Origin of the sequence: Streptomyces wedmorensis (assembly GCF_000716445.1) — a bacterium.
In the GTDB taxonomy this organism is placed as follows: domain Bacteria; phylum Actinomycetota; class Actinomycetes; order Streptomycetales; family Streptomycetaceae; genus Streptomyces; species Streptomyces wedmorensis.
This window is the reverse complement of the sequence record NZ_JNWK01000006.1, coordinates 111,584-167,153: the sequence shown is the minus strand read 5'-3', so window position 1 is coordinate 167,153 and position 55,570 is coordinate 111,584. Positions and strand designations below refer to the sequence as shown.

The window sequence follows — 55,570 nt, the reverse complement described above, 5'->3', positions numbered from 1 at the left end:
TTCGAGGAGAACTGCACGGTGTGCATGCTGTGCGCCCGTGAGTGCCCCGACTGGTGCATCTACATCGACTCCCACAAGGAGACGGTGCCGGCCGCCGTCCCCGGCGGCCGCGAGCGCAGCCGCAACGTCCTCGACCGCTTCGCCATCGACTTCTCGCTCTGCATGTACTGCGGCATCTGCATCGAGGTGTGCCCCTTCGACGCGCTGTTCTGGTCGCCGGAGTTCGAGTACGCGGAGACCGACATCCACGAACTCACCCACGAGCGGGACAAGCTCCGCGAGTGGATGTGGACGGTTCCGGAGCCGCCCGCGCTCGACCCGGGCGCGGAGGAACCGAAGGAGATCGCCGCGGCCCGCAAGGCGGCGGAGAAGGCCGCCACCGCGGCCGCCGCGGCCGAGGCCGCCGCCGAGGCCCAGGAGGACCAGCCGTGACCCTCGCCGCCACCGCGCAGCAGACGCAGGGCTTCCTCTCGACCTCAGGCGTCGAGATCACCTTCGTCCTCGTCGGCCTCGTGACCCTCGGCGCGGCCCTCGTGACCGTCACCACCCGGCAGCTCGTGCACGCCGCGCTCTGGCTGGTCGTGGCGCTCGGCGGGCTCGCCGTCGAGTACCTGCTCCTGACCGCCGAGTTCATCGCCTGGGTGCAGGTGCTGATCTACGTCGGTTCCGTCGTCGTCCTCCTCCTCTTCGGGCTGATGCTCACCAAGGCGCCCATCGGGCGTTCGCCGGACGCCGACTCCGGCAACCGGCCGGTGGCCCTCGCGGTCGCGCTGACCGCGGCGGTCGCCCTGGTCTGGGTGGTCGTCGACGCGTTCCGCACGACGTGGATCGACCTGGACGGCGCCGTCCAGGGCTCGACCGAGGTCACCGGCGCCGTCCTCTTCCGGCACTGGGTGCTGCCCTTCGAGGCCCTCTCGGTCCTCCTCCTCGCGGCGCTGGTCGGCGCGATCGTCCTCTCCCGCAAGAAGGAGCAGGAGCGCTGATGCACCTCGCCTACCCCGCCGTCCTCGCCGCCCTGCTCTTCTGCGTCGGCCTGTACGGCGTCCTCGCCCGCCGCAACGCGATCCTGGTCCTGATGTCCGTCGAGCTGATGCTCAACGCCGTCAACCTCAACCTGGTCGCCTTCGACGTCTGGCTCCGCGACACCCTGCACGCCGGCCAGGCCCTCACCCTCTTCACCATCGCCATCGCCGCCGCGGAGATCGGCATCGGCCTCGCGATCGTCCTGATGGTCCACCGCAACCAGGGGACCTCGGACGTCGACCGGCTCCGCGACACGGCCGAGGGACCGGACACCCCCGAGGCGCCGGACGCCTCCGACGAGCGGCGGGAACCCACCGACGAGAAGACCGAGGCAGCCGCGTGACCACGACCACCCTCGCCGTCCTCGTCCCCCTCCTGCCCTTCCTCGGCTCGGCCGCCGGACTCCTCCTCGGCCGCACCGCACCCGGCTTCGTCCGCCCGCTCGCCGTGCTGCCGACGCTCGCCGCGGCCGTCCTGGCCGTCCTCGTCGCCTTCAGACAGGGCGGGGACGAGGTGATCGACGCGGCCACCCAGCTCACGCCGACAGGCTCCGTCCCCATCGATCTGAGCCTCTACATCGACGGCTTCGCCGCCCTCGTCGCCGTGCTCGTCGGCGTCGTCGCCACCTGTGTGCAGGTCTACTCGACGGGCTACCTCCGCGACGACCCGCGCTACCCCTCGTACGCCGCGCTCGTCTCCCTCTTCACCTCCGCGATGCTGCTCGTCGTCTACTCCGGCGACCTGATGGTGCTGCTGGTCGGCTGGGAGGTCATGGGCATCTGCTCGTACTTCCTCGTCGGCCACTACTGGGAGACCCCCGAGGCGCGCGCCGCGTCCCTGAAGGCCTTCCTCGTCACCAAGCTCGGTGACGTCCCCTTCCTCATCGGCCTCTTCGCCCTGGCCACCGACGCCGGTACGTTCCAGATCACGGGAGTCCTCGGCACCGTCGCGAGCGGCGGCCTCGACCACCCCACGCTGATCGCGCTGCTGCTGCTCGCGGGAGTGGCGGGCAAGTCCGCGCAGTTCCCGCTGCACACCTGGCTTCCCGACGCGATGGCCGGCCCCACCCCCGTCTCCGCGCTCATCCACGCGGCGACGATGGTCGCCGCCGGCATCTACTTCACGGCCCGGCTGCTGCCCGTCTTCGCCGCCTCGGCGGCCGCCATGACCGTGCTCGCCGTGATGGCGGCGATCACGATGGTCGGCTCGGCGCTCGCCGCGCTCGCGCAGGACGACATCAAGCGGGTCCTGGCCTACTCGACGATCGGCCAGCTCGGCTACATGGCCGGCGCCCTCGCCGTCGGCGACCGCGGTGCCGCCGTCTTCCACCTCCTCTCGCACGCCGCGTTCAAGGCGCTGCTGTTCCTCGCCGCCGGCGCGGTCATCCACGCCGCCGGCACGAACTCGCTCACCGCCATGTCCCGGATGAGCGGCCTCGCGAAGCGCGTCCCCGACGCGTACTGGACGATGACCGTCGCCCTCCTCGCGCTCGCCGCGATCCCGCCCTTCGCCGGCTTCTTCTCCAAGGAAGCCGTCCTGGTGGCCGCCGAGCACACCGCGCTCGGCGAGCGGGACGTCGCCCCGGCCGGGGCCGGCTGGACCGTCCTCGTCGCCGGCCTGCTGACCGCCCTGCTCACCGCGGCCTACGCGCTCCGCCTCTGGCTGCGGACGTTCCGCGGCCGGGGCGCCGAAGCCCCGGACCACGGCCGCCAGCCGATCGCGATGACCAGCGTCCTGTGGGTCCTCGCGATCCCCTCGCTCGGCTTCGGTCTCACCGCCGGCTACGTCGACGACTGGTTCGACGGGCACGCGCTGACCCCGACCCTGACCACGGCCGTCCTCGGCACCGGCCTCGCCGCCGCGGGCGCCGCCGTCACCTACGCGGTCTGGCGCACCCTCGCCGCGAGGGCGCCCGTCGCGGTGCCCCTCCCGCACGTCGCCCACCCCGACGCCGACGCGGGCAGCGTCGAGGCGGAGGCGCTGCACCTGCCGCACCCCGCCGAGGACCCGGCCGATCCCGGCCGCGCCCTCCTCGGGCCGCTGCACGGACCGGCCGCCGACGGCTTCCACCTGGACGCCGTCTACCGTGCCGCCTTCGTCCGCCCCGTCCTGGCCGCCGCCTCCCTGGTCCGCTTCCTGGACCGCGAGGTCGTCGACACCTACGTACGTGCCGCGGGCGACTCCGCCAAGGGGCTCGGCTGGCTCGTCCGCCGCGCCCAGACCGGCAACGTGCAGACCTATCTGAGCGCCCTGCTCGCCGGCTCCGTCGTCCTGGCGATCGCCGCAGTCGCCCTCGCCAACGCCGTCGCCGGAGCGTGACCCGTGATCGATATCAGCGAATCCGTGATGCAGTTCCTTCTCGCGTCGATCGTCGCCGTCCCGCTCCTCGGCGCGGCCGCCGCCCTTCTCCCCGCCCCGCCCGGACTGAAGGGGAAGTCCCCGGACCAGGCCGTGCTCCGCCACGGCGTCACCGTCACCGGCGTCATCCTGCTGGCCGCGATCGTCCTCGCGCTCGGCTTCGACCACGACCAGCCGTCGAGGATGCAGGCCACGACGGACATCACGTGGATCAAGGCACTCGACGTGCGGATCCACCTCGGTGTCGACGGCATCTCCCTCCCCCTCCTGGTCCTGACCGCGCTGCTGACCTTCCTCTGCGCGCTGTACAGCTACTTCAGGCAGCAACATCAGCGGCTGACGCCGCGGGCTTCGGTGCCTTCCCCCAAGGCGTTCGTCGCGCTCCTGCTCGTCCTGGAGTCCGGCACCCTCGCCACCTTCGCCGTCCTCGACCTCGTGCTGTTCTTCCTGGCCTTCGAGATGGTCCTCATCCCGATGTACTTCCTCATCGCCCGCTGGGGCGGCGAGGGCAGGCAGGCCGCCGCCTGGAAGTTCATCCTCTACACGCTGCTCGGCTCCGTCGTCATGCTGCTCGGCCTGCTCCTCATCGGAGTGAAGGCCGGCACCTTCGACATGCTGGCACTCGCCACTGACAACGGCCGCGGCCTGACCACGTCCGTGCAGGTCATCGCCGTTCTCGCGATCGGTCTCGGGCTCGCGGTGAAGACCCCGATGTGGCCGCTGCACAGCTGGCTCCCGGACGCCCACACCGCCGCCCCGACGGTCGGCTCGGTCCTCCTCGCCGGCGTGCTCCTGAAGATGGGCACGTACGGCTTCGTCCGGATCGTGCTGCCGATCGCCCCCGACGGCATGCGGACCTTCGCCCCGTACCTCGCGGCCTTCGCCGTCGCCGGGATCATCTACGGGTCGCTGGCCTGCCTCGCCCTCGCGAAGCCCGGCAACAAGGGCGACCTCAAGCGCCTCATCGCGTACTCCTCCGTCGGCCACATGGGCTTCGTGCTCCTCGGCATCGCGACCATGACCCCGACCGGGGTCAACGGCGCGCTGTTCGCCAACATCGCCCACGGCCTCATCACCGGCCTGCTCTTCTTCCTGGTCGGCGCCGTCAAGGACCGGTACGGCACGGCCGACCTCGACACCCTCGCCGGCGCCACCGGCGCCGCCCTCTACGGCCGCGCCCCGCGCCTCGGAGCGCTCCTCGCCTTCGCCGCCGTCGCCTCCCTCGGCCTACCGGGCCTGGCCGGCTTCTGGGGCGAGATGCTCGCCCTGTTCGGCGCCTTCGAACCGGCCGAGGGGCTCAGCCGCCCCGCCTTCCTCACGTTCACGGCGATCGGCGCGTTCGGCACCCTGCTGACCGCCGCCTACCTCCTCGTCGTCGTGCGCCGCGTCTGCATGGGCGGCGCGCGGCCCGCCGGGGAGCCGGCGATCGCCGACGTCCAGGGGTACGAGTTCGCCGCCTGGACCCCGCTCGTCGCCCTCACCGTCCTCGCCGGACTCTGGCCCGCCGTCCTCCTCGGCCTCACCGACCCGGCCGTCCAGAAGCTCCTCGCCGGAGGCACCCAGTGACGTCGTTCGCCAGCGAGTCGCTCGTCCAGTCCGTCGACTGGCTCGCGATCGCGCCCCCGACCCTCACGGCCGTGGTCGCCCTCGTCGTCCTCGTCGCCGACCTCTTCGTCCCGCCGGAGCGCAAGCAGCTCCTCGGCTGGACCGCCGTCGGCGGCCTGACCGCCGCGCTCGCCCTCCTCGTCCCGCTGCGGGCCGGCGACCGCGAGACCTTCTGCCTCACCGCCGACACCCAGCAGTCGGCGTGCAGCTACACCGCCGACCACTTCACCGTCGTCATCCAGCTGCTCGTCCTGGCCGGCGCGCTCCTGACGGCACTGCTCTCGCTCTCGGACACCCGCGAGAAGCTCCCGGCCGGCGAGTTCTGGTTCCTGCTGCTGTCCTCGGCCGCCGGTGCCGCGCTGCTGCCGGCCTCCCGCGACCTGGCGACCCTCGTGGTCGCCCTGGAGGTGGCCTCGCTGCCGGCCTTCGCGCTCGTCGGCCTCAAGCGCGGCGACCGCATGTCCGGCGAGGCCGCGCTCAAGTTCTTCCTCTCCTCGGTCACCGCGACCGCCGTGACCCTCCTCGGCGCGAGCTTCGTGTACGCGACGACCGGCACCCTGCACCTCACGGAGATCGCCCAGCGCCTCGACGACGTGCCCGGGCAGCTCCAGACGCTCGCCGAGGCGGGCGTCGCCCTCACCCTGGTCGGCTTCGCCTTCAAGACGGCCGCCGTCCCCTTCCACTTCTGGGTGCCCGACACCTATGTGGGCGCCCCGCTGCCCGTGGCCGCCTACCTGTCCGTGGTCGGCAAGGCCGTCGGCTTCACCGGACTCATCCTGGTGACGGTCGTCGCCTTCCCGTCGTACGCGGACGTGTGGGGTCCGGCGCTCGCCGTCCTCGCCGCGCTCACCATGACCGCCGGCAACGTCGCCGCCCTCCGTCAGGTCTCCACGCGCGCGTGGAGCGCGGTCCGGCTGCTCGCCTGGTCCTCCGTCGCCCAGGCCGGCTACCTCCTGGTGCCGATCGCCGCGGCCGCGTACTCCGGCGACGACCAGATCGGCGCCACCGTCGCGTACGCCCTGATGTACGCCGTCGTGAACCTCGGTGCCTTCGCGGTCGTCGCGCTCGTCGCCCGTACGCACCCCCGCAACCGGCTCGCGGACTACCGGGGCCTGTACGCGGCCAGCCCCGCCGCGGCCCTCGCCCTCGGGTTCTTCCTCCTGAATCTGGCCGGTTTGCCCCCGGGTATCATCGGCCTCTTCGCCAAGGTGACCGTCTTCTCGGCGGCCGTCGACGCGGGCCTGGGCTGGCTGGCCGTGGTCATGGCCGTCAACGTCGTGATCGGGCTGTACTACTACCTGCGCTGGACCGCTCTGCTCTTCCGCACGCCGGAAGGGGCCGCGGAGCCGGTCCGCCACCGGGCCCCGGCGCCGGTCACCCTGGCGATCGTGCTGACCGCCGCCGCCGGAGTCGTACTGTCGGGCTACCCCCAGTTCGCCCTCCGTTTCGCGGCGACGGCCCTGTTCTGATCCCCCCACAGAGAAAAACCGAGGAGCAACACCCCGTGCTGAACGGATTCAAGGACTTCATACTTCGCGGGAACGTCGTCTCGATGGCCATCGGTCTGGCCGTCGGCTCGGCGTTCACGGCCGTCGTCACCGGCTTCAGCAAGGCCTTCATCACCCCGCTCATCGGTCTCGCCACCGGCTCCGTCGGCGACTTCAGCGAGGCGAGCTTCAAGGTCAAGGGCACGGTCTTCCCGTACGGCCTGGCCATCGCCGCCGTCATCGCGTTCGTCATCACGGCCGCCGTCCTGTACTTCCTGATCGTCGTCCCCATGACGAAGATCCAGGACAGGTTCGCCAAGGCGGAGGCCGCCGACCCCAAGTCGGAGAAGCGCGACTGCCCCCGCTGCTTCACCGAGATCCCCGCCATCGCCTCCCGCTGTGCCCACTGCACCAGCGAGGTCGAGCCCGTCGCCCTCGGCCTGGAGAGGATCCCGGCCGCTCGCTGATCACCCGTACGGCCTACACGGCACCCCCCGAGGACCGGGGAACCCGATCCTCCCGCCTGGCGTTGACCAGTACGGGAGGGTCCACTGGACAGGTGGCCCCTCCTTCGGACGAAGTCCGGGTGAGGACCACCACGAAGCAAAGGGTTCCCCTGCCGCACCACTTGGAGGGCGTACCGTGCACCGCCGGCACAACGGGCTGAGGACCGCCGTACTCCTCGGAGGGCTCTCGGCCCTCATCATCGTCATCGGCAGCTTCTTCGGGCGTACGGGGCTGATCGTCGCGCTCGTCGTGGCGCTCGGCACCAACGCGTACGCGTACTGGAACAGCGACAAGCTGGCGCTGCGGGCCATGCGCGCCCGCCCCGTCAGCGAGTTCGAGGCGCCGGCGCTCTACCGCATGGTGCGCGAGCTCTCCACACAGGCCCGCCAGCCCATGCCCCGGCTCTACATCTCGCCGACCCAGGCGCCGAACGCCTTCGCCACCGGCCGCAACCCGCGCAACGCCGCCGTCTGCTGCACCGAGGGCATCCTCGCGATCCTCGACGAGCGCGAGCTGCGCGGGGTCATCGGCCACGAGCTGAGCCACGTCTACAACCGGGACATCCTGATCTCCTCGGTCGCCGGAGCACTCGCCTCCGTGATCATGTTCCTGGTCAACTTCGCCTGGCTGATCCCGGTCGGCCGCTCCAGCGACGACGACGGCCCCGGCATCCTCGGCTACCTGCTGGTCCTCATCCTCGGCCCGATCGCCGCCTCCGTCATCCAGCTCGCCATCTCCCGCTCCCGGGAGTACGAGGCCGACGTCTCCGGAGCCCAGCTCACCGGAGACCCGCTCGCCCTCGCCAGCGCGCTGCGGAAGCTGGAGGCCGGCACCAAGCAGCTGCCGCTGCCGCCCGAACCCAGGATCGAGACGGCGAGCCACATGATGATCGCGAACCCCTTCCGGCCCGGACAGGGCCTCTCCAGGATGTTCTCCACCCATCCGCCGATGGCCGAGCGCATCGCCCGGCTCGAACAGATGGCAGGTCGCCGCCCGTGAAGACAATCCTCAACGTCATATGGCTGATCCTGTGCGGATTCTGGATGTTCCTGGGCTACATGCTCGCGGGCGTCCTGCTCTGCATCACGATCATCGGCATCCCCTTCGGACTCGCCGCGTTCCGCATCGGCATCTACGCCCTCTGGCCGTTCGGGCACACGGTCGTCGACCGCCACGACGCGGGCGCCCCCTCGTGCGTCGGCAACGTCCTCTGGCTGATCCTCGCGGGCTGGTGGCTCGCCCTCGGCCACATCACCACCGGCATCGCCCTCTGCATCACGATCATCGGCATCCCGCTCGGCATCGCCAACTTCAAGATGATCCCCGTCTCCCTGCTGCCCCTCGGCAAGGAGATCGTCCCCACGGACCAGGCGCACGGCGCGTACGGCTACCAGGCCCGCTGAGGGCCCGCCGTGCGGAACCCCAGGTACGCCCTCCTCTCCGGCCTGTACGCCGTCGCGCTCTGCAAGGACGTCGACGGCCTGTACGGGGAGCCCGTCCCGCCGCCGCGCCCCGTCCACGAGGTCCGCGGCTGCGAACCGCGCGGCGAGCTGGCCAGGGCCGTCACCCAGGCCGTCGTGGAGGGCACCGCCCCGCTCGGCACCCTCCACGTCCGGACCCCCGACGGCCTCGCCTGGTGCTTCACGGGCGTCAGGGTCCTCGGCGCGCGCGGCGACGTCGTGACCGTCGAGTCGGCCGACGGCCCCCGCAGGTCGTACACCGGCGCCCCCCGCCGTCCCCTGCGGAAACCTCGTCCGCGTCTCGCCCCCGGAACCGGCGGAGCGGACCCACACCGACGTCACCTTCGTCGGCTGCTCGCCGCGCGGCGGGCTGCGCGACGCCCTCGCCGCCGGGGCGCCGGAGCCCGAGGCCGTCCGCTACCAGGTCCTCGACGTGCTCGGGAGCGTGCACCACGAGGCCGCGGCCGGTCGCATCACCGGCTGGGACGCGTCGCCCCGCGCCCACGACCTCGTCGACCTCACCGTGGCCTTCCCCCGGGAGGGACTCGTGCCGCACCCCGTCCGGGAGGTCTGGGAGCTGTGGCGGCACGCCCGGCCCGCCGAACCCGGCACCTGGCGGCGGTTCACCGGCGCGCCCCGGGCGATCGGCGAGCTGCTCGCCGGCACCACCCTGGTCCGGCGGCGGGCCGAGGTGGCCCGCCGCTGCCTCGGCGTCCTGCCCTACGCGGAAGGCCGCCCGCCCACCTTCGGGGAGCTCGCCGACGGCCTCACCGCCGCGGGGGTACGGCTCGTCCTCGGCTGACGGCCCACGCCACCACCCCGGCCGCGACGACCCCGGAGCCCGCGAGGACGGACCCCAGCGGCAGGGCGAACGCGAGCGCCCCGCACCCGGCGAGCCCGAGCGCGGCGAGCGGCCGCTCGCGGCCGCCGAGGGTCCAGGCGGAGGCGTTCGCGATGCCGTAGTAGACGAGCACGCCGAAGGACGAGAAGCCGATCGCGCCCCGCACGTCCGCCGTCGCGGCCACCACGGCCACCACCGCGCCCACCGCGACCTCCGCCCGGTGCGGCACGTGGAAGCGCGGGTGCACGGCGGCGAGCGCGTCCGGCAGATAGCCGTCCCTGGCCATCGCCAGGGTCGTGCGCGACACCCCGAGGATCAGCGAGAGCAGCGAGCCGAGCGCGGCGACCGCCGCGCCCACCGTCACGACCGGCACCAGCCACCCGGCGTCCGCCGCGCGTGCCGCGTCGGCCAGCGGTGCGGGGGAGTGGGCGAGGGCCGCCGGGCCGAGCACGGCGAGCACGCTCAACGCGACGAGCCCGTAGACGGCCAGCGTGATCCCGAGCGCCACCGGCACCGCCCGGGGGATCGTGCGGGCCGGGTCCCGGACCTCCTCGCCGAGCGTGGCGATCCGCGCGTACCCCGCGAACGCGAAGAAGAGCAAACCCGCCGCCTGGAGCACCCCGCCCGCCGTGAGCTCGCCGCCGGGGGAGACGCGCGCGACCTCACCGGCCCCCGCGCACACCACGACCACGGCGGCGAGCACCGCGAGCACCACCGCCACGACGGCCCGGGTGACCAGTGCGGACTTCTGAACTCCGGTGTAGTTGACGGCAGTCATGGCCACCACGGCGGCGACCGCCACCGCGTGCGCCTGCTCCGGCCACACGTACGCCCCGACCGTCAGCGCCATCGCCGCGCACGAGGCCGTCTTGCCGATCACGAACGCCCAGCCCGCCAGGTACCCCCAGAACGACCCAAGGCGTTCGCGACCGTAAACGTATGTGCCGCCGGAAGCCGGATAGCGGGCGGCGAGCCGAGCCGACGCCATGGCGTTGGCGTACGCGACGACGGCCGCCACCCCGAGCGCCCACAGCAGCCCGGCCCCCGATCCGGCCGCGTCCGCCGCCGGCCCGAGCGCCACGAAGATCCCGGCCCCCACCATCGAACCGAGCCCGATCACGACCGCGTCGAAGCCGCCGAGCGACCGGCGCAGTTCCTCTGTCATGCCCCGCACACTAGGGGCTCGACGTCACGAGGAGAGACCGGTCTCCCTCAGGGTGATGTTCAGCCGCCCCACCAGGCCGAGCGCCGGCTCGGCCGTCCCCGGGTGGACGCGGGGCACCCCGTGGTGGACCCACCGCGACGCCCCGCCGAAGACGAAGAGGTCACCGGAGGCCAGCTCGACGTCCTGGTAGGGCCGCCCGCGGTTCTCCTCGTTCCCGAACCGGAAGACGCACCGGTCCCCGAGGCTCAACGACACCACCGGCGCACCCGAACGCTCCTCCCGGTCCTGGTGCATGCCCATCCGCGCCCCGGGCGCGTAGAAGTTCACGAGCGCCGTGTCGGGATCGAAACCGCCGTCCTCCCCGTACGCCTCCACCAGCGCCTCCCGGCCCAAGGCCGCCAGCCAGCCGGGCAGTTCGACGCCGACGGAGTCGAGATAGCGGTACGGCACCCACGACCGGCCCAGACACAGCGACCGCACCGACATGACGCCCCCGCCCGGCAGCACCGTCTGCCGGTACGGCACGGGCCCCCGCCCCCACTCCCGGCAGGCCTCCACCAACTCCCGCTGCCGCGCGAGCGGAAGCCACCCCGGCACGTGCACGGCCCCGGGCGCGATCACGGCCCGCTCGCGGGGGAAGAGCCCCTCGGTCACACCCCGGCCCCTTCGAGGCCGAGCAGCCGCTCCTTGCGCTCAAGCCCCGCCGCGTACCCGCGCAGGCTCCCGTCGGCCCCGACCACCCGGTGACAGGGCCGCACCACGAGCAGCGGATTGCGCCCGATCGCGGTCCCCACCGCCCGCACCCCGGCCCCGGCCGAGCCGACCCGGCGGGCGATCTCCCCGTACGACACGGTGGTCCCGTACGGGATCTCGTCCAGCGCCGCCCAGACCCGCCGCTGGAACGCGGTGCCGCCGTCCGTCGCGAGCGCCAGGTCGAACCGGTCCCGGCGGCCCGCGAAGTACTCGCCCAGCTGCCCGGCGACCTCCTCGAACGCCCCGGGCGCGTGCGTCCAGCCGTCCTCGACCTCGACCGCGCCCTTCTGCCCCGGCAGGGACAGTGAGCGCAACGCGGCACGGCCCCCTTCGGCGAGCCGCCCGACCAGCAGCATCTCGCCCAGGGGGCCGTCGACGTACGCGTACACGGTCATGACTGGTTCCTCTCCCCGCACGGGTCTCTCACGACCCAGTGTGCGGGGCCCGCCGAACTCCCGGCCGGCGGTATTCGGACACGGCCCTCACGACCCGCTACCAGGTCAGCGGTAGTTCACGAACTGGATCGCGAAGTCGAAGTCCTTGCCCTTGAGCAGCGCCTGCACGGCCTGCAGGTCGTCCCGGCTCTTCGAGCTGACCCGCAGCTCGTCGCCCTGCACCTGCGCCTTGACGCCCTTCGGGCCCTCGTCCCGGATGGCCTTCGCGACCTTCTTGGCGTTCTCCTGCGAGATGCCCTCCTGCACCGAGGCGAAGAGCTTGTACTCCTTGCCGGACAGCTGCGGGTCGCCCTCGACGTCCAGCGACTTCAGCGAGATCCCGCGCTTGATCAGCTTGGTCTGGAAGATGTCGAGGATCGCCAGGACGCGCTCCTCGCCGCTCGCCTGCATCAGGATCTTCTCGCCCGACCAGGAGATCGAGGCGTTGGTTCCCTTGAAGTCGTAGCGCTGCGAGATCTCCTTCACGGCCTGGTTGAGGGCGTTGTCGACCTCCTGCCGCTCGACCTTGGACACGATGTCGAAACTGGAGTCGGCCATGACTCGTGGCTCCTTGTTCGGGTGCTGTGGGGTACAGCCCAAAGCCTAGGGCTTCGCCACGCTCCGAACCGCTGATCAACCAGGTGGCGAACCACCCCCCGGGATCAGGTATTGTTTACGTCGTTGCCACGGAACACCGCCGAAAAGCGGGAAACCAAGGCAGCAACCCATGGCGATGTGCCCGAGTGGCCAATGGGAGCGGACTGTAAATCCGTCGGCTTAGCCTACCCAGGTTCGAATCCTGGCGTCGCCACGTGAAGAAGGCCCCCGGTGCTTGCACCGGGGGCCTTCACTCGTTTCCGGGGGAGGAGACCGGCTCAGTTGCCGGCGACGGCCTTCACGGCGACGGAGAGCGGGGTCGAGCCCGCGATCAGTTCGAGGGTGAGGCCGGCGGTCGCGGGGGTGTCGAGGAGTTCGGCGAGGGCGGCGGCGACGTCGTCGCGGGGGACCGGGCCGCGGCCCGTGTGGGCCTCCAGCCGGACCAGGCCCGTGCCGGCGTCGTCGGTGAGGGAGCCGGGGCGCAGGATCGTCCAGTTCAGGGCCGTACGGGCGCGGATGTCGTCGTCGGCGGCGCCCTTGGCGCGGAGGTAGGCGTCGAAGACCTGGTCGCCCGGGTGTCGCGCGTCCGCGCCCATCGAGGAGACGACCAGGTAGCGGCGGACGCCCGCCCGTTCCGCCGCGTCGGCGAAGAGCACCGCGGCCGCGCGGTCCACCGTCTCCTTGCGGGCCGCGCCGCTGCCCGGCCCCGCGCCGGCCGCGAAGACGGCCGCGTCGGCGCCCTGGAGGACGGCGGCGACCATCTCGACCGACGCCGACTCCAGGTCGAGGACGACGGGCTCGGCGCCCGCCTCCCGCAGGTCGTTGCCCTGTTCCGGTTTGCGGATGATCCCCGCGACCTCGTGCCCGGCGTGCGAGAGCAGCCTCTCCAGGCGCAGGGCGATCCGTCCGTGTCCTCCAGCGATGACGATGCGCATACTCACGACCGTACGACGGGACCGGCCGGAGGGCTTCCCGGCTCGGGCGGACGCTCCGGACGCGCCTGCCGCGGCAGGTCGAGGGTCGCCGCCGAGTCGCAGTACTCCCGCACCGCGCTGGTCCGCGCCACCACCCGCCCCCGGTGCACCACGATCCGGCTGTACGCGAGCGACAGCACGCCCGACAGGCGCTCGCCGCGCACCGCGAGCAGCTCCGCGGGGAAGCCGGCCTCCACCCGCACCTCCGACAGCCCCATCGCCGCCCGCGCCTCCGTGCTCACCGCCGCGTACGCCTCCTGGGGCGAGAGACCGCCGAGCGAGGCGAGCAGATAGGCCGCCTCCAGCGGGTCGCCGCGCCCCACCGGGTTGGACACGTCCCGCAGCGCCCCGCTGCCCGCCGCGACCCGTACCCCGGCCGCCCGCAGCAGCCGGACCGGCGCCGCGCCGCGCAGCTCGGTGCCCCCGCAGCCGCCCTGCGGCAGGCACACCACCGTCGCGCCGGCCGCCGCGAGCTGGTCCGCCGCCCGCCGCGCCGCGTCCCCGGGGAGCCGGCCGAGCCCGGCGCACGGGCCGATCGTCACCCCGGGCCGCAGCCCGCCGGCCATCGCCGCGAGCCGCGCGAGGCGGGCCGGGTCGTCCGCGTCGGTGTGCAGGTCCACCGGAACGCCGTGCTCGGCCGCGATCTCCAGGACCGCCTCCACGTAACCCGCCGGGTCCGGGTCGAGGTCCGGGCAGCCGCCGACCACCCCGGCGCCCATCTTCACGGCGTCCCGCAGCATCGCCAGCCCGTCCGCGCCCGCGACGCCGGTGAGCAGCCGGGGGACGGCGACGGCCGTGAGGTCGGCGAGTCCGCGCAGCGAGCGCCGCGCCTGGAGCACGGCCTCCAGCGGGCCGAGCTCCTGGACGTCGCCGATCCGCACGTGCGCGCGGAGCGCGGTCGCGCCGTGCCCGAGCTGGAGGAGGGCGGCCTCGGTGGCCCGGCGCTGCACTTCCTCGGGGGCGTACGAGACGGGGCCGGGGGCGTCGGCGGAGAGCGCGGTGTCGGCGTGCGCGTGGGGTTCGGCGGCGGCGGGCAGCAGCAGGTACCCGGCGAGGTCGACCCGAGCGCCGACGGCGGTCAGGCTGCCGGCCGTGCCGACGGCCTCGATGCGGCCGCCGGCGAGGCGGACGTCCACGGTCCGTCCGTCGGTGAGTCTGGCGTGGGAGAGCAGGAGCGAGGTCGAGTCGGCGGTGGTGGCGGCCCCGTCCTCGGGCGGCTGGGGCTGCTTGCTGTCGGCTGACATCAGGCTCCTCAAGGCTCCTCAAGGTCAAGATCACGAAGCGTGGGGCCGAGCCTAGGGGTGCTCGGAGCCGCCTTCGAGGAGGTGCGCAAAAGTCGTACCGACGAGTCCACGAGTGGCCTACGTGACGCCTGGTGAGGGCCGTCGCGGGGACGCGGGGAAACGGATTTGGGTGATGGGCAGGAGACCGTGTAATGTCTTCCTCGCTCGCCCCAATAGCTCAGTCGGTAGAGCGTCTCCATGGTAAGGAGAAGGTCTACGGTTCGATTCCGTATTGGGGCTCTGGTGAGAGGGATCCCGCCTTCGGGCGGGATCCGGATCATCAAAGCGGTGTAGCTCAGTCGGTAGAGCAAGCGGCTCATAATCGCTGTGTCACCGGTTCAAGTCCGGTCACCGCTACAGACAGTAGCCGATTGTGGGGTCGGTCCTTCGATCGGCTACTCTTCTATGCGTTCATCCGTCCATCCGTCCGTCAAGGAGCACTCACGTGGCTGCCACCGACGTCCGCCCGAAGATCACGCTGGCCTGCGTGGAGTGCAAGGAGCGGAACTACATCACCAAGAAGAACCGGCGTAACAACCCGGACCGTCTTGAGATGAAGAAGCACTGCCCTCGCTGCAACTCGCACACCGCGCACCGCGAGACGCGTTAATCAGGCTCGTACACGAGGCCGTCCCCACTAGGGGGCGGCCTCGTGTCGTTTATCGCAACAGATCCAGCAGGAGGTATCGCGTCCATGGCGCTCGACCAGTCCTTCGTGGGCCGGACCTATCCGCCCACCGAGCCCTACGAGGTCGGCCGGGAGAAGATCCGCGAATTCGCCGAGGCGATCGGTGACGCGAATCCCGCGTACACCGACCAGGAGGCGGCCAAGGAACTCGGTCACCCCGATGTGATCGCTCCGCCCACCTTTGTGTTCGCCATCACCTTCAAGGCCGCCGGCCAGGTGATCGAGGACCCGCAGCTGGGCCTCGACTACAGCCGGGTCGTCCACGGCGACCAGAAGTTCTCCTACACCCGGCCCGTACGCGCCGGGGACCGGCTCTCGGTCACCTCCACCATCGAGGCGATCAAGTCCCTCGCGGGCAACGACATCCTGGACATCCGCGGCGAGGTCCACGACGCCTCCGGCGAGCACGTCGTGACCGCCTGGACCAAGCTCGTCTCCCGCGCACCCGAGGGGGTCTGACCATGACCGCGAAGATCGCCTACGACGAGGTCGAGGTCGGCACCGAGCTGCCCGCGCAGACCTTCCCCGTGACCCGCGCCACGCTCGTGCAGTACGCCGGCGCCTCCGGGGACTTCAACCCCATCCACTGGAACGAGAAGTTCGCGGTCGAGGTCGGCCTGCCGGACGTCATCGCCCACGGCATGTTCACCATGGCCGAGGCGATCCGCGTCGTCACCGACTGGGCCGGCGACCCGGCCGCCGTCGTCGAGTACGGCGTCCGCTTCACCAAGCCCGTCATCGTCCCCAACGACGACCAGGGCGCCGAGATCCAGGTCAGCGCCAAGGTCGCCGCGAAGCTGGACGACCAGCAGGTGCGGGTCGACATCACCGCCATGAGCGCCGGGCAGAAGGTGCTCGGGATGTCGCGGGCCGTGGTCCGCCTCGCCTGACGTCACGAGCGTCACGGGCCCGTCGCGGAAGCGGCGGGCCCGTACTCTTGAGCCCGTGCAGCCACTCCACGACGCCCCCCTCGCGCCCCTGACCACCTTCCGGCTCGGCGGCCCCGCCACCCGGCTCGTCACCGCCACCACGGACGACGAGGTGGTCGCCGCGGTCCGCGAGGCCGACGCCACGGGCACCCCGCTGCTGATCATCGGCGGCGGCTCCAACCTGGTCATCGGGGACAAGGGCTTCGACGGCACGGCGCTGCGGATCGCCACCACCGGCTTCGCCCTGGAGGGCACGCGCCTGGAGCTCGCCGCGGGCGAGGTCTGGACGGACGCCGTCGCGCGGACCGTGGAGGCCGGGCTCGCCGGGATCGAGTGCCTGGCCGGCATCCCCGGCTCGGCCGGCGCGACCCCCATCCAGAACGTCGGCGCGTACGGCCAGGACGTCTCGGCCACCGTGACCGAGGTCGTCGCCTACGACCGGCGCGCCGGGGAGACCGTCACCCTCGGCAACGCCGAGTGCGCCTTCTCGTACCGGCACAGCCTCTTCAAGGACCGGCCCGACCGGTACGTGGTGCTGCGGGTCCGCTTCGAGCTGGAGGACGCCGACGGGATGTCGGCGCCGATCAAGTACGCCGAGACCGCCCGCGCCCTCGGCGTCGAGGCGGGGGACCGGGTGCCGCTCGCCACGGCCCGCGAGACGGTCCTGAAGCTCCGCGCGGGCAAGGGCATGGTCCTGGACCCGGAGGACCACGACACCTGGTCCGCGGGCTCCTTCTTCACCAACCCGATCCTCACGGCCGGCGAGTACGAGACCTTCCTCGCGCGCGTGGCCGGGCGCCTCGGCCCGGACGTCACCCCGCCGGCCTTCCCCGCCGGCGAGGACGGCGCCGTGAAGACCTCCGCGGCCTGGCTGATCGACCGCGCCGGCTTCACCAAGGGATACGGCTCCGGTCCCGCCCGGATCTCCACCAAGCACACGCTCGCCCTCACCAACCGGGGCGAGGCGACCACCGAGGACCTCCTCGCCCTCGCGCGCGAGGTCGTCGCCGGCGTCCACGACGCCTTCGGCGTCACCCTCGTCAACGAGCCCGTGACGGTCGGCGTCTCGCTGTAGAGCCGATCCGCCGGTCGGACCTAGTACGCGACGCCGACGCCCTGTCGCACCGTCGACGGGTCGTCGATCATCGCCAGCATCGCGTGGGCCACGTCCGCGCGGGCGAGGGAGCGGCCGCGGGGCGGGGTGCCGCCGACGACCGTGCGGTAGCGGCCGGTGAGCGGCCTGTCGGTCAGCTTGGGCGGGCGTACGGAGGTCCAGTCGGCGCTGCTGGAGGCGAGGTCGGACTCCATGACCCGCAGATCGGCGTAGACGTCCTTGAGGACCGAGTTGACGACCGCGAGGACGGCCTTGTCCAGGAGGGCCTGGCCGTCCGGGACCGGGCCGAGCGGGGCGGCGCTGACCACCAGGAGGCGGCGCACGCTCTCCACCTCCATCGCCGTGAGCACCGAGCGGGTGAGCCGGGCGGCGACGCCCGCGTCCGCCCGGCTGCGGGCTCCCAGGCCCGACAGCACCGCGTCCCGGCCCGTGACCGCCTCACAGAGGGCGTCGGGCTCGGACAGGTCGGTCCGCAGGACCACGAGGCGCTCGCCGGTCACCGTCAGCCGCGCCGGGTCCCGCACGACCGCCGTCACCTCGTGGCCCGCGGCCAGTGCCTGGCGGACTATCTCCCGTCCGATGCCCCCGGTCGCGCCGAAGACGGTGAGCTTCATGTCGCATCCCCCATGGTGGGTAGGTGTTCACGACCGGGAGACCTTCCCGGGCGCCCCTTCTCCGCGGAACCGCGCAACCGCGGCTCGACGCGGGGCCTCAGCCGCCGATCCAGTCGTCGATCCCGGCGAGCAGCTTCGCCCGGACGTCCGTCGGGGCCGCCGATCCCCGTACCGACTGACGGGCCAGTTCCGCCAGTTCCGCGTCCGTGAACCCGTGGTGCCGGCGGGCGATCTCGTACTGCGCCGCCAGCCGCGAGCCGAACAGCAGCGGGTCGTCGGCGCCCAGCGCCATCGGCACCCCCGCGTCGAAGAGGGTCCGCAGCGGCACGTCCTCGTGCTTCTCGTACACGCCGAGCGCCACGTTCGACGCCGGGCAGACCTCGCAGGTCACGCCGCGCTCCGCGAGCTTGCGCAGCAGCCGCGGGTCCTCCGCCGACCGCACGCCGTGGCCGACCCGGGACGCCCGCAGGTCGTCCAGGCAGTCCCGTACCGACGCCGGACCCGTCAGCTCGCCGCCGTGCGGGGCCGCGAGGAGGCCGCCCTCACGCGCGATGGCGAAGGCCCGGTCGAAGTCCCGCGCCATGCCCCGCCGCTCGTCGTTGGAGAGCCCGAAGCCCACCACGCCCCGGTCGGCGAACCGCACCGCGAGCCGGGCGAGCGTCCGCGCCTCCAGGGGGTGCTTCATCCGGTTCGCCGCGACGAGCACCCGCATCCCGAGCCCTGTCTCGCGCGAGGCCGCGTCGACCGCGTCGAGGATGATCTCCAGCGCCGGGATGAGCCCGCCGAGGTGCGGGGCGTACGAGGTGGGGTCGACCTGGATCTCCAGCCACCCGGAGCCGTCCCGCACGTCCTCCTGGGCCGCCTCGCGGACGAGCCGCTGGATGTCCTCGGGGGCGCGCAGGCAGGAGCGGGCGATGTCGTACAGCCGCTGGAAGCGGAACCAGCCGCGCTCGTCCGTCGCCCGCAGCTTCGGAGGCGTACCGCTGCTCAGCGCCTCGGGGAGGTGCACGCCGTACTTGTCGGCGAGCTCGATGAGTGTGGTGGGCCGCATCGAACCGGTGAAGTGCAGGTGCAGATGGGCCTTGGGCAGTGTCGTGAGGTCGCGGTAAACGTGCTCCATCGGCTGATCCTGCCGCACCCGAATGGACGAGGACAGCCCGTTTCCCCGATCGGGACCTTGCTAGAACGCAAAAACGGGCCCCCGGTTCCGGAGAACCGGGGGCCCGACCGGTCCCCGGATCCGGGGACCGAAGGAGACGTCAGTCGCGCGCCTCGGCGAGGAGCTTCTGCATGCGGGACACGCCCTCCACCAGGTCCTCGTCGCCCAGCGCGTACGACAGGCGCAGGTAGCCGGGGGTGCCGAAGGCCTCGCCCGGGACGACCGCGACCTCGGCCTCGTCCAGGATCAGGGCCGCCAGCTCGACCGAGGACTGCGGACGCTTGCCGCGGATCTCCTTGCCGAGCAGGCCCTTCACCGACGGGTACACGTAGAACGCGCCCTCCGGGGTCGGGCAGACGACACCCTCGATCTCGTTGAGCATCCGCACGATCGTCTGGCGGCGCCGGTCGAAGGCGCGCCCCATCTCCTCGACCGCGTCCAGGCTCCCGGAGACGGCGGCGAGCGCGGCGACCTGTGCCACGTTGCTCACGTTGGAGGTGGCGTGGGACTGCAGGTTGGTCGCGGCCTTCACCACGTCCTTCGGTCCGATGATCCAGCCCACGCGCCAGCCCGTCATCGCGTACGTCTTCGCCACGCCGTTCACGACGATGCACTTGTCGCGCAGCTCCGGCAGGACCGCCGGCAGCGAGACGGCGGAGGCGTCGCCGTAGACCAGGTGCTCGTAGATCTCGTCCGTGAGGATCCACAGGCCGTGCTCGACGGCCCAGCGGCCGATGGCCTCGGTCTCGGCCTCGCTGTAGACCGCGCCGGTCGGGTTGGACGGCGACACGAAGAGGACGACCTTGGTCTTCTCCGTGCGCGCGGCCTCCAGCTGGTCCACCGAGACCCGGTAGCCGGTGGTCTCGTCGGCCACGACCTCCACCGGGACGCCGCCCGCGAGGCGGATCGACTCGGGGTACGTCGTCCAGTACGGCGCCGGGACGATGACCTCGTCGCCCGGGTCGAGGATCGCGGCGAACGCCTCGTAGATCGCCTGCTTGCCGCCGTTGGTCACCAGGACCTGGGACGCGTCGACCTCGTAGCCGGAGTCGCGCAGCGTCTTCGCGGCGATGGCCGCCTTCAGCTCGGGCAGGCCGCCGGCCGGCGTGTAGCGGTGGTACTTCGGGTTCTTGCAGGCCTCGACGGCCGCCTCGACGATGTAGTCCGGCGTCGGGAAGTCGGGCTCGCCTGCGCCGAAGCCGATCACCGGGCGGCCGGCGGCCTTGAGTGCCTTGGCCTTGGCGTCGACGGCGAGGGTGGCGGACTCGGAGATCGCACCGATCCGGGCGGAGACCCGACGCTCGGTGGGAGGGGTAGCAGCGCTCATACGGCCCATGGTCCCAGACCGTATAGAGGCCCGACACACAGGTTTCACGGACCGGACAGGACCGGTCATTACCGGTCGTACGCCCGCCCGAAGGCAGGTCGGGCTGGTTTCTGTTCGACGTGGAGCCCTCTGACCACGTATGCTCACTCCTCGTTGGCCCGCACCGACCACATCTCACGATGCGGTACGTTGGGGGACACCGACAAAGGGTCGTAGCTCAATTGGTAGAGCACCGGTCTCCAAAACCGGCGGTTGGGGGTTCAAGTCCCTCCGGCCCTGCTACACACACCGCCAGGTGTTGTGCGCATGTACGTACTTCATTGCACCGCCGTGCGGCTCCACCCGGGCGCGGCACGGCCGACCCGGAATCAGGTGAGAGATCGTGACGGACGCCGTAGGCTCCATCGACATGCCTGATGCCGACGACGAGGCCGCGGACTCCAAGAAGAAGTCCCGCAAGGGCGGCAAGCGCGGAAAGAAGGGCCCCCTGGGCCGTCTCGCGCTCTTCTACCGCCAGATCATCGCCGAGCTCCGCAAGGTCGTCTGGCCGACGCGCAGCCAGCTGACGACGTACACGACCGTGGTGATTGTCTTCGTCGTCATCATGATCGGCCTCGTCACCGTGATTGACTATGGCTTCCAGGAAGCAGTCAAGTACGTCTTCGGCTGACTTTTTGTTCCACCCCATCTGTATCGCAGGAAGAAGCAGCCACCGTGTCTGACGCGAACCTGAACGACGCCTTCGAGTCCGAGTCCGTCGAGGACGAGCTGGACATCGTCGAGGCCGCCGACGAGGACCTGGCAGACGCTGCTGACGACGCTGCCGACGAGGCCGCCGAGGAGCTCGCCCTCGAGATCGAGGACGAGGACGAGGCGGAGTCCGACGAGGACGCCGAGTCCGACGAGGACGCCGAGTCCGACGAGGGCGAGGACGACGACACCGTCGAGGCCGAGGACGAGGACGCCGAGGAAGAGACCGAGGAGGAGGCCGAGCCGGCCGCCCCGGTCGACCCGGTCGCCGCGCTCCGCGAGGAGCTGCGCACCCTCCCCGGCGAGTGGTACGTCATCCACACCTACGCGGGCTACGAGAAGCGCGTGAAGGCCAACCTCGAGCAGCGTGCCGTCTCGCTCAACGTCGAGGACTTCATCTACCAGGCCGAGGTCCCCGAGGAAGAGATCGTCCAGATCAAGGGCGGCGAGCGGAAGAACGTCAAGCAGAACAAGCTCCCCGGCTACGTTCTGGTCCGCATGGACCTGACGAACGAGTCCTGGGGCGTCGTCCGCAACACCCCCGGCGTCACCGGCTTCGTGGGCAACGCCTACGACCCGTACCCGCTGACCCTGGACGAGATCGTCAAGATGCTCGCCCCGGAGGCCGAGGAGAAGGCCGCCCGCGAGGCCGCCGAGGCCGAGGGCAAGCCGGCTCCGGCCCGCAAGCTGGAGGTCCAGGTCCTGGACTTCGAGGTCGGCGACTCGGTGACGGTCACGGACGGTCCCTTCGCGACCCTCCAGGCCACGATCAACGAGATCAACCCGGACTCGAAGAAGGTCAAGGGCCTCGTCGAGATCTTCGGTCGCGAGACCCCGGTCGAGCTCAGCTTCGACCAGATCCAGAAGAACTGATCACACAGGTTTCCGACCAGGTCAGAGTGGCTGTCAAAGCCGCTCTGACCTGCTCGGTTTTTAGCCGCGCGTCTATACCCGTTATCGTTGTGCGGTATGCCTGCATCCGGATGACCGGAAGGCGGGCTGAACACTCTCACTAGGACCCGGAGAGAGCAATGCCTCCCAAGAAGAAGAAGGTCACGGGGCTTATCAAGCTCCAGATCAACGCCGGTGCGGCCAACCCGGCCCCGCCGGTCGGCCCCGCGCTGGGTCAGCACGGCGTCAACATCATGGAGTTCTGCAAGGCCTACAACGCCGCGACCGAGTCGCAGCGTGGCATGGTCGTGCCGGTGGAGATCACGGTCTACGAGGACCGCACCTTCACCTTCATCACCAAGACTCCGCCGGCCGCGAAGCTGATCCTCAAGGCCGCTGGTGTGGACAAGGGCTCCGGCGAGCCGCACAAGACCAAGGTCGCCAAGCTCACCGCCGCCCAGGTCCGCGAGATCGCCACGGTCAAGCTCCCCGACCTGAACGCCAACGACCTGGACGCCGCGTCCAAGATCATCGCTGGCACCGCCCGCTCCATGGGCATCACGGTCGAGGGCTGATCACCCCCCTCTCGTGACCTTCAGTGGTAGGGCCGGCGCGGCCCGCACCACGACTCCATACCTGAACCAACAGGAGAAGCAGTGAAGCGCAGCAAGGCTCTCCGCACCGCGGACGCCAAGGTCGACCGCGAGCGGAACTACGCTCCCCTCGAGGCCGTCCGTCTCGCCAAGGACACCGCCACCACGAAGTTCGACGGCACCGTCGAGGTCGCCTTCCGCCTGGGCGTCGACCCGCGCAAGGCCGACCAGATGGTCCGTGGCACCGTGAACCTTCCGCACGGCACCGGTAAGACCGCCCGGGTCCTGGTCTTCGCGACCGGTGACCGTGCCGAGGCCGCGATCGCCGCGGGCGCCGACATCGTCGGCTCCGACGAGCTCATCGACGAGATCTCCAAGGGCAACCGCCTGAACGAGTTCGACGCCGTGGTGGCCACCCCGGACCTCATGGGCAAGGTCGGCCGCCTCGGCCGCGTCCTCGGCCCGCGTGGTCTCATGCCGAACCCCAAGGTCGGCACCGTCACCCCCGATGTCGCGAAGGCCGTCAACGACATCAAGGGCGGCAAGATCGAGTTCCGCGTCGACAAGCACTCGAACCTGCACTTCATCATCGGCAAGGTCTCCTTCGACGAGACGAAGCTGGTCGAGAACTACGCCGCGGCCCTGGAGGAGATCCTCCGTCTGAAGCCGTCCGCCGCGAAGGGTCGCTACATCAAGAAGGCGACCATCACGACGACGATGGGCCCCGGCATCCCGCTGGACTCCAACCGCACCCGCAACCTCCTCGTCGAGGAGGACCCGGCCGCGGTCTGAACCCCACGGGTTCACTGAGTGGTCAGCCGGCCCCCGTCTCTCTCCGGAGAGACGGGGGCCGGCTCTTTGTTACGGTTCGAGAGACCGTAAAGACGTGGATCAAGGGGTGGGGAACACTCATGAGCAAGTCCGCATGGAAGCGCGCGGGCGTCGCCCTGACGGCCGTGGCCGTCATCACGGGTGTCGCGGGTTGTCAGGACGGCGACGACAAGGCCGGCGCCCCGGCGCAGGGCCACGGGGACGTCACGAAGGTCATCCAGGCCGCGTACGAGAAGACCTCGGCCGCCAAGTCCGCCAAGGTCAAGATGACGATGACCCTGGAGGGCGTCGGCGCGGAGTCCGGCACCATGGAGATGACCGGCGTCCAGGGCTGGGCCCCGGCGGCGATGGACATCACCGTGAAGGGCTCCATGCTGTCCGCGGGCGGCCCGGACGCGCCCGAGCAGATGCGCATGATCATGCTCGACCAGGTCATGTACATGGACATGGGTGCCGAGCAGGCCGCCGAGATGGACGGCAAGCGCTGGATGAAGCTGGACATGAAGGCCGCGGGGGACGCCTCCGGCGACGCCGCGGTGCAGAAGCAGATCACCGGCGGCCTGGACAACATGAACCAGGACCCGGCCCAGCAGCTCGCCCTGCTCCTGGACTCCCCGGACCTGAAGCACATCGGCGCCGAGAAGATCAACGGCATGGAGACCGAGCACTACAAGGGCACGCTCACCTTCGAGCAGATGCTCAAGGCCAACGAGTCGTCGAAGCTCCTCTCCAAGGAGGAGCACGACAAGCTCGTCGCCACCATGAAGAAGGCGGGCCTCAAGGGCTACGACACCGAGCTCTGGGTCACCGCCGACGGCTACCCGGCGCGCATGGACGTCGACATGACCATGGCCCAGGGCACGGTGAACATGCGGGCCGACTACAGCGACTACGGCACCAAGGCCGCGGTCGAGGCCCCGCCGGCCAAGGACACCGTCGACCTCTTCGAGATGATGAAGGACTTCGGCAAGGAGGCCGGTCAGGGCTGATTTGCTCCTGGCCCGGGCCATCACGTACTCTTCCACAGAAGCCAAAGACCGCTGGTCGTTGCTGTGCCCCCTCGGGTGCGGTGGCCGAAGGATCCGCTGACAACGGGCGACCCGCGCAGGTGACTGTGGAAAGTTCCCGGACGTTCTCGTCCGGTCGAGCTCAGCCCCGTGCGCCTGCGCCGGGGCGTTTTGTTTGCCCAGCCCCCTTCTGAGCGGTCCTCATCACCCGGAAGGAGGCCGACGCACTATGCCGACGCCCAACAAGGCTGCATCGGTGGCCGAGCTCAAGGACGCGTTCCAGAGCTCCAACGCCGCCGTGCTGACCGAGTACCGGGGTCTCACCGTCGCGCAGCTCAAGACGCTGCGTCGCTCTCTCGGTGAGAACGCCCAGTACGCCGTGGTGAAGAACACGCTGACCAAGATTGCGGCCAACGAGGCCGGGATCACCGCACTGGACGAGCACTTCGCTGGTCCGACCGCGGTCGCCTTCGTCACCGGTGACCCGGTGGAGTCGGCGAAGGCCCTGCGTGACTTCGCCAAGGAGAACCCGAACCTCATCATCAAGGCTGGTGTCCTTGACGGTAAGGCTCTCTCCGCCGACGACATCAAGAAGCTTGCGGACCTCGAGTCCCGCGAGGTTCTGCTCAGCAAGCTGGCCGGCGCGTTCAAGGGCAAGCAGTCTCAGGCTGCCTCGCTCTTCCAGGCGCTGCCGTCGAAGTTCGTCCGCACCGCGGAAGCGCTTCGCGTCAAGCTCGCCGAGCAGGGCGGTGCCGAGTAATTCGGCTCGCGCATTGATCCACGCCGCCTAGTGCGTGGGTCGTAGCGGGCCGTTACGCCCGCCTCTATGGACACATCGGCACCTGCCGAATTAGTGGAAGGATCGCCCATCATGGCGAAGCTCTCTCAGGACGACCTCCTCGCCCAGTTCGAGGAGATGACCCTCATCGAGCTCTCCGAGTTCGTGAAGGCCTTCGAGGAGAAGTTCGACGTCACCGCCGCCGCGGCCGTCGCCGTTGCCGGCCCCGCCGTCGGTGGCGCTGCCCCCGAGGCCGCCGAGGAGCAGGACGAGTTCGACGTCATCCTCGAGGGTGCCGGCGACAAGAAGATCCAGGTCATCAAGGTCGTGCGTGAGCTCACCTCCCTGGGCCTCAAGGAGGCCAAGGACCTCGTCGACGGCACCCCGAAGCCGGTCCTCGAGAAGGTCGCGAAGGAGGCCGCCGAGAAGGCTGCCGAGTCCCTCAAGGCCGCCGGCGCCTCCGTCACGGTCAAGTAAGACCGTTTCGAGTCGCTGAAGCTGACTCCTGCTCCCGTGTAACGCGGGAGCACCGAAAGGCGATCACCCTTCTGGGTGGTCGCCTTTCGGCGTTCCCCGGGAAGGGCGTGGCGGGGTCCCCGCGGGTCGGCGGAAGCGGAGTATGGTGATCTTCGCCGTGCGCCCCGCACACCGGGGGGCCTTGACGAACCGCACGCAGCGCGCAATTCTCAGGACGCGTCGTCACAACGATCCGTATCCGAGGCATGGATCGACGACTGAACGGGCAGTATCGAGGTGCGCCGCATGGCGCGAGTAGCGCGGAGTTGAGAGCAACGAGGGTCGCGAGGAACTCGCCCTGGACATCAGTGAGCCAAGTGGCTACACTGACCCTTTGCGCTGCCTGTTAGCTGCCCCCTGCCCGTCACCAGGGGCATACCTTCGCATCCGCTTCGTCGACTGACCCCGTCTGACCTGGCCTTTTGGTCATTTCAGGAAATGTCCGCCGGGAAGCGATGCTGGGGGACCGGTACGCGCGTAGTGAGTCCGAGCCCTCGGAAGGACCCCCTCTTGGCCGCCTCGCGCAACGCCTCGACCAATACGAACAACGGCGCAAGCACCGCCCCGCTGCGCATCTCCTTTGCAAAGATCAAGGAGCCCCTCGAGGTTCCGAACCTCCTCGCGCTGCAGACCGAGAGCTTTGACTGGCTGCTCGGCAACGCCGCCTGGAAGGCTCGCGTCGAGGCTGCCCTTGAGTCGGGACAGGACGTCCCCACGAAGTCCGGTCTGGAGGAGATCTTCGAGGAGATCTCCCCGATCGAGGACTTCTCCGGGTCGATGTCGCTGACCTTCCGCGACCACCGCTTCGAGCCGCCGAAGAACTCGATCGACGAGTGCAAGGACCGTGACTTCACGTACGGCGCCCCGCTCTTCGTCACCGCCGAGTTCACGAACAACGAGACCGGCGAGATCAAGTCCCAGACGGTCTTCATGGGCGACTTCCCGCTCATGACCAACAAGGGCACCTTCGTCATCAACGGCACCGAGCGTGTCGTCGTGTCGCAGCTCGTCCGCTCGCCGGGTGTCTACTTCGACTCCTCCATCGACAAGACGTCCGACAAGGACATCTTCTCCGCCAAGATCATCCCGTCCCGGGGTGCCTGGCTGGAGATGGAGATCGACAAGCGCGACCTGGTCGGTGTCCGCATCGACCGCAAGCGCAAGCAGTCCGTCACCGTCCTCCTCAAGGCTCTCGGCTGGACCACCGAGCAGATCCTGCAGGAGTTCGGCGAGTACGAGTCCATGCGCGCCACCCTGGAGAAGGACCACACCCAGGGCCAGGACGACGCGCTGCTCGACATCTACCGCAAGCTGCGTCCGGGCGAGCCGCCGACCCGTGAGGCCGCTCAGACGCTGCTCGAGAACCTCTACTTCAACCCGAAGCGCTACGACCTCGCGAAGGTCGGCCGCTACAAGGTGAACAAGAAGCTCGGCGCCGACGAGCCGCTGGACGCCGGTGTCCTCACGACCGACGACGTCATCGCCACGATCAAGTACCTCGTGAAGCTCCACGCGGGCGAGACCGAGACGATCGGCGAGAACGGCAACGAGATCGTCGTCGAGACCGACGACATCGACCACTTCGGCAACCGTCGTCTGCGCAACGTCGGCGAGCTCATCCAGAACCAGGTCCGCACGGGTCTGGCTCGTATGGAGCGCGTCGTACGCGAGCGCATGACCACGCAGGACGTCGAGGCGATCACCCCGCAGACCCTGATCAACATCCGCCCGGTCGTGGCGTCGATCAAGGAGTTCTTCGGAACGTCGCAGCTGTCGCAGTTCATGGACCAGAACAACCCGCTGTCGGGTCTGACGCACAAGCGTCGTCTCTCGGCGCTGGGCCCCGGTGGTCTGTCCCGTGAGCGGGCCGGCTTCGAGGTCCGAGACGTGCACCCGTCCCACTACGGACGCATGTGCCCGATCGAGACCCCCGAAGGCCCGAACATCGGTCTGATCGGTTCGCTCGCCTCGTACGGCCGCGTCAACGCGTTCGGCTTCATCGAGACGCCGTACCGCAAGGTCGTCGACGGTCAGGTCACCGACGAGGTCGACTACGTCACCGCCGACGAGGAGGACCGCTTCGTCATCGCGCAGGCCAACGCCGCGCTCAACGACGACATGCGGCTCACCGAGAACCGCGTCCTGGTGCGTAAGCGTGGTGGCGAGGTCGACTACGTCCTGCCGTCCGAGGTGGACTACATGGACGTCTCGCCGCGCCAGATGGTGTCGGTCGCGACCGCCATGATCCCGTTCCTCGAGCACGACGACGCCAACCGTGCCCTCATGGGCGCGAACATGATGCGTCAGGCGGTGCCGCTGATTAAGTCGGAGGCCCCGCTCGTCGGCACCGGCATGGAGTACCGCTGCGCCACCGACGCCGGCGACGTGCTCAAGGCCGAGAAGGACGGTGTCGTCCAGGAGCTGTCGGCCGACTACGTCACGGTCGCCAACGACGACGGCACGTACATCACGTACCGCCTGCACAAGTTCTCCCGCTCCAACCAGGGCACCTCTGTGAACCAGAAGGTCGTCGTGGACGAGGGCGACCGCGTCATCGAGGGCCAGGTCCTCGCCGACGGTCCCGCCACCGAAGACGGCGAGATGGCGCTCGGCAAGAACCTGCTCGTGGCGTTCATGCCGTGGGAGGGCCACAACTACGAGGACGCGATCATCCTGTCGCAGCGCCTCGTGCAGGACGACGTCCTCTCCTCGATCCACATCGAGGAGCACGAGGTCGACGCCCGTGACACCAAGCTCGGCCCCGAGGAGATCACCCGGGACATCCCGAACGTCTCCGAGGAGGTCCTCGCGGACCTCGACGAGCGCGGCATCATCCGCATCGGTGCCGAGGTCGTCGCCGGCGACATCCTGGTCGGCAAGGTCACGCCCAAGGGCGAGACCGAGCTGACCCCGGAGGAGCGCCTGCTCCGCGCGATCTTCGGTGAGAAGGCGCGTGAGGTCCGTGACACCTCGCTGAAGGTCCCGCACGGTGAGATCGGCAAGATCATCGGCGTGCGCGTCTTCGACCGCGAGGAGGGCGACGAGCTTCCCCCGGGCGTGAACCAGCTGGTCCGCGTCTACGTCGCCCAGAAGCGCAAGATCACCGACGGTGACAAGCTCGCCGGTCGTCACGGCAACAAGGGTGTCATCTCCAAGATCCTTCCGATCGAGGACATGCCCTTCCTCGAGGACGGCACCCCGGTCGACATCATCCTCAACCCGCTGGGTGTCCCGTCCCGAATGAACCCGGGACAGGTCCTGGAGATCCACCTCGGCTGGCTCGCCAGCCGCGGCTGGGACGTCTCCGGCCTCGCGGACGAGTGGGCGCAGCGCCTCCAGGCGATCGGCGCCGACCAGGTCGCCCCCGGCACCAACGTCGCGACCCCGGTCTTCGACGGTGCGCGTGAGGACGAGCTCGCGGGTCTGCTCCAGCACACCATCCCGAACCGCGACGGCGAGCGCATGGTGCTCCCGACCGGTAAGGCGAGGCTGTTCGACGGCCGCTCCGGCGAGCCGTTCCCGGACCCGATCTCCGTCGGGTACATGTACATCCTCAAGCTGCACCACCTGGTCGACGACAAGCTGCACGCGCGTTCGACCGGCCCGTACTCGATGATCACCCAGCAGCCGCTGGGTGGTAAGGCCCAGTTCGGTGGCCAGCGCTTCGGTGAGATGGAGGTGTGGGCGCTGGAGGCATACGGCGCCGCGTACGCCCTCCAGGAGCTGCTGACGATCAAGTCCGACGACGTGACCGGCCGCGTGAAGGTCTACGAGGCCATCGTCAAGGGCGAGAACATCCCTGAGCCCGGCATCCCCGAGTCCTTCAAGGTGCTCATCAAGGAGATGCAGTCCCTGTGCCTCAACGTGGAGGTGCTGTCCTCGGACGGCATGTCCATCGAGATGCGCGACACCGACGAGGACGTCTTCCGCGCAGCGGAGGAGCTCGGCATCGACCTGTCCCGGCGCGAGCCGAGCAGCGTCGAAGAGGTCTGACGGGAGTCCGGCCCGGGGACTCGGTGACACACCGCCGAGTCCCCGGCCGGCCCCAGGACCCCCGTATCAGACCCCACAGCCTTACAACCCTGAGAGGGATTGACGCATAGTGCTCGACGTCAACTTCTTCGACGAGCTCCGGATCGGTCTGGCCACCGCTGACGACATCCGTCAGTGGAGCCACGGCGAGGTCAAGAAGCCGGAGACCATCAACTACCGCACGCTCAAGCCCGAGAAGGACGGACTCTTCTGCGAGAAGATCTTCGGTCCGACCCGGGACTGGGAGTGCTACTGCGGCAAGTACAAGCGTGTCCGCTTCAAGGGCATCATCTGTGAGCGGTGTGGCGTCGAGGTCACCCGCGCCAAGGTGCGCCGTGAGCGGATGGGCCACATCGAGCTGGCCGCCCCCGTCACCCACATCTGGTACTTCAAGGGCGTCCCGTCGCGCCTCGGATACCTGCTGGACCTCGCCCCGAAGGACCTCGAGAAGGTCATCTACTTCGCGGCGTACATGATCACGTACGTCGACGACGAGCGCCGTACGCGTGACCTGCCCTCCCTGGAGGCGCACGTCTCCGTCGAGCGTCAGCAGATCGAGAACCGTCGCGACTCCGACCTGGAGGCCCGCGCCAAGAAGCTCGAGAACGACCTCGGCGAGCTCGAGGCCGAGGGTGCCAAGGCCGACGTGCGCCGCAAGGTGCGCGAGGGTGCCGAGCGCGAGATGAAGCAGCTGCGCGACCGTGCGCAGCGCGAGATCGACCGTCTGGACGAGGTCTGGTCCCGCTTCAAGAACCTCAAGGTCCAGGACCTGGAGGGCGACGAGCTCCTCTACCGCGAGCTGCGTGACCGCTTCGGCACGTACTTCGACGGCTCGATGGGTGCCGCGGCGCTGCAGAAGCGCCTCGAGTCCTTCGACCTGGAGGAGGAGGCCGAGCGCCTCCGCGAGATCATCCGCACCGGCAAGGGCCAGAAGAAGACCCGTGCGCTCAAGCGCCTCAAGGTCGTCTCCGCGTTCCTGCAGACCGCGAACAGCCCCAAGGGCATGGTTCTCGACTGCGTCCCGGTCATCCCGCCGGACCTGCGTCCGATGGTGCAGCTGGACGGTGGCCGCTTCGCGACCTCCGACCTGAACGACCTGTACCGCCGTGTGATCAACCGCAACAACCGTCTGAAGCGTCTGCTCGACCTCGGTGCCCCCGAGATCATCGTGAACAACGAGAAGCGGATGCTCCAGGAGGCGGTCGACGCCCTCTTCGACAACGGCCGTCGCGGTCGCCCGGTCACGGGCCCCGGCAACCGTCCGCTGAAGTCCCTCAGCGACATGCTGAAGGGCAAGCAGGGTCGTTTCCGTCAGAACCTGCTCGGCAAGCGTGTGGACTACTCCGCGCGTTCCGTCATCGTCGTCGGTCCGCAGCTGAAGCTGCACCAGTGTGGTCTGCCGAAGGCCATGGCGCTGGAGCTCTTCAAGCCGTTCGTGATGAAGCGCCTGGTCGACCTGAACCACGCGCAGAACATCAAGAGCGCCAAGCGGATGGTCGAGCGCGGCCGCACGGTCGTGTACGACGTCCTCGAAGAGGTCATCGCCGAGCACCCGGTTCTGCTGAACCGTGCGCCCACGCTGCACCGCCTCGGCATCCAGGCCTTCGAGCCGCAGCTGGTCGAGGGCAAGGCCATCCAGATCCACCCGCTCGTCTGCACCGCGTTCAACGCGGACTTCGACGGTGACCAGATGGCCGTCCACCTGCCGCTCTCCGCGGAGGCGCAGGCCGAGGCCCGCATCCTGATGCTGTCCTCGAACAACATCCTGAAGCCCGCCGACGGCCGTCCGGTCACGATGCCGACCCAGGACATGGTCCTCGGTCTGTTCTTCCTGACCACCGACGGCGAGCTCCGTGACACCAAGGGCGAGGGCCGCGCGTTCGGCTCCACGGCCGAGGCGATCATGGCGTTCGACGCCGGCGAGCTCGCGCTCCAGTCGGAGATCGAGATCCGCTTCCCCGTCGGCACCGTCGCTCCGCGTGGCTGGGTTCCCCCGGTCGCCGAGGAGGGCGAGCCGGAGTGGCAGCAGGGTGACTCGTTCCGTCTGCGGACGACCCTGGGCCGCGCGCTCTTCAACGAGCTGCTGCCCGAGGACTACCCGTTCGTCGACTACTCCGTCGGCAAGAAGCAGCTCTCCGAGATCGTCAACGACCTCGCCGAGCGCTACCCCAAGGTCATCGTGGCGGCGACGCTCGACAACCTGAAGGCGGCCGGCTTCTACTGGGCGACCCGTTCCGGTGTCACCGTGGCCATCTCCGACGTCGTCGTTCCCGAGGCGAAGAAGGAGATCGTCAAGGGCTACGAGGCGCAGGACGAGAAGGTCCAGAAGCAGTACGAGCGCGGTCTGATCACCAAGGAAGAGCGCACGCAGGAGCTCATCGCGATCTGGACCAAGGCGACCAACGAGGTCGCCGAGGCGATGAACGCGAACTTCCCGCGGACGAACCCCATCTTCATGATGGTTGACTCGGGTGCCCGAGGAAACATGATGCAGATGCGTCAGATCGCCGGTATGCGTGGTCTGGTGTCCAACGCCAAGAACGAGACGATCCCGCGTCCCATCAAGGCGTCGTTCCGCGAGGGCCTCACCGTCCTCGAGTACTTCATCTCCACGCACGGTGCCCGTAAGGGTCTCGCCGACACCGCCCTGCGTACCGCCGACTCGGGTTACCTGACCCGTCGTCTGGTGGACGTCTCGCAGGACGTCATCATCCGCGAGGAGGACTGTGGCACCGAGCGCGGTCTGAAGCTGCGGATCGCGGCGAAGGACGAGACCGGTGTCCTGCGCAAGACGGACGACGTCGAGACCTCCGTGTACGCGCGGATGCTCGCCGAGGACGTCGTCGTCGACGGCAAGGTCATCGCGCCGGCCAACGTCGACCTGGGTGACGTGCTCATCGACGCCCTGGTCAACGCGGGCGTCGAGGAGGTCAAGACCCGTTCGGTCCTGACCTGTGAGTCCGCCGTCGGTACCTGTGCGTTCTGCTACGGCCGTTCGCTCGCCACCGGCAAGCTGGTCGACATCGGTGAGGCGGTCGGCATCATCGCCGCCCAGTCCATCGGTGAGCCCGGTACCCAGCTGACGATGCGTACCTTCCACACCGGTGGTGTGGCCGGTGACGACATCACCCAGGGTCTGCCGCGTGTCGTCGAGCTCTTCGAGGCGCGTCAGCCCAAGGGTGTCGCCCCGATCTCGGAGGCGGCCGGCCGCGTCCGCATCGAGGAGACCGAGAAGACCAAGAAGATCGTCGTCACCCCGGACGACGGCACCGACGAGACGGCGTTCCCGATCTCGAAGCGTGCCCGTCTGCTCGTGGGCGAGGGCGACCACGTCGAGGTGGGCCAGAAGCTCACCGTGGGTGCCACCAACCCGCACGACGTGCTCCGGATCCTCGGTCAGCGTGCCGTCCAGGTCCACCTGGTCGGCGAAGTCCAGAAGGTCTACAACTCGCAGGGCGTGTCGATCCACGACAAGCACATCGAGATCATCATCCGGCAGATGCTGCGCCGTGTGACGATCATCGAGTCCGGCGACGCGGAGCTCCTGCCGGGCGAGCTGGTCGAGCGGTCGAAGTTCGAGACCGAGAACCGTCGTGTGGTCACCGAGGGCGGTCACCCCGCCTCCGGCCGTCCGCAGCTGATGGGTATCACCAAGGCCTCGCTCGCCACCGAGTCGTGGCTGTCGGCGGCGTCCTTCCAGGAGACGACCCGAGTCCTGACGGATGCGGCGATCAACGCCAAGTCCGACAGCCTCATCGGCCTCAAGGAGAACGTCATCATCGGTAAGCTCATCCCGGCCGGTACGGGTCTGTCCCGCTACCGCAACATCCGGGTCGAGCCGACCGAGGAGGCCAAGGCCGCGATGTACTCGGCCGTCGGCTACGACGACATCGACTACTCGCCGTTCGGCTCGGGCTCCGGCCAGGCCGTGCCGCTGGAGGACTACGACTACGGTCCGTACAACCAGTAAGCAGTGCGAAACCGAAGGGCGGTCACCCCGTGTGGGGTGGCCGCCCTTCGGCGTTCCTCCGTGAGGAGGGATCAGCGTGCGGCCATTTCCCAGACCGCGACGAGGACGCCGGCGCTCGCGGTCAGCGCGGCGATGCTGGCCAGCGGCCAGCGGGCGCGTTCCAGCGAGTCGAGGCGGGCCTCGTGGTCGGCGAGCTGCTTGTCGGTCTGGTCGCTGCGCTGCACGAGCAGCGCGAGCGAGCCGTCGACGCGGGCGAAGCCGGCCTCCAGGGTGCCGCGGAGTCGCTCCAGTTCGAGGGCGACGGCGACGGGGTCGTTCGGATCAGACTCGGTCATCGGCACCGCCCGGGGTGCTGCGCAGCCAGGACGGCAGCAGGTTCTGCACCAGGTCGAGGGCCATCACGCGGGCCAGCCCGCCGGCGACGGCCAGCGCCCCGGCGACCCAGGGGAGGGTCGCGGGGATGCCGGAGGCGTCGACGATCGCGGGCAGGACGACGGCGATGCCGACGGCGGACTGGAGGACGGTTCGGGCCGTGCGCTTTGCGGCATCGGACATCGGTGTGCTCCTTGGTGGGGGGTTACTTCGTGAAGGGGACCTTGAGGGCGTTCCAGGACGCGGCGCCGGGGACGCCGTCGGCGTCGGAGCCGCGGAAGCCGAGCTTGTGCTGCCACTTCGCGTAGCTGAGCCGGTCGGCCTCGCCCCAGCGGGGGCTGGGGCCGACGGTGTACGCGGAGCAGCCCTCGGCGACGAGGCGGCGGCCCATGGCCGTGATGATCGGGGAGCTCGTCTCCTTGCGGAAGAACGAGGAGCCGGGGAACGGCTGGAGGCGGGGTGCGGCGGGCTTGCCGGCCGGGATTCCGGCGGGCGGGTTCTTGATGGGGGCCGCGGCGAGCCGCTTCTGGACCCGGTCGCGCATGCCGGGCATGCCGAAGCCCTTGGGGTCGCTCTTCCAGTCGGACCATTCGAGGTGGCCGATGACGGACTTGGCGCCCCATCCGTGGGCCCGGCAGAGGGCGGCGGAGACCCGTTCGATGGCGTCGAGCTGGGCGGCCGGCCAGGGGTCGCTGCCGTTGCCGAGGTTGATGCACTCGAAGCCGTAGAAGCGGGAGTTGCCGTCGACGGCGTTGGAGCTGCCCTGGTGCTCGCGCGGGGCGGGCGGGCGGTCGCCGTACGTCTCGGTGACGACGGCCCGGAGGACCGACGGGTCGCCGCCGCCGGCGTGGTTGGCACGGCCGGAGGCGACGAGATGGACGGAGCCGTCCTTGGCGATCACACCGTGGCAGAGCGGGCCGGGCAGGCCGTCGTAGCCGTTGTAGCAGAGCTCGACGGAGGAGGCGGTGCCGCTGGAGACGGTGTGGTGGATCATCACACCGGCGACCGGGCCCCAGGCTCCCGCCTGGTTGCGGTTGTGGGTGCGCCAGCCGGGGTGTTCGACGACGGTGACGCCTTCGGCGCGGAGCGCGGCGAGGAACCGGTCCGCGGGCAGGGGAGTGGCCATCTGGTGTCCTCCGGACATGAAAAGGGCCCGCACTCGGGCGGGCGTACGTACGGGTGGGGCGGTGGCGGTTACGGGGCGGGCTCGGGCTCCGGGGCCGGCTGGGGCTGCTGGGCGGCCGGGTCCCAGGTGGCGCAGAGGGCGGCGTAGGTCGCGCGGCGGCCCTCGAAGTCGGCGAGCGCGGCGGCGACGGCCCGCTGGACGGCGGTCGGGTCGGGCACGGCGGGGACGCCGTCCTTCGCCTCGACGACGATCAGGCCGTAGCCGCGCAGGGTGGCGTCACCCGTGCCGGCCCTGGCGAACTCCGCGCTGACGTGCACCGACGGGTACTCGCCGGTGAACGGGTCCCGCTCAAGGGTGTAGCCGAGACCGTTGTCGAAGACGCGTACGGAGAGGGTGTGGCCGTTCTCGGTGACGGTGGCGCGGCCGGCGTAGTCGATGGCCACGCCCCAGGGCTGGGTGGGGTCGATGTTCACGGTGTGCTCCTCGATGGCCTCGTCGGCCAGGGTGGGCGGACGGTCAGGTCTGGGTGCCGTACATGCTGACGGGCTGGGCGTACACCGTGCCGGAGGCGCTGGTGACCACGGCGTGGATCTCGACGGTCATGACCTTGCCGAACTTGTTCGGCAGGTCGACCGGGAGCAGACCGGTGTAGTCGAACACCTGCCCGGCGTTCACGGTCGGGCCGAACGGCTGGCCGTCGACCATGACCTTCACCTGGCCGGTCGCTCCGCTGGACGCCTTCGTGTACATCGACAGCCGCATCTTGGGCTGCCAGACCGGGTTGAAGGACATGGCGATGGCGGTGAAGGACGTGCTCGTGGTGGACGGCCACTTCGCCACGTTCACGTGGTCCACCGGCGGCATCAGCTGCAGCCACGGCCTGGCCAGGCCGCCGGTCGCGATGTCGTCCGCGAAGAGCTCGTGGTTGTAGGCGTCGAAGACCCGGAGGACCGGCTTGGGGGTCGGCGGGTTCGGGGGCGGGTTCTCGGGCGGGATGGGGCGGATCTCGTTGAGAGGAGGACGGGTGTTGACCGCTGTGGACAGGGCCTGGATCCGGCGCTCCATCTGGACCAGCCGGTCGATGATGTTCTCGGGCAGTAGAGCCATCAGCCCTCCTCAAGTGAGAGTTCGGCGGTGTCGGGCCGGCCGCGCTCGGCCGGCCGGACCTTGACGCCGACGATGCGGTAACGGGAGTCGAGGCCCGTCGGGTGCCATTCGTCGGTGATGCGGATGCGGGCGGTGCGCCCGAGGAGCGTCGGGGGGACGATCCCGCCGAGCCGGATGCTGATCTCGGGGATCTGCACGGACCCCCACGGCGTGTCGACTTCTGCCTGGGCGAGCGCGTTCAGCTTGGTCTTGTCGCTGATGTCGTTGTGGTCCGAGGACATGTCGATCTGGGGCCAGAGGTCCGGGAGCGCCTTCGACGGCTGCTTGACGTCGGACAGGGTCGGCCTGGACTCGGTGCCCGCGTTGCTGTTGGTCGAGGCACCGCGGGCCAGGGCGTGGGTCCCGCCGCGGGTGGCGTCGTCCGGAATGGAGTACGACAGGATCGCGCCGGGCCGGTCGAAGACCATGTCGGTGGCGCCGGTGCGGATGGGCGCGCCGAGCTTGAGCTGGCGGACCCGCGTGCCGTCCTCCGGGTTGCGGTAGACCTGGATCTGGTACTCGAGGCCCTGGGCGATGAGCTGGTCGAGGGCCTCCTGGTAGCCGGTCTCGTCGCCGTACCGCCAGGACGCCGTCCGCAGGGTCTTGGACAGCTCGTCCGGGTCACCGACGTCGATCTTGCTGACGCCCAGGCCGTCCGACAGGCTGCGCCAGAGGCTGCGGGCGATGGTGAACTGGTCGGTCGGCTGGAGGAACGGCGTCTCGAACTCGTCCGTACGGATGCGGCGCCGGGCCGCGTACGAGTCGAAGGTGGAGGCCTGGATTCCCAGGGTCAGCACGCCGCGGCCACTGGACTGCAGGTCGGTGGTCCAGATGATGCCGCCCCACCACAGGTCTCCGCCGCGCTCCAGGTAGACCGTGGTGCGGCCCGGCTTGATCCGGTGGGCCCGCTCGGCGATGGCACGGTCGGGGATGGGGATGGTGCCGGACAGGGAGCCGGCCCGGCCGATGTAGTCCTCGAACGACACGTCCCGCAGCGGCAGGATGTCGAGGGTCGTGTCGGTCCGGAGGTCGCAGAAGATGGCCCGGTAGGGCGTGTCGATTGCCATGGACAGCCCCCTTTACAGGACGTAGGTCGCGGAGATGCGCACGGTCCGGCCGGAGACGAGCGCGCCGTTGGGCGACCAGGTGCGCAGGTTGACCTGACCGCCGGACGAGATGTAGGCGCCGCCGTTGGCGAAGCCGTCGCAGGCGGAGGCCTCGTAGTCGAAGGCCGGGCGCCATCCGGAGGGCAGGGTGCACAGCGGCTCGTCGGTGATGTTGCCGGCGCTGTCGGCGGTGATGGTGGTGCCGTTGCGGGAGACGGTGATCAGGACGGTCGCGAGGCCCCGGGTGCGGCGGGCGGAGAAGGCCACGACCGTCCAGCCGGTCAGCGCGGTCGTCCCGGTGTTGGTGGTCTCCACCTCCACCGGCGGCTGGTAGTTCACCCAGGCGGTGCCGTTCCAGCGCTGGATGACGCCGTAGTTGTCGCGGAACTGGCCGACGTACGTGCCGGTCGAGACCGTGCCGCTGGGGGCGACACCGCCGATCTCCTTCGGGTACGCGACCCAGCCGAGGCCGTCCCAGCGCTGGAGGAAGTGGGCGTTGTCGTTGTCCTGGTACTGGCCCGGGTAGGAGCCGGGGACGCCGGCGTTGTTGTAGACGGGCAGGATGCCGCCCACGCCGACGACGGTGGTGCGCAGGTCCGTCGAGGCCCCGCCCACCCAGTCGATGCCGCCGGTGCCGGCCGAGGCTCCGGCCTTCACCTTGACCGAGAAGAGGGGAAGGGAGAGCGGGGGCGCGACCGGGGCGTCCGGCGTGGCCTTCGGCTGTCCCTTGACGATCTCCAGGACGGCCTCGCTGCGGGTGAGGCTGTCGAACTCGTCGTCGTACACGCGCAGGACGACGAGGTCGATGCGCGGGTTGAGCGGGTCGCCGTCGCCGAAGGTGAGGACGGTGTCCGCGTCGAGGGTGACGGGGTAGGCGCCCTGGTTGTTCGGGCCTTGGACGACGGCGCGCCCGGCGTAGACGGTCGCCGTCATGGGGCCGCTGGAGCTCATCCAGAGGCCGCCGACCCGGAACTTGCCGTCGATCGTGCCGGGCAGGATGCCGGAGCGCGAGGCGAGCGGGTTGGCCGGGGTGGTGGCGCCGTGGGCGGTGAGGCGGGTGGTGACTCGGGTCTGTCCGGTGGGCGGGAGCCAGCCGCTGCGCAGAGCCATGGTGTTCTCCTGTCGGGTGGGTGGATCCGGGACTACGGCAGCGGGTCGACCTTGATGAACGTGTTGTCGAAGCCGGCCTTGAGGGTGAGGGTGTTGGTGATGACCCGGAAGAAGGCCGTGAGCGTGTACGTCGCGCCCGCGGTCAGGCCGGAGTAACGGCGGGTGTTGGCCAGCGAGATCATGTTCTGGCTGGCGCCGATCACCGCGTAGTCGTCCTCGAGGTCGTTGACGACGGTGGCGCCCTGGGTGAGCTTGAGCGCCATGTACGCGTAGTGGTCGTTGCTCCCCGACTTCATCTTGGCGCCGAAGCTGACGGCGACGGTCCTCGACGGCGGGGCGACGAAGCTGACCGTGAGCGGGTTGGTGGCGCGGCCCGCGAGCGTCGACGTGTACGTGATCGAGGTGGTGTCGCCGTAGTCGCCGTTGTCGACGAAGGCGCCGACCGCCACGGCCGGGATCCACGCCGAACCGTTCCAGCGCTGGAGCTGGCCGGTCGCCGTGTCGCGGTACTGGCCGGTGTAGCTCGCCGGCGTGGCCGAGGCGGTGTTCGGCATGATGCCGCCGAGCGCCGCCGGGTACGGCACCCAGTTGCCGCCGTCCCAGCGCTGGAGCGTGTTGGCGGCGTCCTGGTACTGGCCCGGGTAGGTGCCCGGGCCGGTCTGGCCCTCGGCAGGGAGGATGCCGCCGAGCGAGACGACCGTGCTGCGCAGGTCCTTGAGCGAGGTGTTCCACGGGATGCCGCCGTTGCCCGCGCTGGCGCCGGCCGGGACCACCACCTCGTACAGCGGCAGGCAGCGTGCCGGGATGAGCGGGACCTTCGGGGTCTGCTCCGGGGTGCCCTGGATGATCTCGAGCTTCGCCTCGGTCTTCGTCGAGGAGTCGTAGAGGGTGTCGTAGATCTTCAGGACGATCACGTCGATGCGGCCGTACTGGGCGTTGCCCGGCGTGAAGGTGACGGTCGTGGCGGTCGGCAGCGTCACCGGGTAGGCGCCCTGGGTGATCTCGCCCTGGATGACGGCCCGGCCTTCGGAGACCGTGGCCGTCATGGCGCCGGAGCCGAAGGTCCAGAAGCCGGCGAGCCGGAACGCGCCGTCGTACGAGCCGGGCAGGACGCCGGAGCGGACCTGGACGGGGTTGGACATCGTGGTGACACCGGTCTGGGTGAGGCGGGTGTCCTCGCGGGTCTGGCCGGTCTCGGCGACCCAGCTGCTGCGCAGGTTCATGGGGTTTCTCCGATCGAGGAGTCGAGGCGGGGGAGGGACGGGATCGGGGGTCGATCCGGTGGAGTCAGGACCTGATCCACTCGGCCGAGAGGTTGCAGGAGTAGCCACCGCCGCCGAGGGTGCGCACCGCGGTCGGGTTCGTCTGGTACGCGGAGAGCTGGACCGTGCTGCCGGCGGTGAGCTTGATGAGGCCCTGGCCGCCGACGACGACGGGGCCGCCGCCCGCGGGCGTGAGCCAGGTCATCCGGGGCACGCCGACGCCGCCGACGACGACGCGGGTGCCGCGCATGCCCTCGAAGGAGTCGCTGGTCCAGGCGGTGTGGCCGGAGACGCGCCACCAGCCGGTGCGGGGCACGGTGAAGGTGTCGGTCCCGTTCCAGCCGTTGAAGTCGTCGATGTCGACGGTCTGGAGGGTGACCGGGGTCCACACGGCGAAGGGGATGGACTGGTAGGACGTCTGCGAGGCGCTGAACAGGATCGTCGCCTTGCCCTCGGCGTACTGCCAGGCGGTGCCGTCCCAGCGCTGGAGCACTCCGGCGTTGTCCCGGAACTGGCCGGTGTACGAACCGGTCGTCACCGTGCCGTGCGGCGCGATGCCGCCGATCGCCTTGGGGTACGAGACCCACGTCGAGGTGGCGCCGTCCCAGCGCTGGAGCAGCCCGGCGGTGTCCCGGTACTGGCCGGTGTACGCGCCCTTGAAGCCGCTGGTGGGCATGATCCCGCCGAGCGCGACGACCGCCCAGTGCTGGGTGGTGACCGCGGTGGCCCACTGCACGCCGCCCGTACCGGCCGAGGTGCCCTTCGGGACCCGGATCGTGTAGAGCGGGAGCGTGCTGCCGGCGCCGCTCGCCGGGGCGACGGGGTTGGCCGCGGGGGCGCCCTTGACCAGGCGCACCACGGCTTCGGTGGTGGCGCCCTGGTCGTAGCCGCCGTCCACGACGGCCAGCTCGATCAGGTCGATCCGGTCGTACTGCGGGTCGCCGTCCCCGAGGGTGAAGGCCTCCGGGGAGGTGACGGCGACGAGGTAGGAGCCCTGGGCGGTGTCCTTGCCCTGGAGGATCGCGCGACCGGTGCCGATGGTGCACTGCATCGGGGTGCTGCCGGTCAGGACGAAGCCGCCGGGGACGATGCCCGACCGCGAGCGCAGCGGGGTCTCCTCGGGAGTCTGGCCGCTGGGGGTGAGCAGGGCGGCGAGGGTCAGACGGGTGTCCTCGCGGGTCTGGCCGGTGGACTGGAGCCAAGCGGCGCGTACGGTCATGGGTCACCTCTCCGGAAGGGGGGCGGGCGGTCGGGGTGGAGGAACGGCTCGGGGCCGGCGGTGACCACGCCGTGGCGTGCTCTCCGCCGGCCCCGAGGGGACGGTCAGCGTGCGGCGGTCACCACTCGGCGCTCCGCCAGCGCACCGTCATCAGGGAGGCCGCGGTGCCCTCCTCGGGCCGGAACGACAGGTCGGTCAGGCCGGGCTCCAGCACGAACAGCTCCTCCGGAGTGGAGTCGGCCATCGCGGTGTGCAGCCGGGAGGCCGAGTTGTTGAGCATGACCGTGCCCGCGCGCGTGTCGACGGTGAGCTCGTCGCCGGCGGCCAGGTCGATCGCGTACCGCAGGCGGCGCCTGGTGACGCGCTCGGTGACGGCCGGCATGGAGCACGGGCCGCGGAAGACGATCACCGGGTGGGTCGCGGCCGAACCGGTGTTGTCGATCACGACGTCACCGGTGCTCGTCGCCTTGCCCCAGCTGAGTGGCCAGGTCAGCGGCCAGGTCAGGCCCGACTCGGGCTGCGGGGGAGTCGTCGTGACGGTCTCCTCCTTGACGGCGTACCGACGGGGGTCGGACGCCAGCCACTGGACGGACATGCGGGAGCTGCCCTGGGTGGCGAAGCCCTGGTCGGCGGGGACCACGCGCTGGGCGATCCGGGCGCGCACGGCGAGCAGTTCGCCGTGCAGCCGGACGGTGAGCCAGCGCTCCTCGTCGAGGAGAGCGAGCGCCTGCCGCAGCGCGCGGACGGCACCGGCCGTGCCGCTGTACTCCGGCATCAGCACGATCGTGCCGCCGACCTTGCGCGGCTTGGCGAACCTGGCACCGGGCCAGGCGCCGTGCGAGGTGGGACGGTCCGCGTCGGACGAGTCGTACTCGGGCAGGTCCTCCCAGCCCGAGAGGCCGGACTTGTCGACGGCGAAGGGGGTGCCGGGCCCGATCAGAAGCCCGGCCCACTGCATCTGCCCGTCCTGGGTGATCAGCGAGCCGGGCGCGAGGTCGGCGGTGTAGGTGTTTCCGGCGTACGGGGTCGTGGTCTCGGCCATGTGGCCGTCACCTCACTTGGGATGGGGTCAGCGGTGGGCGGACGGGCGCGGGGCGAAGAGCGGGCGTCAGCGGTGGGCGGTCGCGAGGAACAGCAGGTCCTCGGCGGTCGACCGCGGGCCGGCGCCGGGCTCCTCGTGGAAGTCCCGGATGCGGTGCGGCTGCGGAAGCGGCTCGGTGAGCGCGGGGACGCGACGGTTCTCCAGCTGGGAGAGCGAGTCGATGCGGTAGTCGTCCGCGCTTCCGGGCGAGACGATGCCGCCCTCGGCGAGCATCGGGATCTTGTCGAGTTCGACGCCGAACTTCTTGTCGGTGAGCGGGATCTCGAAGCTGAGCTTGTTGAGCCCGTCGATGATCCAGTTGACGAAGGCGATCAGACCGTTGATCGGTCCCTTCACGACACCGATGACCGCGCTCAGACCACCCTTCACCAGGTCGCCGATGCCCCGCAGGGCGTTGCTCACCGCGTCCTTGGCGGTGCGGAAGAAGCCGGGGATCTTGTCGGTGATCCACTTGGCCACCGGCTCGACGGCGCTCTTGATGCCACCGATGGTGCGGGACGCGATGCCGCGCAGCGCGTTCGAGGCGGAGGACACGGCGGAGCCGATCTTGGAGATCCCGCCGATCACCGAACCGACGATCTTGAGCCCGGTCTTGAAGACGGTCAGGTACGCCTTGACGTACGTGCCCACGGCCTCGCCGAGGGTCTCCATGAACGGCTGGATGAACTTCCAGACCGCCTGGAAGCCCTTCAGCGCCTGCTGGAGCACCTGCTTGATGATCCGCTGACCGGTCTCGGAGTTGACGGCCAGTTCGATCAGGTACGCCGCGATGGGCACGATCAGGCCGACGACGAAGCCGAGCGGGTTGGCCCGCATGGCGACGTTGACGCCTGTCATGGCGACCGAGGCGATGGTCATCACGATGCCGAAGGTGCCCATCAGGCCGGAGATGACGTCCGTGATGGGCAGCAGCGGCAGCAGGATGCCGAGGATCATGCCGGCGCCGGTGCCGATCTTCCCGGCGGCGGTACGGGCCTTGCCGGCGGCGGTGCCGAGCCGCTTGACCTTGGGGGGTGCGGTGGACTGCTTGATCTTGGTGACGGCGGTGGCGGCGCCGGAGGCGTTCTGGCCGAGGGTGCGGAGGGTGGTTCCGGAGCTCTTGACGCCGGCGGCGAGGGTGCCGATGCCGCTCGCCGCCCGCTGGGCGTCCGCCCGCAGGTTCTTCAGTACGCCGCTCGCTCCGCCCAGCCCCTGCCGCAGGGTGTTCATCGGCGCGATGGCCACGCGGAATCGGGGCATGGCGACGAGCGCGGCACTCATGCGCGTGCTCCTCGCGCCTTCACGAGGTACATGAGCGCGTCGGCCGTGCCGTGCGGGTCACTGTTCCGGGCCGCGTGGTAGTGCTCGATGTGCAGCCCTGGCCCGGCGGCGCCGGCCTGGGCGCCGCCCTGGCCCATGCGGGCGCGGCGGGCGGTGAGGGCGAGCAGCCGGTCCAGCTTGGACAGCGGCAGGACGGCCTCGGCCTCGCCGGCCTCGGCGAGGATCGCCGGGACACCGCCGTGGCGGGGCATGACGACACCACCGGTGGCGAGCATCGGGATGGTCGGCAGGTTGACGCCGAACGTCTTGCCGCCGACGACCGGGACCCAGCCGGGGACGCTGACCTTGACGCGGTTGAGGCTGCTGATCATCGAGTTGATGAGGCCGATGACGGCGTTGATCGGGCCCTTCACACCGCTCTTGATGCCGTCGAACGCCCGGGACGCGATGTCCTTCAGGCCGTTCCAGATGGACGACATCTTGTCCTTGACCGCGCTGAACGCGTTCGGGATCGCGGACTTGATCCAGTTCACCACCGGGGTGATGACGGCCTTGATGCCGTTCCAGACGGTGCTGATGACCTTCTTGATCGCGTTCATCACCGTGGTGATGACGGTCTTCCAGATCTTCACGTACGTCTTGATGACCGTGGCGACGGCCTTCACGACGGTGGAGATGGCCTTCTTGATGCCGTTCCAGACCGTCTTGATCAGGTTTCCGGCCTGCTTCATGATCGGGCCGATGGCCTTCATGACCGTGCTGATCACGGTCTTGATGGCGCCGAACGCCTTCTTCATGACGTTCTGCATCGTCTTCGAGCGCAGCGCCATCTCGACGATCGTCTCGATGAGCGGCATGAAGAGTTCGAGCAGGCGGACCAGGAAGTTGCCCTTCATGGACTTGTTGAGCTTGTCCTGGCCCTTGGCGGCCTTGCCGGCGCCGGACTCGTACTTGCCGAGCTTGCCACCGGCCGACTGGGCCGTGTCGCCGGCCTTCTTCATGGCCCGCTCGGCCTGCTCCGAGGCCGTCTTCAGGTTCTTGAGCTGGGTGCCGGAGCCCTGGGCGGCGGTCTTCAGGTTCTTGAGCTGACCGTTCGCCGCCTTCCCGGCGTCGCCGACCTTCTTGACCGAGGCACCGGCACCGGACGCCTGGCTCTTGAGCTTGCCGACGGCGGTGGACGCGTTCCTGAGATTTCTGACGAGAGACATGGGTTACCTCCTTTCGGGGTGGGATGGGGTCAGTTGCCGTCGAGGGTGGAGTTGAGCCGGCCCGTCTCCGAACGGAGCTCGCGCAGGGCGTTCTGGAGCGGCTGGATCTTGCCCGTGAGGGTCTCCAGGGCGGAGGCCGAATCCCGCACGGGACCCGCCTTGGGGATCATCTCGGGCTTGAAGTCCTTCGCGGCGAGGACGAGCTTCCCGATCCCTTCGGCGACCTGGGTGACGTGCAGGGGGTTGGCCTTGCCCGTGTGGTCGACGATCCGGCCGATGCTGTTGGCGACGGTGGAGAACGCGGTCAGGTTGATCCGGCCGATGGCGTCGGCGATCTTCTGGAGGGCCTCCACCGCCTTTTGGGCCTTGCCCGGGGTCGGCATCCTGCCGAAGTGGCGGAGGAAGTCGGGGGCCCGGTTGTTGAACTTGAGGAGCTCGCCGTTCAACGGCCCCAGCTTCTGGGTCAGGGCCTCGGCCCTGGCGGCGTTCGTCCCGTCCTGCACGATGTCGGCGAGGCTGGTGCCGCCGTTCCACTTCCGCGCCTCGCGCGCCTTGACGGCGCCGAGCGTCTCGCGCCCCCAGCCACCGTCGGCGTTCTTGGTCCAGATCAGTTTCTGGTCGCGTAGCGCAGGGGTGTCGCCGCGGCGCTTGGTCGACACATACCGGAACCCGTTGACGATCGCGCCCCTGATGCCGGGCAGCAGGGTGACCAGTGCGAGGCCTGCGAGGGCCGCGGCGAGCCAGTGCTGCCACTTGACGTCGGCGCCTGGCTCCTTGCTCTCGTACCACTTCTCCCAGGCCGCGGCGATGCCGCCGAGGAACGGCGTGGCCTCCAGGAGTTCGACGTTCTTGTTCTTCGTGACCTCGGTGTGGATTTCCTTGATCTGGGCGATGACGGGGAGGAGGAAGTTCTCCGTGGCGATCTTCGGGGTGACGTCGATCAGGTGCTTCTTCAGCGCGGAGGCGACCGCCGAGGTGGTTTCGACGAACGGCTTGTCCTCCTTGGTCTTGTCGTCCGTGTTTTCGATCTTGTACTTGACCTCTTGCTTGGCCTCTTCGAACAGGGCCTTCTTGAGGTCGGCGATCTCTGTGGAGAGGTCGTCGGGGGTCTTTGCCATGGTTGCTCCGCTTCCGGCCCGTGAGGGCCAAGCGCCGAAAAGCCCCTGCCGGCGGCGGCAAGGGCTCGTTCGTGCGGGGGCGGCCGGGGCGGCTAGGCGTCCTCGGTCCGGCGGGGGGCGCGGCGCGTCGTCGCGAGGGCGTCGTTCCAGCCGGCGGTGTACGCGAGGGTCTCGTAGCGGGAGACCTCGGCGTACAGCGTGCCGAGCAACGCTCTCTTGTCGAGGGCGACGGGTCCGTCGAGGAGCTGGCGGAGGCGGTCCTGGAGCGGGATGTGCGGTCGCGATGCCTCGGCCTGCTGAGTCATGGACGCCTGCCTTCCGGTTGCTTGCCCGTGCGTGTGTGGCGGCGCCGCGGAGTGAGGAGCGGGGGCACCACGTGTTCGAACTTCTGTGCGAACAGAGTGTGGAACATCTGTTCGATGTTTGTCGAGCGGGAAACGCCTGACGGTGTGTCTTCTTGCGCGTTTTTCGAACGCGTTGGCAGCTGAAACGGTCATGAGTTCGACCGGGTAACCTGGAGGACGCGTTCCCCGAACCGACCACGTTGGGGGACGAGGGGCGCGAGGGGCGCGCGGGGACCCCAGGGGGCTGGAAGGCAGCACTGACGCATGGATACGGAGCCGGGCGCTGGTCGCCGGGAGCGGGTCGTCGACTGGCTTGCGGCCCACCCCGACCTGCCCCACCTCTTCGCCTACCTCTCGGAGCTCGTCCACGTCTCCGGGTACGCCCCCGAGGAACTCGTCGTGATCCCCAGGGCCGAGGTCGACAGGCGCGAGACGACCGCCTTCACGTCCGGCTGGGCCGAGGCCGTCTCGGACGAACTGCCCCGCATCCGCAGGGAGTACGAGAAGCGCGTCGCCGACGCCTACGCGCAGGGGCAGGGTGACGCGCGTGGAATCCGCCGCCCCCAGCGCCGTACGGACGCGGGCCAGGAAGGCGGCGCCCGGGTCATCGCGCTGCCCTTCGCCCGGCTCCTCGAACCGCCCGCGGCCGTCGTCGAGGCCGAGGAGCGCGTACGCAGGGAACGCGAGCTGTTCGAACAGCGGGCCGAGACCGGACCGCGGACCGAACCCGAAGAGCGCCCGGCCGCCGGCCGGCGAACCGACGCGGGACAGCGGACCGGAAGCGAGCCGGAGCCCGAGCACCAGAAGGAACCCGAACCGGAGCCGGAGCCCGACCTCCTCGTGACCGCACAGGAGAGCCGGACCCGCCGGAACGCCCAGCCGGTACGGAAGGTCGTACGCGGCAAGGGCGGCCGGCCGATCGTCCCGCCGCTGGCCGGGGTGCCCGTCCAGGCCGGACCGTCCGCCGACCGCCGCGACGCCGACCCGGGCGACCCGGACGCGCGCGCGAGCAGGGGGCGGAGGCTGTCCGACCGGGCCAGGGCCCTGGAGAAGGACATGACCGCCGAACGGGCAAAGGAAGAAGCGCCCCCGGAGCCCACTCCCTGACGGGAAGGGGCTCCGGGGGCCGCGGGATCACCCGAAGAAGCGGGCGATGGCCTGGGGGGAGACGGCCTCGCCTCCCTCGGTGGACGGGCTCTGCCCGTCCTGGTCCGCCTGCTCTCCGTCCTTGTCCTTGTCGGAGTCGCCCGGACGGGGGACGGGCGTCGGTGCCTCCGGCGGGTCGGAGTCCTCGCCTGTGTTGACGCAGGCGAACATCCAGTTCGACACGGCCAGATGGTCCACCGTGGCGGCGAGCAGATGGTCGCTGATCGACCACTCGGCGGCCTCGCCGTGCAGGTCGCGATGGACGGAGCTGTCCCGCGGCAGGTGCTTGATCAGCACCATGAGGCGACGGCTGGAGAGCTCCCCACGGTGCCAGTCGAGGAGGTCGACCCCGTAATAGCGGATGAAGTCCGCCTCAAGGGCCTCGGCGTGTTCATCGACGAACTCGACGAGGCTCAGTCTTCCCCCAGGCCGAGCCCGGTCTCCTTGCCGTAGGCCTCCAGGATGGCGGCGATGTCCTGCATGGTGATGTCGTGCTGCTCGAAGCGGGAGAACTGCTCCTCACCCATCAGGAGTGCGAGCAGGCCGTCCACGTCGTTGTCGTCGAGCTTGCGCAGCCCCTTGGCGGTGGCGCGGCTGAGCTCGGTCGGAAGGGTGTAGGTCTCGCCGTCCAGTTCGAAGGACCACTTGCGACCGTGGGCCTCCTGTCGCTGGGCGCGGGCTGCGTTGACGTCGAAACGGGCCATGGTGATGCGTACTCCTTGTTCGGATGTGTGAAGAGGAGAGGGGTGGGGCGGGACGGCGGTGTGCCGTCCCGCCCCGGGGGGAGAGGGATCAGACGGTCGCGGAGTACTGGCTGTCCTTCATGAGGAAGGTCGCCAGCGGCTTGCCGTCACCCTTCGACATCGCGCTGAAGGTGATGCCCAGCTGGGACGCCGCCTTGCGGGCCAGCTTGATGTCGTCGGTGGCGGTGACCTGACCGCGCGGGATGATGAAGCGGTAGCGCACCGCGGTCGTGCCGCCGGCCTTGACGTCGGTGAACTCCAGGCCGAGGGCGCGCACGTCGGCGAACGGACGCTCCGCGATCTCGTAGCGGTAGGTGTCGACGGCGGGCGTCGGCTCCGCCTTGACGGCGTCGCCGCCCATGAAGAAGGGCAGCGTGTCCTCGTTGAACTGGAGCAGCGAGAACTTCAGCGAGAGGTCACGGCTCGAGTAGATGTAGTGGATCGGGGAGACCGACTGCCACGAGTCGATGGCCTCCAGCTTGTCCTTCTTGGAGAAGGTGACGCCGTCGCCGGAGGTGAAGCCGAGGTCCTTCCAGCCCGCGCCGGACCAGTCGGCGGCGGAGTCCGTGCCGAAGGTGGCCGGGGCGGAGGTGCCGGCGTCGGCGACGTAGAGCTTGCCGGTGCCTGCGACGCGGATTTCGGCAGAGTTGTTTCCAGCCATGGTGGGGTTTCTCCTTGGGGTGGGGTGGTTGCACCGCCCCGGACGTCGGGTCCGGGTACGGCAAAGGCCCCGCCGGACGGCGAGGCCTGGTCTGTGGGTGAGCGCCCGTCAGGGAGCCGTACGGGCTCGGGGGGCGATCGGGGGTGAGCGGCGCTCAGGAGCCGCTCGGGGCGGCGGCGACGCTCAGGGGAGCGGCCGTCAGAAGACGGTCAGGGAGAGGCGGATGACGCAGAGGTAGCGGTTCGCGCCCCGGTAGAGGTAGTCGGGCAGCCAGCGCGGCCCGTCCTGCTCCTCGACGTCGTGCACGACGTTGTTGGCGCCGAGCTGCTTGCCGATGGTGGCGAGCAGCGCCCGCCGGGCGCCGTTGGCGAGGACGTGGGCGGCGGTCTTGCTCGGCCCGTAGACCTCGAACTCGATCAGCGGCATGTCGACGTGCTGGTCGCCGATCCAGGCGCCGCCGCGGCGGTTGACCAGGACGGCGCTCTGGGTGCCGTCGAAGCCGGCCGGCGCGTTGACGGCGATGGTGGCGCCGGCGAGGGCGGGGTCGGCCTTGAGGACGTCGACGACCAGCTTCTCGACGTCCGGGAAAGCACTCGGGGGAGTGGTCATGACGGTTCTCCTCGGGAGAGGGGACGGGTGCGGGACGGGGTGTCGCCCGGGGCGCTCCGGCGGGGGAGGGGGCGGGGCGCGGCAGCGCTCCCGGACGACGGACGGCGGAGGCTGCCGCCCGTCCTGCGGGCGCAGCTCCGCCGCTGCACCAACTGTGACAGAGAGCGTGCGCGCACGCAACTAGTTCGGAGGCTCATGCCCCCGGACCGTCGGGAGCCCATCCGCCGGAACCGGGGGAACACCGCCTCGACAAGGGAAAACGCCCGCTCGATAGGTTGGCCGCCACCGAACCGAGGGAGTCGCCCGTGGCCGCCGACCGCGCCCGCCTGCTGTACGTGACCGACCTGGCCTACCCGGCCCGGGGGCGCCGCTACTGCGACGAGGACATCCACCTGACCGCGCGGCTGCGCGAGGACTTCGACCTGGCGCTGTGCCACCCGCTCGACGCGGCCGCGCTCATGGAGGGCTTCGACGCCGTGGTCGTCCGCAACAGCGGCCCGGTCCTCGGCTACCAGGAGGCGTACGACGCCTTCCGCGAGCGGGCGACCGCACTCGGCACCCGCGTCTACAACCCGCTGCACGGCCGCGGCGACATGGCGGGCAAGCAGTACCTCCTGGACCTGACGGCCGCCGGGTACCCCGTCATCCCCACCGTCGACCGGGCCGAGGACCTGCACCTGCTGCCCGAGGCCGCGCGGTACGCGGTCAAGCCCAAGGCGGGCGCCGACTCCATAGGCCTGCGCTTCCTGGCGCACGAGGAGCTCGCCGGCCTGCCGTACGGCGAGCTGCTCGTCCAGCCCCGCGTCGACTTCCGGTACGAGGTGTCCTTCTACTTCGTCGACGACCGCTTCCAGTACGCCCTGTACGCCCCCGACCCCGAGCGCCGCTGGGTCCTGGAACCGTACGAACCGACCGCCGAGGACCTCGCGTTCGCCCGCCGCTTCGTCGACTGGAACACCCTCGACCACGGCGTCCAGCGCGTCGACGCCTGCCGCGCCCCCGGGGGCGAGCTGCTCCTCGTCGAGCTGGAGGACCTCAACCCGTACCTCTCCCTGGACCGGGTCCCCGAGCCGGTGCGCGACGGGTTCGCCGACGCGATGGTCGACTCGCTGCGCGCCTTCCTCGCGGCTTCCTGAGACGACGGCCTCCCGAGGACACCTCCCGAGGACGCCTCCCGAGGACGCCTCCCGAGGACGCCTCCCGGGACACGACGAAGCGCCCCGCGTCCGGGAGGGACGCGGGGCGCTTCGGGAACGAGGGGGTGGGGCTCAGGCGGTACGGGGCCGGCGGCGGGCCAGCCGCTCGGCCGCGAAGACGTCCTCCAGGCGGAAGAGCTGGGCCCGGCCGGCCCGGCCCGCCGCCCGCAGATGGCCCAGCTGGACCCACTTGCGGATCGTCGCGGGCGCGACGCCGGCCTCCTCGGCGGCGAGCGGCCCGGGGATCAGCGCGGGCAGCGCGGGCAGTGCGGGCGAGCTCAGCATCCGGTTTCCTTCGTGTCGTCCATCGCCGCTTCGATCTCCTCGGTACGCGTCCCCGAGGCCTCCGACAGCTCCTCCCACTGCTCCTCGGCCCACAGGTGCCGGTACGCGGGGTCGTCCTGGCAGCCGCACGCCGAGTCCGTGCAGACGCACGCCGGGTTGACGCACAGGACGGCCCGGCGGTCCGGGAACGCCCGCAGCGACACCGAGTCGCACCAGGGGCAGCGGCCCGTCACCCGTACGACCGTCTCCGCGTCGCCGAGCGTGCGGGCGCAGCGGCGGGCCATCCGGCGGATCTCGTCGCGGACGTGCCGGGCGAGGTCCGGGTGCCCGGCGACGGCGTCGAGCAGCCCGACGATCCGGCGCAGCCGCTCGATCACGCCGGCCCGGCGCGGCCGGGGCAGCAGGAGGCGGGCGCAGACCGCCTCCTCCAGCTCGACGACGCCGTCGGTGATGTCCCGGATGGCGTCGGAGATGTGCAGCCGGATGGGGGCGGCGCCGTGCCCGGGTACGGAAAGGCCGTGCCGCTGTTCGAGCAGCAGCGCCTCGCGCCGCTCGGCGCGGATCAGCTCGTCGCGGCCCGGGTGCGGGGCGGTGGGCTGGGTGCCGGCGGGGGCGCTGCGGCCGGGCGCCAACTCCTCGGACAGCTCGGGGAACTGCCGTACGAGGGAGGCGGTCCAGAGCGTGATGTCCCGCAGGACGACCTCGACGGTCCGGCCGGCGGCGGGGGCGGACGTGTCGTTGCGGTGGGCGTGGGCGGAGTCGCCGGTGGTCTCGGTCCGGTCAGCCACGGCGGCCGCTCCCCACCAGCGCGACCGCCTTGGCGACGCGCTGCGCGTCCGCCGGGCGGCCGTTGCGCCAGAGGCGGCCGGCGCAGACGCCGTCGAAGTAGCTCTCGGCCGGGGCCACGGCCGCCTCGCACTCACGGCGTACGGGGCAGTCGGCGCAGGCCCGCAGGGCCGGGGCCGCCTCCTTGGCGCGGCGGGCGAAGACGACGGACGGGGCGAGGCCGGCGCACGCGGCGGAGGCTTGCCAGGGGGACGGGTCGGGATGGAACAAGGGAGTTCTCCACGGTCCGGGCCTCCCCGGGACCAGTGGGGCCGGTGGGGCTCCTGTGGCTCAGGGGGGCCGACGAGTGCGGCGGCGAGCCAGACTTACACGTTGCGTGCGAGCGCGCAACAAAAATCGTCACGCCCGTGAGCTGCCCTTCACCGATTCGACACGATTGCGTGCCCGAAAGCACGTAATTCCGCGCGCGCAAGCACGCTAAGGTATGGGATCCGGAGGGTGGGGGAGCGAGGAGCGGTTTACACATGAGCACTCAAGGGCTCGACGAGTTCGCAGGCTGGGTCGAGGGCCTGATGCGGGCGCGCGGATACGACATCGACAGCCCCCGCGGTGGCGGGAAGTCCCGCATCGCGGACGAGGCCGGAGTGCACCGCGCGGCCGTCACGCGGCTGCTGCAGCGGCAGAGCATGCCGGACCTGGAGACCATGCGCCGGATCGCGCCCCTGCTCGGGGTCTCCGTCCGCGACATGCTGATCCGGTCCGGCCGGGTGTCCCCCGAGGAGCTCCCGCTGGCGGCCGACCTGCTGCCGCCCAGCGACTGGCAGCCGACCATGGAGGACTTCGCCCGCTGGCTCGGCGTCCCCGACGAGCGCCTGGGCGTCTTCGTCAAGGTCGTGAACCAGTTCCTGGAGCCGGACGTGGAGGGCGCGGACGCCCAGGCGTCGGTCGAACCGAGGCGCACCGCGCGCGACTGATCGCGACCGATCGGCACGGGCCGCGACCGGCGGCCCTCTCCGGGGCCGCCGGGACTCTCGCGCGTGGGCATTTGTTTTGACCGGAGTCCATGCGGTAGGTACGCTCATGCCTTGTGCCTGGGGTGTGCCTGGGCTCGTGTGCGTGTCCTCAACCGCACAGCGAGTCATATATCGGCCACCGTGATCCGCGCCTTTTCCGCCTCGTGCGGAGGTCCGCGAGATTCGACACACCCGACCGCGTGGGTCGGTGAATGTTCCAGGTTAGTTTTACCGACGGCACACAGAAACCGGAGAAGTAGTGCCTACGATCCAGCAGCTGGTCCGTAAGGGCCGGCAGGACAAGGTCGAGAAGAACAAGACGCCCGCACTCGAGGGTTCCCCTCAGCGTCGCGGCGTCTGCACGCGTGTGTTCACGACCACCCCGAAGAAGCCGAACTCGGCCCTCCGTAAGGTCGCGCGTGTGCGTCTGACCTCGGGCATCGAGGTCACGGCCTACATCCCGGGTGAGGGTCACAACCTGCAGGAGCACTCCATCGTGCTCGTGCGTGGTGGCCGTGTGAAGGACCTGCCGGGTGTTCGTTACAAGATCATCCGCGGTTCCCTCGACACGCAGGGCGTCAAGAACCGTAAGCAGGCTCGCAGCCGCTACGGCGCCAAGAAGGAGAAGTAAGAATGCCTCGTAAGGGCCCCGCCCCGAAGCGCCCGGTCATCATCGACCCGGTCTACAGCTCTCCTCTTGTCACCTCGCTGATCAACAAGATCCTGCTGGACGGCAAGCGTTCCACCGCCGAGCGCATCGTGTACGGCGCCATGGAGGGTCTTCGCGAGAAGACCGGCCAGGACCCGGTCATCACGCTGAAGCGCGCTCTCGAGAACGTCAAGCCGGCCCTCGAGGTCAAGTCCCGCCGTGTCGGTGGCGCCACCTACCAGGTGCCGATCGAGGTCAAGCCGGGCCGCGCGTCCACGCTGGCCCTCCGCTGGCTCGTCGGTTACTCCCGCGCCCGTCGCGAGAAGACCATGACCGAGCGCCTCATGAACGAGCTCCTCGACGCCTCCAACGGTCTTGGCGCTGCGGTCAAGAAGCGCGAGGACACGCACAAGATGGCCGAGTCCAACAAGGCCTTCGCGCACTACCGCTGGTAGTCGCAACCCACATCGAGACCGAGAGAAGACTGAGCCGATATGGCTACCACTTCGCTTGACCTTGCCAAGGTGCGCAACATCGGCATCATGGCTCACATCGACGCGGGCAAGACGACCACCACCGAGCGGATCCTGTTCTACACCGGTGTCTCGTACAAGATCGGTGAAGTCCACGACGGCGCTGCCACGATGGACTGGATGGAGCAGGAGCAGGAGCGCGGCATCACGATCACGTCTGCCGCGACGACCTGCCACTGGCCGCTCGAGAATGTCGATCACACGATCAACATCATCGACACGCCGGGTCACGTCGACTTCACCGTCGAGGTGGAGCGTTCGCTGCGCGTGCTCGACGGTGCTGTCACCGTGTTCGACGGTGTGGCCGGCGTCGAGCCCCAGTCCGAGACTGTCTGGCGTCAGGCGGACCGCTACGGCGTGCCGCGTATCTGCTTCGTCAACAAGCTCGACCGTACGGGCGCCGAGTTCCTCCGCTGCGTCGACATGATCGTGGACCGCCTCGGCGCCGTCCCGATCGTCATGCAGCTCCCCATCGGTGCCGAGATGGACTTCCAGGGCGTCATCGACCTGGTCCGCATGAAGGCGCTTGTCTGGTCCGCCGAGGCCAGCAAGGGCGAGATGTACGACGTCGTCGACATCCCGGCGGACAAGCTCGAGCAGGCCGAGGAGTACCGCGCCAAGCTCGTCGAGACCGTCGCGGAGAACGACGAGGAGCTCATGGAGCTCTTCCTCGAGGGCGTCGAGCCCACCGAGGAGCAGCTGTACGCGGCTGTCCGTCGCATCACCATCGCTTCCGGCAAGGGCAACGGCGAGAAGACGGTCACCCCCGTCTTCTGTGGCACCGCGTTCAAGAACAAGGGCGTTCAGCCCCTGCTCGACGCTGTCGTCCGTTACCTGCCGTCGCCCCTGGACGTCGAGGCCATCGAGGGTCACGACGTCAAGGACGCCGAGCTTGTCGTCAAGCGCAAGCCGTCCGACGACGAGCCGCTGTCGGCCCTCGCGTTCAAGATCGCGAGCGACCCGCACCTCGGCAAGCTCACCTTCGTCCGGATCTACTCCGGTCGCCTGGAGGCCGGCACCGCGGTGCTGAACTCCGTCAAGGGCAAGAAGGAGCGCATCGGCAAGATCTACCGCATGCACGCGAACAAGCGTGAGGAGATCGACTCGGTGGGCGCCGGCGACATCGTCGCCGTCATGGGCCTCAAGCAGACCACCACCGGTGAGACGCTGTGTGACGACAAGAACCCGGTCATCCTGGAGTCCATGGACTTCCCGGCGCCGGTCATTCAGGTCGCCATCGAGCCCAAGTCCAAGGGTGACCAGGAGAAGCTGGGTGTCGCCATCCAGCGTCTCGCGGAGGAGGACCCCTCCTTCCAGGTTCACTCGGACGAGGAGACCGGCCAGACCATCATCGGTGGTATGGGCGAGCTTCACCTCGACATCCTCGTCGACCGTATGCGTCGCGAGTTCAAGGTCGAGGCGAACGTCGGCAAGCCGCAGGTCGCGTACCGCGAGACGATCCGCAAGGCCGTCGAGCGCGTGGACTACACCCACAAGAAGCAGACCGGTGGTACCGGTCAGTTCGCCAAGGTGCAGATCGCGATCGAGCCCATCGAGGGTGGCGACGCCTCCTACGAGTTCGTGAACAAGGTCACCGGTGGCCGCATCCCGAAGGAGTACATCCCTTCGGTCGACGCGGGTGCGCAGGAGGCCATGCAGTTCGGCATCCTGGCCGGCTACGAGATGACTGGCGTCCGCGTCATCCTTCTCGACGGTGCCTACCACGAGGTCGACTCCTCCGAGCTCGCGTTCAAGATCGCCGGTTCGCAGGCCTTCAAGGAGGCCGCGCGCAAGGCTTCCCCCGTCATCCTTGAGCCGATGATGGCCGTTGAGGTCGTCACGCCCGAGGACTACATGGGTGAGGTCATCGGCGACATCAACTCCCGCCGT

58 protein-coding genes, 4 tRNA genes and 1 pseudogene (2 of these 63 cut by a window edge) are annotated in these 55,570 nt (G+C 70.0%); 33 read left to right on the top strand and 30 right to left on the bottom strand.

Annotation, left to right across the window (positions count from 1 at the left end; all coding sequences use genetic code 11):
* From OO54_RS07325 to OO54_RS47200, 10 genes are all read left to right on the top strand, one after another.
* Window positions 1-432, top strand: partial view of a NuoI/complex I 23 kDa subunit family protein gene (locus OO54_RS07325; protein WP_033202027.1) — the 3' portion only. 138 nt of this gene lie to the left of the window's left edge; only the last 432 of its 570 coding nucleotides appear in the window; its start codon lies off the left edge, out of view; the stop codon is at window positions 430-432.
* Window positions 429-983 carry an NADH-quinone oxidoreductase subunit J family protein gene (locus tag OO54_RS07320; protein ID WP_017239497.1) on the top strand — a complete coding sequence of 185 codons (555 nt, stop codon included), beginning with the start codon at window positions 429-431 and terminating at the stop codon, window positions 981-983. The genes OO54_RS07325 and OO54_RS07320 overlap by 4 nt, the downstream gene beginning before the upstream one ends.
* Window positions 983-1,366, top strand: a complete 384-nt coding sequence (gene nuoK / locus OO54_RS07315; protein ID WP_033202026.1) for an NADH-quinone oxidoreductase subunit NuoK — start codon at window positions 983-985, stop codon at window positions 1,364-1,366. Before OO54_RS07320 ends, nuoK begins: the two co-directional genes overlap by 1 nt.
* The gene (locus tag OO54_RS07310; RefSeq protein WP_033202025.1) at window positions 1,363-3,342 is read left to right on the top strand and encodes an NADH-quinone oxidoreductase subunit 5 family protein; all 1,980 of its coding nucleotides are present in this window, start codon (window positions 1,363-1,365) and stop codon (window positions 3,340-3,342) included. The genes nuoK and OO54_RS07310 overlap by 4 nt, the downstream gene beginning before the upstream one ends.
* A 3-nt stretch (window positions 3,343-3,345) precedes the next feature.
* Window positions 3,346-4,947, top strand: coding sequence for a complex I subunit 4 family protein (locus OO54_RS07305; protein WP_078905086.1), 1,602 nt, complete (start codon window positions 3,346-3,348; stop codon window positions 4,945-4,947).
* A complete protein-coding gene (locus OO54_RS07300) occupies window positions 4,944-6,455 on the top strand; it encodes an NADH-quinone oxidoreductase subunit N (RefSeq protein WP_033202023.1) in 1,512 nt (503 codons plus the stop codon). Before OO54_RS07305 ends, OO54_RS07300 begins: the two co-directional genes overlap by 4 nt.
* Window positions 6,456-6,490: 35 nt before the next feature.
* Entirely contained in the window at window positions 6,491-6,940 is a 450-nt protein-coding gene (gene mscL, locus OO54_RS07295; RefSeq protein ID WP_033202022.1) for a large conductance mechanosensitive channel protein MscL, read from the top strand.
* Window positions 6,941-7,115: 175 nt separating this feature from the next.
* Window positions 7,116-7,979 (top strand): zinc metalloprotease HtpX, encoded by an 864-nt coding sequence (gene htpX, locus OO54_RS07290; protein ID WP_033202021.1) that lies wholly within the window; start codon window positions 7,116-7,118, stop codon window positions 7,977-7,979.
* Window positions 7,976-8,383 (top strand): YccF domain-containing protein, encoded by a 408-nt coding sequence (locus tag OO54_RS07285; RefSeq protein ID WP_033202020.1) that lies wholly within the window; start codon window positions 7,976-7,978, stop codon window positions 8,381-8,383. The genes htpX and OO54_RS07285 overlap by 4 nt, the downstream gene beginning before the upstream one ends.
* 490 nt (window positions 8,384-8,873) lie before the next feature.
* Window positions 8,874-9,242 (top strand): hypothetical protein, encoded by a 369-nt coding sequence (locus tag OO54_RS47200; RefSeq protein ID WP_033202018.1) that lies wholly within the window; start codon window positions 8,874-8,876, stop codon window positions 9,240-9,242.
* Here the strand turns inward: OO54_RS47200 and OO54_RS07270 are convergent.
* The 4 genes from OO54_RS07270 to OO54_RS07255 form a co-directional block, all read right to left on the bottom strand.
* Window positions 9,208-10,446 (bottom strand): APC family permease, encoded by a 1,239-nt coding sequence (locus tag OO54_RS07270; protein WP_033202017.1) that lies wholly within the window; start codon window positions 10,444-10,446, stop codon window positions 9,208-9,210. The two genes, OO54_RS47200 and OO54_RS07270, sit on opposite strands and share 35 nt — an antisense overlap.
* 24 nt (window positions 10,447-10,470) lie before the next feature.
* The gene (locus OO54_RS07265; protein ID WP_033202016.1) at window positions 10,471-11,100 is read right to left on the bottom strand and encodes an alpha-ketoglutarate-dependent dioxygenase AlkB family protein; all 630 of its coding nucleotides are present in this window, start codon (window positions 11,098-11,100) and stop codon (window positions 10,471-10,473) included.
* On the bottom strand, window positions 11,097-11,594 hold the full coding sequence (locus tag OO54_RS07260; protein ID WP_017239508.1) for a methylated-DNA--[protein]-cysteine S-methyltransferase: 498 nt from the start codon (window positions 11,592-11,594) through the stop codon (window positions 11,097-11,099). The genes OO54_RS07265 and OO54_RS07260 overlap by 4 nt, the downstream gene beginning before the upstream one ends.
* A gap of 105 nt (window positions 11,595-11,699) precedes the next feature.
* Entirely contained in the window at window positions 11,700-12,191 is a 492-nt protein-coding gene (locus OO54_RS07255; RefSeq protein WP_017239530.1) for a YajQ family cyclic di-GMP-binding protein, read from the bottom strand.
* Between the two features lie 171 nt (window positions 12,192-12,362).
* On the opposite strand from OO54_RS07255, the gene OO54_RS07250 reads away from it, so the two are divergent.
* A tRNA-Tyr gene (locus tag OO54_RS07250) sits at window positions 12,363-12,444 on the top strand.
* 64 nt (window positions 12,445-12,508) lie between these two features.
* Here the strand turns inward: OO54_RS07250 and OO54_RS07245 are convergent.
* Together OO54_RS07245 and OO54_RS07240 are read right to left on the bottom strand one after the other, a co-directional pair.
* Window positions 12,509-13,165, bottom strand: coding sequence for an SDR family oxidoreductase (locus OO54_RS07245; protein WP_033202015.1), 657 nt, complete (start codon window positions 13,163-13,165; stop codon window positions 12,509-12,511).
* 2 nt (window positions 13,166-13,167) lie between these two features.
* Window positions 13,168-14,448, bottom strand: coding sequence for an amidohydrolase family protein (locus OO54_RS07240; protein ID WP_033202014.1), 1,281 nt, complete (start codon window positions 14,446-14,448; stop codon window positions 13,168-13,170).
* A 206-nt stretch (window positions 14,449-14,654) separates the two neighbouring features.
* On the opposite strand from OO54_RS07240, the gene OO54_RS07235 reads away from it, so the two are divergent.
* The 6 genes and pseudogenes from OO54_RS07235 to OO54_RS07210 all read left to right on the top strand — a co-directional run.
* A tRNA-Thr gene (locus OO54_RS07235) sits at window positions 14,655-14,727 on the top strand.
* Between the two features lie 44 nt (window positions 14,728-14,771).
* Window positions 14,772-14,844: transfer RNA gene (locus tag OO54_RS07230), tRNA-Met, on the top strand.
* A gap of 88 nt (window positions 14,845-14,932) precedes the next feature.
* The gene (gene rpmG / locus OO54_RS07225) at window positions 14,933-15,097 is read left to right on the top strand and encodes a 50S ribosomal protein L33 (protein WP_003956487.1); all 165 of its coding nucleotides are present in this window, start codon (window positions 14,933-14,935) and stop codon (window positions 15,095-15,097) included.
* A gap of 84 nt (window positions 15,098-15,181) precedes the next feature.
* A complete protein-coding gene (locus OO54_RS07220) occupies window positions 15,182-15,634 on the top strand; it encodes a MaoC family dehydratase N-terminal domain-containing protein (RefSeq protein ID WP_017239533.1) in 453 nt (150 codons plus the stop codon).
* 2 nt (window positions 15,635-15,636) lie between these two features.
* Entirely contained in the window at window positions 15,637-16,065 is a 429-nt protein-coding gene (locus OO54_RS07215; protein WP_017239534.1) for a MaoC family dehydratase, read from the top strand.
* A gap of 40 nt (window positions 16,066-16,105) precedes the next feature.
* Window positions 16,106-17,179: pseudogene (locus OO54_RS07210) on the top strand (UDP-N-acetylmuramate dehydrogenase); the annotation flags it as partial.
* Between the two features lie 20 nt (window positions 17,180-17,199).
* On the opposite strand, the gene OO54_RS07205 reads toward OO54_RS07210, so the two are convergent.
* The 3 genes from OO54_RS07205 to OO54_RS07195 all read right to left on the bottom strand — a co-directional run bounded on the left by OO54_RS07205 (window position 17,200) and on the right by OO54_RS07195 (window position 20,318).
* A complete protein-coding gene (locus tag OO54_RS07205) occupies window positions 17,200-17,832 on the bottom strand; it encodes an NAD(P)-dependent oxidoreductase (RefSeq protein ID WP_033202012.1) in 633 nt (210 codons plus the stop codon).
* Window positions 17,833-17,929: 97 nt separating this feature from the next.
* On the bottom strand, window positions 17,930-18,952 hold the full coding sequence (locus OO54_RS07200; protein ID WP_033202011.1) for an adenosine deaminase: 1,023 nt from the start codon (window positions 18,950-18,952) through the stop codon (window positions 17,930-17,932).
* A 139-nt stretch (window positions 18,953-19,091) separates the two neighbouring features.
* Entirely contained in the window at window positions 19,092-20,318 is a 1,227-nt protein-coding gene (locus OO54_RS07195) for a pyridoxal phosphate-dependent aminotransferase (protein WP_033202010.1), read from the bottom strand.
* Between the two features lie 206 nt (window positions 20,319-20,524).
* Here OO54_RS07195 and OO54_RS07190 point away from each other — a divergent pair.
* From OO54_RS07190 to OO54_RS07145, 10 genes are all read left to right on the top strand, one after another.
* Window positions 20,525-20,597, top strand: a tRNA-Trp gene (locus OO54_RS07190).
* Window positions 20,598-20,700: 103 nt separating this feature from the next.
* Window positions 20,701-20,988 carry a preprotein translocase subunit SecE gene (secE, locus tag OO54_RS07185; RefSeq protein WP_017239539.1) on the top strand — a complete coding sequence of 96 codons (288 nt, stop codon included), beginning with the start codon at window positions 20,701-20,703 and terminating at the stop codon, window positions 20,986-20,988.
* Between the two features lie 44 nt (window positions 20,989-21,032).
* On the top strand, window positions 21,033-21,941 hold the full coding sequence (nusG, locus tag OO54_RS07180) for a transcription termination/antitermination protein NusG (protein WP_033202009.1): 909 nt from the start codon (window positions 21,033-21,035) through the stop codon (window positions 21,939-21,941).
* Between the two features lie 158 nt (window positions 21,942-22,099).
* Window positions 22,100-22,534, top strand: coding sequence for a 50S ribosomal protein L11 (rplK, locus tag OO54_RS07175; RefSeq protein ID WP_015035536.1), 435 nt, complete (start codon window positions 22,100-22,102; stop codon window positions 22,532-22,534).
* Between the two features lie 81 nt (window positions 22,535-22,615).
* Window positions 22,616-23,344, top strand: coding sequence for a 50S ribosomal protein L1 (gene rplA / locus OO54_RS07170; RefSeq protein ID WP_017239541.1), 729 nt, complete (start codon window positions 22,616-22,618; stop codon window positions 23,342-23,344).
* A 119-nt stretch (window positions 23,345-23,463) separates the two neighbouring features.
* Window positions 23,464-24,372 carry an SCO4651 family lipoprotein gene (locus OO54_RS07165; protein WP_033202008.1) on the top strand — a complete coding sequence of 303 codons (909 nt, stop codon included), beginning with the start codon at window positions 23,464-23,466 and terminating at the stop codon, window positions 24,370-24,372.
* A 247-nt stretch (window positions 24,373-24,619) separates the two neighbouring features.
* Complete coding sequence (gene rplJ / locus OO54_RS07160) at window positions 24,620-25,150, top strand: 50S ribosomal protein L10 (protein ID WP_030687887.1); 531 nt, start codon at window positions 24,620-24,622, stop codon at window positions 25,148-25,150.
* 111 nt (window positions 25,151-25,261) lie between these two features.
* Window positions 25,262-25,645, top strand: a complete 384-nt coding sequence (gene rplL, locus OO54_RS07155) for a 50S ribosomal protein L7/L12 (protein WP_033202007.1) — start codon at window positions 25,262-25,264, stop codon at window positions 25,643-25,645.
* 549 nt (window positions 25,646-26,194) lie between these two features.
* On the top strand, window positions 26,195-29,677 hold the full coding sequence (gene rpoB, locus OO54_RS07150; RefSeq protein WP_033202006.1) for a DNA-directed RNA polymerase subunit beta: 3,483 nt from the start codon (window positions 26,195-26,197) through the stop codon (window positions 29,675-29,677).
* Window positions 29,678-29,786: 109 nt separating this feature from the next.
* Window positions 29,787-33,686 (top strand): DNA-directed RNA polymerase subunit beta', encoded by a 3,900-nt coding sequence (locus tag OO54_RS07145; RefSeq protein WP_033202005.1) that lies wholly within the window; start codon window positions 29,787-29,789, stop codon window positions 33,684-33,686.
* A 71-nt stretch (window positions 33,687-33,757) separates the two neighbouring features.
* Here the strand turns inward: OO54_RS07145 and OO54_RS07140 are convergent, their stop codons facing one another.
* From OO54_RS07140 to OO54_RS07075, 14 genes are all read right to left on the bottom strand, one after another.
* Window positions 33,758-34,021 (bottom strand): hypothetical protein, encoded by a 264-nt coding sequence (locus OO54_RS07140; RefSeq protein WP_017239546.1) that lies wholly within the window; start codon window positions 34,019-34,021, stop codon window positions 33,758-33,760.
* Entirely contained in the window at window positions 34,008-34,241 is a 234-nt protein-coding gene (locus tag OO54_RS07135) for a hypothetical protein (RefSeq protein ID WP_017239547.1), read from the bottom strand. The genes OO54_RS07140 and OO54_RS07135 overlap by 14 nt, the downstream gene beginning before the upstream one ends.
* 22 nt (window positions 34,242-34,263) lie before the next feature.
* Window positions 34,264-35,184: a peptidoglycan-binding protein gene (locus OO54_RS07130; protein WP_033202004.1), complete on the bottom strand. Its 921-nt coding sequence runs from the start codon at window positions 35,182-35,184 to the stop codon at window positions 34,264-34,266.
* A gap of 68 nt (window positions 35,185-35,252) precedes the next feature.
* A complete protein-coding gene (locus OO54_RS07125; protein WP_033202003.1) occupies window positions 35,253-35,657 on the bottom strand; it encodes a hypothetical protein in 405 nt (134 codons plus the stop codon).
* Window positions 35,658-35,700: 43 nt separating this feature from the next.
* The gene (locus OO54_RS07120) at window positions 35,701-36,291 is read right to left on the bottom strand and encodes a hypothetical protein (RefSeq protein WP_033202002.1); all 591 of its coding nucleotides are present in this window, start codon (window positions 36,289-36,291) and stop codon (window positions 35,701-35,703) included.
* On the bottom strand, window positions 36,291-37,397 hold the full coding sequence (locus tag OO54_RS07115) for a hypothetical protein (protein ID WP_033202001.1): 1,107 nt from the start codon (window positions 37,395-37,397) through the stop codon (window positions 36,291-36,293). Before OO54_RS07115 ends, OO54_RS07120 begins: the two co-directional genes overlap by 1 nt.
* A gap of 12 nt (window positions 37,398-37,409) precedes the next feature.
* Entirely contained in the window at window positions 37,410-38,546 is a 1,137-nt protein-coding gene (locus OO54_RS07110; RefSeq protein ID WP_033202000.1) for a hypothetical protein, read from the bottom strand.
* A 32-nt stretch (window positions 38,547-38,578) separates the two neighbouring features.
* Complete coding sequence (locus OO54_RS07105) at window positions 38,579-39,769, bottom strand: hypothetical protein (protein WP_033201999.1); 1,191 nt, start codon at window positions 39,767-39,769, stop codon at window positions 38,579-38,581.
* 64 nt (window positions 39,770-39,833) lie between these two features.
* On the bottom strand, window positions 39,834-41,027 hold the full coding sequence (locus OO54_RS07100; RefSeq protein WP_033201998.1) for a hypothetical protein: 1,194 nt from the start codon (window positions 41,025-41,027) through the stop codon (window positions 39,834-39,836).
* Between the two features lie 118 nt (window positions 41,028-41,145).
* Window positions 41,146-42,069: a phage distal tail protein gene (locus OO54_RS07095; RefSeq protein WP_033201997.1), complete on the bottom strand. Its 924-nt coding sequence runs from the start codon at window positions 42,067-42,069 to the stop codon at window positions 41,146-41,148.
* 66 nt (window positions 42,070-42,135) lie between these two features.
* Window positions 42,136-43,389, bottom strand: coding sequence for a phage tail family protein (locus OO54_RS07090; RefSeq protein ID WP_033201996.1), 1,254 nt, complete (start codon window positions 43,387-43,389; stop codon window positions 42,136-42,138).
* Window positions 43,386-44,597: a phage tail protein gene (locus OO54_RS07085; RefSeq protein ID WP_033201995.1), complete on the bottom strand. Its 1,212-nt coding sequence runs from the start codon at window positions 44,595-44,597 to the stop codon at window positions 43,386-43,388. Before OO54_RS07085 ends, OO54_RS07090 begins: the two co-directional genes overlap by 4 nt.
* Window positions 44,598-44,626: 29 nt before the next feature.
* Entirely contained in the window at window positions 44,627-45,715 is a 1,089-nt protein-coding gene (locus OO54_RS07080) for a hypothetical protein (RefSeq protein ID WP_033201994.1), read from the bottom strand.
* A 92-nt stretch (window positions 45,716-45,807) separates the two neighbouring features.
* Window positions 45,808-46,020, bottom strand: a complete 213-nt coding sequence (locus OO54_RS07075; RefSeq protein WP_033201993.1) for a hypothetical protein — start codon at window positions 46,018-46,020, stop codon at window positions 45,808-45,810.
* A 303-nt stretch (window positions 46,021-46,323) separates the two neighbouring features.
* Between OO54_RS07075 and OO54_RS07070 the strand changes: the two genes are divergently transcribed.
* Window positions 46,324-47,166: a hypothetical protein gene (locus OO54_RS07070; protein WP_033201992.1), complete on the top strand. Its 843-nt coding sequence runs from the start codon at window positions 46,324-46,326 to the stop codon at window positions 47,164-47,166.
* A 27-nt stretch (window positions 47,167-47,193) separates the two neighbouring features.
* On the opposite strand, the gene OO54_RS07065 is transcribed toward OO54_RS07070, so the two are convergent.
* The 4 genes from OO54_RS07065 to OO54_RS07050 form a co-directional block, all read right to left on the bottom strand.
* Window positions 47,194-47,505 (bottom strand): hypothetical protein, encoded by a 312-nt coding sequence (locus OO54_RS07065; RefSeq protein WP_051786761.1) that lies wholly within the window; start codon window positions 47,503-47,505, stop codon window positions 47,194-47,196.
* A 113-nt stretch (window positions 47,506-47,618) separates the two neighbouring features.
* Window positions 47,619-47,909: a hypothetical protein gene (locus OO54_RS07060; protein WP_033201990.1), complete on the bottom strand. Its 291-nt coding sequence runs from the start codon at window positions 47,907-47,909 to the stop codon at window positions 47,619-47,621.
* 88 nt (window positions 47,910-47,997) lie between these two features.
* Window positions 47,998-48,609, bottom strand: a complete 612-nt coding sequence (locus OO54_RS07055) for a phage tail tube protein (RefSeq protein ID WP_017239564.1) — start codon at window positions 48,607-48,609, stop codon at window positions 47,998-48,000.
* A 198-nt stretch (window positions 48,610-48,807) separates the two neighbouring features.
* The gene (locus OO54_RS07050) at window positions 48,808-49,218 is read right to left on the bottom strand and encodes a hypothetical protein (protein ID WP_017239565.1); all 411 of its coding nucleotides are present in this window, start codon (window positions 49,216-49,218) and stop codon (window positions 48,808-48,810) included.
* 305 nt (window positions 49,219-49,523) lie between these two features.
* Between OO54_RS07050 and OO54_RS07045 the strand changes: the two genes are divergently transcribed.
* Window positions 49,524-50,354, top strand: a complete 831-nt coding sequence (locus OO54_RS07045; RefSeq protein WP_033201989.1) for an ATP-grasp domain-containing protein — start codon at window positions 49,524-49,526, stop codon at window positions 50,352-50,354.
* Between the two features lie 132 nt (window positions 50,355-50,486).
* Here the strand turns inward: OO54_RS07045 and OO54_RS07040 are convergent, their stop codons facing one another.
* Genes OO54_RS07040 through OO54_RS07030 form a run of 3 tightly spaced genes read right to left on the bottom strand, consistent with a single transcriptional unit; the run spans window position 50,487 to window position 51,755 of the window.
* Entirely contained in the window at window positions 50,487-50,699 is a 213-nt protein-coding gene (locus OO54_RS07040; RefSeq protein ID WP_033201988.1) for a MerR family transcriptional regulator, read from the bottom strand.
* Entirely contained in the window at window positions 50,693-51,487 is a 795-nt protein-coding gene (locus tag OO54_RS07035; RefSeq protein ID WP_078905084.1) for a hypothetical protein, read from the bottom strand. Before OO54_RS07035 ends, OO54_RS07040 begins: the two co-directional genes overlap by 7 nt.
* Entirely contained in the window at window positions 51,480-51,755 is a 276-nt protein-coding gene (locus OO54_RS07030) for a WhiB family transcriptional regulator (protein WP_017239569.1), read from the bottom strand. Before OO54_RS07030 ends, OO54_RS07035 begins: the two co-directional genes overlap by 8 nt.
* A 254-nt stretch (window positions 51,756-52,009) precedes the next feature.
* On the opposite strand from OO54_RS07030, the gene OO54_RS07025 reads away from it, so the two are divergent.
* The 4 genes from OO54_RS07025 to fusA form a co-directional block, all read left to right on the top strand.
* Entirely contained in the window at window positions 52,010-52,459 is a 450-nt protein-coding gene (locus OO54_RS07025; RefSeq protein ID WP_033201987.1) for a helix-turn-helix domain-containing protein, read from the top strand.
* Window positions 52,460-52,757: 298 nt separating this feature from the next.
* On the top strand, window positions 52,758-53,129 hold the full coding sequence (gene rpsL / locus OO54_RS07020) for a 30S ribosomal protein S12 (RefSeq protein WP_003948652.1): 372 nt from the start codon (window positions 52,758-52,760) through the stop codon (window positions 53,127-53,129).
* A gap of 2 nt (window positions 53,130-53,131) precedes the next feature.
* Window positions 53,132-53,602 (top strand): 30S ribosomal protein S7, encoded by a 471-nt coding sequence (rpsG, locus tag OO54_RS07015; protein WP_015035567.1) that lies wholly within the window; start codon window positions 53,132-53,134, stop codon window positions 53,600-53,602.
* A 39-nt stretch (window positions 53,603-53,641) separates the two neighbouring features.
* Window positions 53,642-55,570: the 5' portion of an elongation factor G gene (gene fusA, locus OO54_RS07010; RefSeq protein ID WP_033201986.1), read on the top strand. The gene runs 201 nt beyond the window's last position; the window shows 1,929 of its 2,130 coding nt (coding positions 1-1,929); the start codon lies at window positions 53,642-53,644; its stop codon lies off the right edge, out of view.

Coding starts and splice junctions, on each gene's coding strand:
- nuoK (WP_033202026.1), top strand. CDS start 983: ATGCACCTCGCCTACCCCGCCGTCCTCGCCGCCCTGCTCTTCTGCGTC.
- OO54_RS07270 (WP_033202017.1), bottom strand. CDS start 10,446: ATGACAGAGGAACTGCGCCGGTCGCTCGGCGGCTTCGACGCGGTCGTG.
- OO54_RS07260 (WP_017239508.1), bottom strand. CDS start 11,594: ATGACCGTGTACGCGTACGTCGACGGCCCCCTGGGCGAGATGCTGCTG.
- OO54_RS07255 (WP_017239530.1), bottom strand. CDS start 12,191: ATGGCCGACTCCAGTTTCGACATCGTGTCCAAGGTCGAGCGGCAGGAG.
- OO54_RS07245 (WP_033202015.1), bottom strand. CDS start 13,165: ATGCGCATCGTCATCGCTGGAGGACACGGACGGATCGCCCTGCGCCTG.
- OO54_RS07240 (WP_033202014.1), bottom strand. CDS start 14,448: ATGTCAGCCGACAGCAAGCAGCCCCAGCCGCCCGAGGACGGGGCCGCC.
- OO54_RS07220 (WP_017239533.1), top strand. CDS start 15,182: ATGGCGCTCGACCAGTCCTTCGTGGGCCGGACCTATCCGCCCACCGAG.
- OO54_RS07215 (WP_017239534.1), top strand. CDS start 15,637: ATGACCGCGAAGATCGCCTACGACGAGGTCGAGGTCGGCACCGAGCTG.
- OO54_RS07205 (WP_033202012.1), bottom strand. CDS start 17,832: ATGAAGCTCACCGTCTTCGGCGCGACCGGGGGCATCGGACGGGAGATA.
- OO54_RS07200 (WP_033202011.1), bottom strand. CDS start 18,952: ATGGAGCACGTTTACCGCGACCTCACGACACTGCCCAAGGCCCATCTG.
- OO54_RS07195 (WP_033202010.1), bottom strand. CDS start 20,318: ATGAGCGCTGCTACCCCTCCCACCGAGCGTCGGGTCTCCGCCCGGATC.
- rplK (WP_015035536.1), top strand. CDS start 22,100: ATGCCTCCCAAGAAGAAGAAGGTCACGGGGCTTATCAAGCTCCAGATC.
- OO54_RS07165 (WP_033202008.1), top strand. CDS start 23,464: ATGAGCAAGTCCGCATGGAAGCGCGCGGGCGTCGCCCTGACGGCCGTG.
- rplJ (WP_030687887.1), top strand. CDS start 24,620: ATGCCGACGCCCAACAAGGCTGCATCGGTGGCCGAGCTCAAGGACGCG.
- rplL (WP_033202007.1), top strand. CDS start 25,262: ATGGCGAAGCTCTCTCAGGACGACCTCCTCGCCCAGTTCGAGGAGATG.
- OO54_RS07140 (WP_017239546.1), bottom strand. CDS start 34,021: ATGACCGAGTCTGATCCGAACGACCCCGTCGCCGTCGCCCTCGAACTG.
- OO54_RS07135 (WP_017239547.1), bottom strand. CDS start 34,241: ATGTCCGATGCCGCAAAGCGCACGGCCCGAACCGTCCTCCAGTCCGCC.
- OO54_RS07130 (WP_033202004.1), bottom strand. CDS start 35,184: ATGGCCACTCCCCTGCCCGCGGACCGGTTCCTCGCCGCGCTCCGCGCC.
- OO54_RS07120 (WP_033202002.1), bottom strand. CDS start 36,291: ATGGCTCTACTGCCCGAGAACATCATCGACCGGCTGGTCCAGATGGAG.
- OO54_RS07115 (WP_033202001.1), bottom strand. CDS start 37,397: ATGGCAATCGACACGCCCTACCGGGCCATCTTCTGCGACCTCCGGACC.
- OO54_RS07110 (WP_033202000.1), bottom strand. CDS start 38,546: ATGGCTCTGCGCAGCGGCTGGCTCCCGCCCACCGGACAGACCCGAGTC.
- OO54_RS07105 (WP_033201999.1), bottom strand. CDS start 39,769: ATGAACCTGCGCAGCAGCTGGGTCGCCGAGACCGGCCAGACCCGCGAG.
- OO54_RS07100 (WP_033201998.1), bottom strand. CDS start 41,027: ATGACCGTACGCGCCGCTTGGCTCCAGTCCACCGGCCAGACCCGCGAG.
- OO54_RS07095 (WP_033201997.1), bottom strand. CDS start 42,069: ATGGCCGAGACCACGACCCCGTACGCCGGAAACACCTACACCGCCGAC.
- OO54_RS07090 (WP_033201996.1), bottom strand. CDS start 43,389: ATGAGTGCCGCGCTCGTCGCCATGCCCCGATTCCGCGTGGCCATCGCG.
- OO54_RS07085 (WP_033201995.1), bottom strand. CDS start 44,597: ATGTCTCTCGTCAGAAATCTCAGGAACGCGTCCACCGCCGTCGGCAAG.
- OO54_RS07080 (WP_033201994.1), bottom strand. CDS start 45,715: ATGGCAAAGACCCCCGACGACCTCTCCACAGAGATCGCCGACCTCAAG.
- OO54_RS07075 (WP_033201993.1), bottom strand. CDS start 46,020: ATGACTCAGCAGGCCGAGGCATCGCGACCGCACATCCCGCTCCAGGAC.
- OO54_RS07070 (WP_033201992.1), top strand. CDS start 46,324: ATGGATACGGAGCCGGGCGCTGGTCGCCGGGAGCGGGTCGTCGACTGG.
- OO54_RS07065 (WP_051786761.1), bottom strand. CDS start 47,505: ATGGTGCTGATCAAGCACCTGCCGCGGGACAGCTCCGTCCATCGCGAC.
- OO54_RS07060 (WP_033201990.1), bottom strand. CDS start 47,909: ATGGCCCGTTTCGACGTCAACGCAGCCCGCGCCCAGCGACAGGAGGCC.
- OO54_RS07055 (WP_017239564.1), bottom strand. CDS start 48,609: ATGGCTGGAAACAACTCTGCCGAAATCCGCGTCGCAGGCACCGGCAAG.
- OO54_RS07050 (WP_017239565.1), bottom strand. CDS start 49,218: ATGACCACTCCCCCGAGTGCTTTCCCGGACGTCGAGAAGCTGGTCGTC.
- OO54_RS07040 (WP_033201988.1), bottom strand. CDS start 50,699: ATGCTGAGCTCGCCCGCACTGCCCGCGCTGCCCGCGCTGATCCCCGGG.
- OO54_RS07025 (WP_033201987.1), top strand. CDS start 52,010: ATGAGCACTCAAGGGCTCGACGAGTTCGCAGGCTGGGTCGAGGGCCTG.
- rpsG (WP_015035567.1), top strand. CDS start 53,132: ATGCCTCGTAAGGGCCCCGCCCCGAAGCGCCCGGTCATCATCGACCCG.